Raw genomic sequence first — 54,717 nt, 5'->3', positions numbered from 1 at the left:
AGGATGCGCTCGACGAGGCCCTGGTCGCCGCGGCCGATCAACGCGACCTCGTCTCCGTCGTCACGGGCGCCGGCACCCGCCAGGGGTCCGTCGCTGCCGGCCTGCGGGCACTGCGGGAGGACGTCGAGGTCGTGCTCGTCCACGACGCGGCCCGCGCGCTGACTCCCGCCGAGGTGTTCGCCCGCGTCGTCGGCGCCGTCGTCGCCGGAGCCGACGGTGCGATCCCGGTGCTCCCGGTCATCGACACCATCAAGCGCGTGTCCGGCGACGAGATCGTGGCAGCCGTGGACCGTGCAGAACTCGCGGCGGCCCAGACGCCGCAGGGCTTCCGGCGGGAGGTGCTGGACGCGGCATATGCCGGCGCCGCCGTGGAGTTCACCGACGACGCCGCCCTCGTCGCGGCGGCCGGTCATCCCGTCGTGGCCGTGCCGGGGCATCCGCTCGCCTTCAAGATCACCACGCCCGCGGACCTGGAACGCGCCCGCCACCTCGTCGCGGCGCCGCAATCGCCCGACGCATCGCATCCCGCGCCTGCTGCGGTCGCGCCGCGGGTGGGCGTCGGCACCGACGTGCACGCGTTCGGCGGCGACGGGACGCTCTGGCTCGCTGGCCTGGAGTGGCCGGGCGAGGTGCCTCTCTCGGGCCATTCCGACGGCGACGCCGTCGCGCACGCGATCGTCGACGCGCTGCTGGCTGCGGCCGGACTCGGCGACATCGGCACCCACTTCGGAACGGATCACCCCGAGTACGCCGGTGCGCATGCCGACGCCTTCCTCACCAGGACCGCCGCGATCCTCGGCGAGGCGGGGTGGCGGGTGGGCAACGTGTCGGTCCAGGTGCAGGCCAATCGCCCCCGGTTCGCCGCACGTCGCCTCGAGGCCGAGAGCGCGCTGTCGGCCGCGCTCGGGGGAGCGCCGGTGTCGGTCTCGGCCACGACCACCGACGGTCTGGGCTTCGCCGGAGCGGGCGAAGGCGTGTCGGCGTTCGCGGTGGCGCTCGTCGTGCCCGCCTGAGCGGATCAGAGCACGCGGGTCATGAAGACCGAGAACGGGTCGAGCGCGTAGTCCCCGAACGGTCCGCAGTGCGTGAATCCCTCGCTCTCGTAGAGCCGCTGCGCGGGCAGGAACTCGGGCGTCGTCCCGGTCTCGAGCCACAGCGTGCCCATCCCGCGCCGGCGCGCGTCGTCCATGATGTGCCGCAGCAGCGCCCGGCCCACCCCGAACCCGAGGAAGCGGTCGTCGACGCGCATCGACTTGATCTCGCCTCGGTCGGCGTCCAGCGCCTTCAGCGCGCCCACGCCCGCCAGCTCGCCGTCGATCCACGCCGACCAGACCGAGAGGGACGGATGCCGCAGCGCGTCGATGTCGAGCGCGTGCACGCTGTCGGGAGGAGAGGTGTCGTGCATGCCGGCGAGGTGGCGCGCGATGAGGCGTCTGGTCGCGTCGCCGCTCAGGTCGTCGGTGCGGATCTCGATGGTGCGCTGCATGTCCCGCCCAGTGTGCCATCGCCGGATTGCCGCCGTGTTTCGGCCCGCGCGCCGTCACGCCTCCACGGCGTAGGGTGCGGGGTCCCGCGGTGCGCGTGATCCCCAGGCGAGCAGCGCCAGACCGGCGGCGAGCACGACGAGCCCGACGACGGCCAGCGCCGACAGCCGTTCGCCCAGCACGACGATCCCGAGGACGCTGGCCGTCAGCGGCTCGCCGAGGGTCAGGGTCGCCGCCGTCGCCGCGGTGAGCCCGCTGAGCCCCCATGTGAACAGCACGTACGCGATCGAGATGGTGCCCAGGCCCAGCCACAACGCCATCGCGACGCCCGAGCCCGTGCCGAGCCACGCGAGGTCGACGAACGGCAGCGCGAAGGCGCAGATCGCCGCCGAGCTCGCACCCATCGCACCCACCACGGTGAAGGGATCCCACCCGGCGTCGAGCAGCCGCCGCTGGGCGTTCGCGATGACCGCGAAGGACGCGCCCGCCCCCACGGAGCCGAGAAGACCGAGGGGGTCCGTCCCCGAGCCGTCGCCCGCCTCGCCGCCGAACCCCAGCAGCACCACCCCGAGCGTCGCGAGCGCCGTCGCCGCCATCCAGGTCGGGGTCGGTGTCCGCCGAGTGAGCGCCCACTCCAGGAGACCGGCCAGGATCGGCGCCGACCCGAGCGCGACGACCGTGCCGACGGCCACGCCGTTGCGGGCGGTGCCGAGGAAGAACAGCGGCTGGTACAGCGCGAGGCACGCGCCGGTGAGCACCATCAGCGACAGCGGCTGCAGCGTGAGACGGGGGCGCGTCGCCGCCGAGGGCCGCCGGCGTGCGTGGCGGGCGGCGAGGGAGAACGCGATGACGGCGAGACCGGTGCCGCCGATCACCATGCGCATGACGCCGATCGACAGCGGCGTGGTGCCCTCGGGGCCGAGGGCCTGGGAGGTGCCCGTGGTGCCGAACAGCACGGCGGCGGCGAGGACGGCGAGCACATGCACCATCCGTTTATATCCCGACCCCCGGCGGCTGCGCGGGGCCTTCGCCCAGTGACCCCGCACGACCCGCCGGTAGGCTGGTGCGGTGACGGTTCAGCTGTACGACACCAAGGCGCAGGCCCTGCGCGACTTCGTGCCACTCGACCCCGAGAACGTCACGGTCTACGTCTGCGGTCCCACGGTGCAGTCCGGACCCCACATCGGCCACCTCCGCGGCGCGCTGAGCTTCGACATCCTCCGCCGCTGGCTGACGCACCGCTACGGTCGGGTCACCTTCGTCCGCAACGTCACCGACATCGACGACAAGGTGCTGCTCAACGCGACCGACGGGGAGCCGTGGTGGGCCCTGGCCTATCGCATGGAGCTCGAGTTCACCCGCGCCTACACCACCATCGGCATCCTTCCTCCGACGTACGAGCCGCGCGCGACGGCGTCCATCCCGCAGATGCAGGAGCTCATCGCCCGGCTCATCGAGTCCGGTCACGCGTACGCCGCCGGCGGCACCGCCGCCGGCGACGTGTACTTCGACGTGCGCTCGTGGGCGGACTACGGGTCGCTGACCCGCCAGAGCATCGACGCCATGGAGCCCGCCGCCGACGCGGACGCGCGCGGCAAGCGCGACCCCCGCGACTTCGCGCTGTGGAAGGGCGCCAAAGCCGACGAGCCGTCCTCCGCGATGTGGGACTCGCCGTGGGGGCCGGGACGCCCGGGCTGGCACATCGAATGCTCCGCCATGTCGCGGCGGTACCTCGGCGCCGAGTTCGACATCCACGGCGGAGGTCTCGACCTGCGCTTCCCGCACCACGAGAACGAGCTCGCGCAGTCCACCGCCGCCGGCGACGGGTTCGCCCGCTATTGGGTGCACAACGGCCTGGTCACCGTCGGCGCGCAGAAGATGTCGAAGTCGCTGTTCAACTTCATCCTCGCCGAGGACGTGCTCCGCGAGCGCGACCCGCTCGTCATCCGCTACGCCCTCGCCGCCGCCCACTACCGCTCCAGCCTCGACATCACCACGTCGACGTTCGACGAGGCCGAGACGGCGATCGGGCGCATCCGCACGTTCCTCGAGAGGGCGCTGCGCACGCTTCGCGACGACACGGACGACCTGCGGCTGACGGCCGAGGTGCCCCTCGCCTTCGCTGCAGCCCTCGACGACGACCTCGGCGTCCCGCAGGCGCTCGCCGTCCTGCACGAGACGGTGCGGGACGGCAACTCGGCACTGGATGCCGGCGACCGGGACGCCGCGCTCAGAGCCTTCGCCGACGTCGCCGTGATGACCGGCGTGCTCGGAATCGACCCCCTCGACCCGCACTGGTACGCGGCGGACGCCTCGGCCGAGGCATCCGCCCTCGACGCGCTGGTGGGGGCGATGATCGCGCAGCGCGCCGACGCGCGCGCCGCGAAGGACTGGGCGGCGGCCGACCGCATCCGCGACGCGATCGCGGCGGCCGGGATCGCCCTGGAAGACACCGCAGACGGAACCCACTGGAGTTTGAACGATGGCTAAGCCGGCACGCCCCGGAGCGGGCAACAGCAAGAAGAAGGGCGCCATGAAGGGCACCGGCGGCCACGGCCGCAAGTCCCTCGAAGGCAAGGGCCCCACGCCGAAGGCGGAGGACCGCGGCTGGCACGTCGCGGGCAAGCGCAAGGCGGCCGCCGAGCGCTACGCGGCCGCCGGCGGCAAGGGCAAGCCCGGGCAGCGGCCATCGCAGGGCGCGGGCCCGAACCGCGCCAAGACGAAGGCGGGCGACGACACCGAGACGGTCACCGGCCGCAACTCGGTGCTGGAGGCGCTGCGCGCGAAGATCCCCGCGACGGCGCTCTACATCGCGCAGCGCGTCGAGATGGACGACCGCGTCAAGGAGATGCTGGCCCTCGCGACGCATCGCGAGATCCCGGTGCTCGAGGTGACGCGGCCGGAGCTCGATCGGATGGCGGGCTTCGACGGCGTGCACCAGGGCGTCGCGCTGAAGGTGCCGCCGTACCAGTACGCGCATCCGCAGGACCTCCTCGAGCAGATCATCGACCGCGGCGAGGTGCCGCTGCTGGTGGCGCTCGACGGCGTCACCGACCCGCGCAACCTGGGTGCGATCATCCGCTCGACGGCGGCGTTCGGCGGACAGGGCGTCATCGTGCCGCAGCGCCGGTCCGCCGGGGTGAACTCGGCGGCGTGGAAGACGAGCGCGGGCGCCGCGGCCCGGATCCCGGTGGCCGTCGCCGCCAACCTCACCACGATGCTCAAGGAGTTCAAGAAGCAGGGCGTGTTCGTCCTCGGCCTCGACGGCGACGGCGACGTCTCGCTGCCCGCGCTGCAGCTCGCCGACCGCCCCGTCGTGGTCGTCGTCGGCTCGGAGGGCAAGGGGCTCTCGCGCCTGGTGACCGAGACCTGCGACCAGATCGTCTCGATCCCGATCTCGGCGGCCGCCGAGTCGCTCAACGCGGGGATCGCGGCATCCGTCGCCCTGTACCAGGTCTCCACGCTCCGCAGCGCCCCGACCACCTGACGCGGCGACGCATTCCCATTCCGGGGAATGGACCGGCGCCGCGCGGGCTTGTCACACGAAGGGCCGGCCGACGCCGGCGCAACGACTCGTCGAAAGGCACACCATGGCACGCATCGCCGTCATCGGAGGCTCCGGCTACGCCGGCCGCCACATCGTCGCCGAGGCGGTGAGTCGCGGCCACACGGTGCTCTCCATCGCGCGCCGCATCCCCGCCGAACGTCACGAGGGCGCGCTGTACACCGAGGGCTCGCTGACCGACGTGCCCGACCTCCTGGCCCAGCTCGAGGGCGTCGACGTGGTGGTGTCGGCCGTCGCACCTCGCGGCGACATGCAGGGGCTCGTGCGGCCCAACCTGGGCGCGCTCGCGTCGCTCCTGCCCGAGGGTGTCCGCCTGGGCGTCATCGGCGGCGCGGGCGGGAGCCTCGTCACCGAGGACGGCCAGCGCGTCGTGGACCTGCCGTCGTTCGCCGAGGACTACAAGGCCGAGGCGCTGGAGGCGATCGGCGTGCTCGAGGACCTGCAGGCGGGCCCCGAGTCGCTGGACTGGTTCTACATCCACCCGGCGGGTGGCTTCGGCGCGTACAACCCGGGCGAGCGCACCGGCTCGTACCGCACCGGGGGCGACGTGATCGTGACGGATGCCGAGGGTGAGTCCTTCATCTCCGGGGAGGACTTCGCGGTCGCCGTCCTCGACGAGATCGAGCACCCGAAGCACCCGCGCCGGCGATTCACCGTCGGGTACTGACTTCCCGCTGACGAGGAGGGGTTGCCGTCCGCGGACGGCAGCCCTTCTCCTCGGGCAGGTCAGACCAGGTCGCGCCAGTCGATCGCGGCCTCGTCGTCGTCCAGGACCGGATTCGGCGACGTGATGACCGGGAGCGAGACCGTCTCGGTGGAGGGACCCATGAGTGTCGCCTCGTCACGACGGTGCCGCAGCACGTTGTCGATGTAGCTCGTCAGCGTCTCGGCGAGCGGCACCGACTTGCCCTTCGCCTGCGAGAGGTACCAGCGGTGCTCCAGCAGCTGATGGAACACCTCGGCGGGTTCGAGCTTGGAGCGCAGGTCCCACGGGATCGCCTTCACCACCGGCTCGAACACGCGTGTCAGCCACTCGTGCGCGACCATCTCCTCGTCGGAGCCCAGGCGCGAGATGCGGGCGCGGAACTCGTCCAGATCGTTCAGCAGCCGCCTGGCCTGGTTCTCCTCGACGTCCAGGCCGGTCAGGCGCAGGAGCCGCCGCTGGTGGTGGCCGGAGTCGACCACCTTCGGCTGGATGGACACCTTGGTGCCGTCGGCGGTGGCGTGGATGGACATCTCGCCGATGTCGAAGCCGAGGTCGTTGAGACGCTGGACGCGCTCGGTGAGCCGCCACGCCTCGTCGGCGCGGAACGTCTCCTCGTCGGTGAGCGCGGCCCACAGCGCGTGATACGACGACACGATCCCGTCGGCGATCTCGATCGCGTCGACACCGCCCTCCAGCCGGCCGCCGGCCTCCAGATCCATGATCTCGCCGGCGATGTTCGTGCGGGCGACGTCGAGGTCATGCGCGCGCTGACCGCGGGTGAGCCCGCTCTCATGGAGCTCGCCGGTCTCCGCGTCGACGAGATACGCGGCGAACGCCCCCGCGTCACGGCGGAACAGCGTGTTCGACAGCGACACGTCGCCCCAGAAGAAGCCGACGTTGTGCAGGCGGACGAGCAGCAGCGCGAGCGCGTCCACCAGCCGGGTGGCCGTGTCGGGCCGCAGGACCTGCGTGAACAGCGCGCGGTAGGGCAGGGAGAACTTCAGGTGCGCCGTCACCAGGGCGGCCGGCAGCGGCTCGCCCGCGGCATCCGTCCGTCCCGCGATCACCGCGACGCGCTCGACGCAGGGGACGTCCAGACGGGCCAGGTTGCCGAGCATGTCGTACTCGCGCTGCGCCATGGCCTGGGTCGTCTCCTTGATGGCGACGACGCGTCCCGAGAGATTGGCGAAGCGCACCAGGTGCCGCGAGATGCCCTTGGGGAGGAAGACGATGTGGTTCGACGGCCAGTCGCCCAGCGGCGTCGACCAGGGGAGGGTCAGCAGCCCCGGATCGACGCTGCTGGCGGTGATGCTCAGGGCCTCGGACACATCAACTCCTGGAGACAGCGCGACGGCGCGGGGGGATGGCTCCCACCCGCGCCGTCTCGACGGATGACGTCAGGCGCCCGAGACCACCGGGGCGTCGTTGAGGCGCTCGCCCGACTCGATGTCGAAGGCGTGCACGTGCCCCGCGGTCGCCGCGAGCGTGACGGTCTCGCCCGCGTGCGGGTGGCTGCGTCCGTCGACGCGCGCCACGATGTCGGTGCGCTTGCCGTTGATGTCGGTGTGGCCGTACAGGTAGCCGTCGGCGCCGAGCTCCTCGACGAGGTCGACGACCACCGACAGGCCCTTGCCGTCGGCCGGGCCGACCACGATGTCCTCGGGGCGGACGCCGATGGTGACCTCGCTGCCGTGGGCGCGGCCGACGGTGTCGCGGTCGAGCGGGACGACCTCGCTGCCGAACTGCACGCCGCCCTCGGCGAGCGCTGCCGGGAAGAGGTTCATCGCGGGCGAGCCGATGAAGCCGGCGACGAACACGTTGTTCGGCTTCTCGTAGAGGTCGCGCGGGGTGCCCACCTGCTGGAGGAGGCCGTCCTTGAGGACCGCGATGCGGTCGCCCATGGTGAGGGCCTCGGTCTGGTCGTGCGTGACGTAGACGGTGGTGACGCCGAGGCGGCGCTGCAGCGACGCGATCTGAGTACGGGTCTGGACGCGGAGCTTGGCGTCGAGGTTCGACAGCGGCTCGTCCATGAGGAACACCTGCGGCTGGCGGACGATCGCGCGGCCCATGGCGACACGCTGACGCTGACCACCCGAGAGGGCCTTCGGCTTGCGGGTGAGGTACTGCTCGAGGTCGAGCAGCTTGGCGGCCTCGAGGACGCGCGCGGCGCGCTCCTCCTTGCCGACACCGGCGATCTTGAGCGCGAAGCCCATGTTCTCGGCCACCGTCATGTGGGGGTACAGCGCGTAGTTCTGGAAGACCATCGCGATGTCGCGGTCCTTCGGCGGGACGTCGGTGACGTCGCGGTCGCCGATGAGGATGCGGCCGGAGTTGACCTCTTCGAGGCCGGCCAGCATGCGCAGCGAGGTGGACTTGCCACAGCCCGACGGGCCGACGAGAACGAGGAACTCCCCGTCACCGACCTCGAGGTTGAGCTTGTCGACGGCGGGGCGGGTGCCCCCGGGGTACAGACGAGTTGCGTTGTCAAACGTGACGGACGCCATGTTCTCTTCTCCTTCACCGGCAGGTACGTGCCGGACGATCCGTAGTGAGGAATGAGCGGGGGCTTGACCCGCACGCCCGCCATCGGGCGCACGAACAGTATGACACGGCGCGCGCGGAGGTTGCGTCTGGGCATTTCCCAGGGTGGCTGGCTAGCATCGTGAACGGCCCTTTTCCCGTCCGGCCCCGCCGGAATCCCGGCCTTCTTCACGTCCCGAGAGGTTCCATGTCCAGCGACGAGTCACCGAACGCAGCGCCGCGCGAGCGCCGCGACGCCGTGCGCGAGAAGGCTCAGCAGGTGAAGGCGCGCCAGTCCCGTGCGCGACTCATCCGCAGCGCCTCGCTCGCTGCCGTCGCGGTGGCGTTCGTGGCGGTCATCGCGGTCGTGGTGACGTGGACGGTGTCCTCGAGCGCGTCCAAGCCGACCATGAGCCCGGGCAACGACGTGGACGGCGGGTTCATGGTGACGGGCGTCACAGGCCTCGGCATCGCGTCGGACGCCTCCGGGGCCGACGGCCAGGTGCAGGGCGACGCCACTCCCACGCCCACCCCCACCACGCCCGCGCCGACCCCCACGCCCACCGCATCCCCGACCGAGACGCCCGCCGTCGACATCCACGTGTACGTGGACTACCTGTCCACCGGCTCGCGCGACTTCCAGCTGGCCAACATGACGCAGCTGTCGGAGTGGGTCGGCGAGGGCGCCGCGACGCTCACGTACCATCCGGTGGCCATGCTGACCGCGAAGTCGAACGGCACGAAGTACTCGCTGCGCGCCGCCGGCGCCGCCGCGTGCGTGGCCCAGAACTCCCCGGACTACTTCTTCGCGTTCAACGACGCCCTGCTGCGGGAGCAGCCCGACCTGGACTCCGACGGCTACAGCGACAGCGAGCTCGCCGCCCTCGCGATCGCGACGGGTGTGGACGGGCCGAAGGACGTCCGCAGCTGCATCGAGGAGCAGGCCTACACGTCGTGGGCCAAGACCGAGACGGAGCGCGCGCTCAAGGAGCTTCCCGGCACGGACGGCATCGCCCTGACGACGACGCCGATGGTGATGGTCAACGGCACGCAGTACGTCGGCGCGCTCGACGACCCCAAGGAGTTCGCGCAGTTCGTCCTGACGGTCGCCAGCGACGCGTACTTCAAGGCGACGCCGACGCCCACCCCGACGCCCACGCCAACCCCCTGATCGGGTCGGAGCGGCGCGCCGGTAGACTGGGCGCTCTGCCGGCTTGGCGCAATTGGTAGCGCACCTAACTTGTAATTAGGGGGTTGCAGGTTCAAGTCCTGTAGCCGGCACCGGAATCACCCGCACGAGACGGCGGCTCGCGCCGCCTCTCAGGGAGCGGGCTCGAAGGTGATCGTCACGGGCGCCGCGCCGGTGGCCCGGTCGTACACCAGCGTCCCGGTCACGCGCGCGGGGCCGGTCGACGGTCCGATGGTGGCGGTGAAGGTGTCGCCGTCCGCACTGCGGTTGAACTCGCCCAGCCGCTCGTCGAGCGGCTCCAGCTCCGCGGGGTCCCACCCCAGCTCGGGCGCGAGCGCGCGCAGATGATCCAGCGCCCCCGCCCAGCCGCGCACGACGTCGGGCGAGAGGGTGACGGCGACCAGTCGATCGTCCTCGGCGTTCACCGTCAGCCCCGAGACGTCGTCGAGCACGTACACCTCGTCGCCGGCGGCGATGATCGTCCTGACCGGCCTGCGGAACTCGGCGGACTTCTCGCCGTCCGCCGGGAGCCCGAGCTCGGTCGCCGAGAGACCGCCCGAGCCCACGCGGATGCGCAGCGTGCCCTCGACGTTGACGTAGTCGAAGCCCGCGTCGGTGAGCATGCTCGATCCGTCGGCGGCCTTCTGGTCGTCGGAGGCGGCGGGGCGCTCCTGCGTCCACCACGACCCCTGGATGGCCAGCGCCGCCACGACCGCGCCGATGATGATCAGGGCGAGCACCGCGGCGGGCAGCCAGGCGAGGAGCGCGCGGGTGCGGGAGCGGGTGGCCACGTCTCAGCGTAACCGGGGGCCGCGCGCGGCACGGCAAGATGGATCAGGTGACCTCTCGCCGACTGCCCGCATGGATCGGCATCGGCGGAGCTGTCCTGATCGGCGTCCTGACCGCCGCCCAGGCGCGCATCAACGGTGAGCTCGGGTTGCGCATCGGCGACGGGTTCGCCGCCGCCGTCATCTCGTTCGGGTCGGGCCTGCTCGTGCTGGTCGTGCTCTCCGTCGGGCTTCCGCGGGGCCGCCGGGGCTTCGCCGCCCTGGCCACCGGACTGCGCGAGCGCCGGATCCCGGTGTGGATGCTCTGCGGCGGCGTCGCGGGTGCGCTCTCGGTCGCCACGCAGTCGCTGGCCGTCGGGATCATCGGCGTGGCGCTGTTCACGGTGGGGGTCGTCGCCGGCCAGGCGGTGAGCGGTCTGCTCCTCGACCGGTCGGGGATCGGCCCCGCCGGCACCGTCGCGGTGACGCCGGCGCGCCTCGCGGGCGGCGCCCTGTCGCTGCTCGCGGTCGCGGTGTCGCTGGCGGGTGGAGTCGAGGCTCCCGTCGCGCTCATGGTGCTGCCGTTCCTCGTGGGCGCCGGCATCGCGTGGCAGTCCGCCGTCAACGGCCGCCTGCGCCAGCGGGTGGGATCACCGCTCACCGCGACCCTCGTCAACTTCATCGGCGGCACCGCGGTGCTGGCCGTGGCCGAGCTGATCCACACCGCGATCGCCGGTCCGCCGACGTCCTTCCCGCCGGATCCGTGGCTCTACCTCGGCGGCGTGATGGGCGTCGCCTACATCTTCCTCGCGGCCGCCCTCGTGCCCTACACCGGTGTGCTGCTGCTCGGGCTCGGAACGGTCGTCGGACAGGTCGTGACGTCCGTGGCGATCGATGCGGCATGGCCGACGAGCGCCGCACCGGGACTGCTGTCGTCGCTGCTCATGTCGTCGCTCGCGATCCTCTCGGTCGTGGTGGCCGTCGTGCCCTGGAGACGGATGCCCCGCTCCGGGCGCTGACCCGGCACCCGAGCCGCCCCGCCGGGGACCTCCTGGTGGCAAGCTGGTCATCGTGCCGAAGGTGTCACCCCTCGTTCGCGACCCGCGGGCGGTCGCGCGATGACGCGCCCGCTGCTGCGGGCGGATGATCTCGCCGAGCTCGACCGGATGCTCGCGCCCACCGATGAGCTGCTCGCCGAGCGCTACCCGGGGGACGACGGCTCCCGCCAGCCCCTGCACACCGTGTACGTGCCCGCCGACCGCTACACGCCCGCGCTGCCGCGCGAGTGGGGCGAGGCGGCGCTCGAGGCGATCGAGCGGCAGGGCGGGATGGCGTCGGCGATGCGGGAGCTCGGGATCCCCGACGCCCATGCCGGTGCCGTCGGCGCGTTCGTCGGGCGCAGGCTGGCCGCCGAGCCGATCGACGACCTCCGGCTGGATCTCGAGGACGGCTACGGCGATCGCGGTGACGAGGTCGAGGACGCCGATGTGCGCCGCGCCGCGGAACGGGTGGTCGCGGCGGTGGCGGAAGGGACGGCGCCGAAGCTCGTCGGCGTGCGCATCAAGGGCCTCGAGGCCCGCACGCGCGGTCGCGGCATCCGATCTCTCGAGCTCTTCCTCGCCGGACTTCGAGAAGGCGGAGACCTGCCGGACGGGCTGATCCTGACGCTGCCGAAGGTGACGACCTCGGCGCAGGTCGCGGCGATGGCAGCGGTATGCGGCCGGCTGGAGGAGCGCTGCGGGCTCGCGCCCGGGCGTCTGCGCTTCGAGGTCCAGGTCGAGACGCCGCAGCTCGTGCTCGGCCCTGACGGCATCTCGCCGCTGCCGCGTGCGATCGCCGCGGCCGGCGGTCGCCTGAGCGGGCTGCACTACGGGACCTACGACTACAGCGCATCGCTGGGGATCGCCCCCGCGCACCAGTCGATGGAGCATCCCGCCGCCGATCACGCGAAGAGCGTCATGCAGGTCGCCGCCGCCGAGACCGGGGTGCGGCTGTCGGACGGCTCGACGAACATCCTCCCCGTCGGGGATCCGGAGTCGGTGCGCTCGGCGTGGCGGCTGAGCGCGCGTCTGGTCCGGCGGTCGCTGGAGCGCGGCTTCTTCCAGGGGTGGGATCTGCACCCCGCCCAGCTCGTGCCCCGGTTCGCCGCGAACGGGCTGTTCTTTCGCGAGGGGCTCGCACCGGCCGCAGCGCGGCTGCGGGACTGGGCGCGGCGGCTCGACGGTCCCGTCCGTGACGAGCCCGCCACCGCCCGTGCGCTCGCCGCGTTCGTCGCCCGGGGGGTCGCATGCGGGGCGGTCACGGCCGAAGAGGCGACGGATGCCGCCGGCATCGAGATCGCGACGCTCGCCGTCCTGGCACACCCGGAGACCGCCCGCAGGGAGTCCGCATGAGCTACTACACGCCCCGGGGCGGTCTGCCGCCCCAGACGGACCTGCTGACCGACCGCGCCGTCGTCACGCAGGCGTACACGTTCATCCCGCGGGGCGTGCTGCGCGACATCGTCACGAGCAGCCTGCCCGGATTCGAGCGCACGCGGGCATGGGTCCTCGCCCGGCCGGTCGCCGGATCGGCGACGACGTTCGCGCAGCTCATCCTCGAGATCGCACCGGGAGGGGGGTCCGACGCGCCGGAGGCGGAGAGCGGGGTGGAGGGCGTGCTGTTCGTCACCGCCGGCGCCCTCAGCCTCACGGTCGAGGGCACGAGGCACGCACTGGAGCCGGGCGGCTACGCGTACGTGGCCGCCGGGGCGGACTGGTCGCTGGCCAACGAGGGCGACGAGCCCGTCGGCCTGCACTGGATCCGCAAGGCCTACGAGCCGATCCCCGGCGTCCCCGCGCCGGGGTCGTTCGTCACCCGCGACCAGGACGTCGAGCCGCAGCCGATGCCCGGGACCGGCGGCGCGTGGGCGACCACGCGCTTCGTGGACCCGGACGATCTCGCGCACGACATGCACGTCAACATCGTGACCTTCCAGCCGGGCGGCTCCATCCCGTTCGCCGAGACGCACGTCATGGAGCACGGTCTGTTCGTGCTGCAGGGCAAGGCGGTCTACCGGCTCAACGAGGACTGGGTGGAGTGCGAGGCGGGGGACTACATGCTGCTGCGGGCGTTCTGCCCGCAGGCCTGTTACGCCGGCGGGCCGGAGCCGTTCCGGTACCTGCTGTACAAGGACGTCAACCGGCAGATCCGGCTGACCTGAGCCGTGACGGATCTCGACGAGCACACGTACGACCTCGTCGTGCGGGGCGGGCGCGTCCTCGTCGGCGGCGCCGTCCGAGCCTGCGAGCTGGGCGTCGACGACGGGGCGATCGCCGCCATCGAGCCGCTGGGGCGCTCGCTCCCCGGCCGAAGGCTCGTCACGCTGCGCGAGGACGAGGTGCTCCTTCCCGGACTCGTCGACACGCACGTCCACGTCAACGAGCCCGGGCGCACGGCGTGGGAGGGGTTCGAGACGGCCACGAAGGCGGCGGCCGCCGGAGGAGTCACCACCATCATCGACATGCCGCTGAACAGCGTTCCGCCGACCGTCTCGGTCCCCGCGCTGGAGCGCAAGCGCAGCGCGGCGGCCGGTCAGGTCTTCATCGACGTCGGATTCTGGGGCGGAGCGGTGCCGGGCAACACCGGCGATCTCGCGTCGCTGCACGACGCGGGCGTGTTCGGCTTCAAGTGCTTCCTGGCACCGTCGGGCGTGGCGGAGTTCCCCCCGCTGGACGCCCGCGAGATGGAGCGCGCCATGGCCGAGACCGCCCGCCTGGGCTCGCTGCTCATCGTCCACGCCGAGGACGCCGACGCCCTCGCGCAGGCACCCGCCGCCGCGGGCACCGGCTACGGCGCCTTCCTCGCGTCACGTCCTCGCGCCGCCGAGGACCGCGCGATCGCCGATGTGGTGCGGCTGGCCCGCCGCACCGGCGCGCGCACCCACATCCTGCACCTGTCGTCGTCGGACGCCCTCCCGATGCTCGCGCGCGCGAAGCGCGACGGCGTCCGCCTCAGCGTCGAGACGTGCCCGCACTACTTGACGCTCGTCGCGGAGGAGATCCCCGAGGGCGGGACCGCGTTCAAATGCTGCCCGCCGATCCGCGAGGCGCCCAACCGCGAGGGGCTGTGGCGCGGACTCGCCGACGGCACGATCGACGCGGTCGTGAGCGACCACTCGCCCTCGACCGTCGACCTCAAGCACATCGACGACGGCGACTTCGCGGCGGCCTGGGGAGGCATCGCATCGCTGCAGCTGGGACTGCCGCTGGTGTGGTCGGAGGCGCGGCGGCGCGGCATCCGTCTCGAGAAGGTGGTGGAATGGATGTCGGCGCGACCGGCGGCCCTGGCGGGTCTTGCCCGAAAGGGCGGCATCGCGCTCGGCTTCGACGCCGACCTCGTCGTGTTCGCACCGGACAGCGAGTTCGTCGTCGACGTCCACCGCCTGCACCACAGGAACCCCCTCACCCCGTACGACGGCCGCACGCTGTCGGGCGTCGTGCGGGAGACGTTCGTGCGGGGGCGGCGCGTGGACTTCGCCGAGCCCGGCGGACGCCTGCTGCGCCGCGGCGCCGCGTGAGCGCCGAGTCCGCGGTCGCCTGACCGCAGACCGACAAGCCCGGAAGAAGAGTGACATGTCCGCAGATCCCTACGGCGGTGGCCCCGACCTCCTCGACGCCGACACCGACCTCCGCAGGCCGGTCGCGACGCGTCCAGGACGCCACCGTGCCGTCGACCCCGCCATCGCCCGGTCCTGGCTGCTGGTGCCCGGCACCCGACCCGACATATTCGACGACATGGCGGCGTCGCGGGCCGACGCGGTGGTGCTCGACATCGAGGACGCCGTCGACCCCAGCAAGAAGCCGCAGGCCCGGGCGGACGTGGTCGACTGGCTGCGGGCGGGGGGACGGGCGTGGGTGCGGGTCAACGACGCCGCGAGCCCCTTCTGGTCGGACGACCTCGCAGCGCTCGCCGGCATCCCGTCGCTCCTGGGCGTCATGCTGGCCAAGACCGAGTCGCCCGACCAGGTGACGAGCTCCTTCGACCGGCTCGGCGGCAACGCGCCGGTGGTCGCCCTCATCGAGTCGGCGATCGGCATGGAGGACGCCGCCCACATCGCCCGCGCACGCGGCGCCTTCCGGCTCGCGTTCGGCAGCGGCGACTTCCGCCGCGACACGGGCATGAGCGCGGATGCCGAGGCGATGGCGTACCCGCGCGCCCGTCTGGTCGTCGCCAGCCGCGTCGGCGACCTCCCCGGTCCCATCGACGGGCCGACGGTGGGCACCAGCATGCCGACGCTGCGCGAGCACTCCGCGATCACGGTGTCGATGGGCATGACGGGGAAGCTGTGCCTGGCCGCCGAGCAGGCGCCCGTCATCAACGAGGTGATCTGCCCGACGCCGAGCGAGGTGGAGTGGGCGTTGGACTTCCTCGCCGACTTCGAGGGCCGCGGGCGCGTCATCCGCGACGGCAGCGACTTGCCGCGTCTCGGCCGTGCGCAGAAGATCGAGAAGCTGGCTCTCGCGTTCGGCGTCCACCCGACGTCGTGAGCCGCCACCGAGCAGAGAGCGAAAGGGACTACGACATGACCGACGGCAATCGCCTGAGCGAGGGTGCACCGAATCCGGGCTTCGCGCTGCCCGACTCCACCGGCGCCGCGGTCCGGCCGGAGGACTTCGCCGGGCGCCGCCTCATCGTGTACTTCTACCCGGCTGCGTTCACCCCGGGCTGCACCACCGAGGCCTGCGACTTCCGCGACAACCTCGCCGCGCTGCAGGCAGCAGGGGTCGCGGTCGTCGGCATCTCGCCGGACTCGGTCGAGCGGCTGGCGGAGTGGGCCGAGGCCGAGCGGCTCGAGTTCCCGCTGCTGTCCGACGAGGACTACGCCGTCGCCGAGGCGTGGGGTGCGTGGGGACCGAAGGTGGTGAAGGGCCAGGAGCGCATCGGGCTCATCCGCTCGACCTTCGTGCTCGCACCCGACGGAACGATCGAGTCCGCTGAGTACGGCGTCGACCCGAACGGGCACGTCGACCGGCTCCGCGCGCAGCTCGCGGCCTGAGGCGCCGCGCCGCGATCCGCTCCTCGTCGCGCCGGATCCCCTTCCCGCGACGCTGGACGCAGGCCCGCCGGCGCGACACGATGGCTCGTGAGGCGGCGAAGGGCGGGCGATGGAGCTCGAGGAGTTCAACCGGCTCGACGCGCGGTCGGCGGCCGAGCTGCTGCGACCGTGCCTCGACATCGATCGGTGGGTGCACGCCGTCGTCGCCGGCCGCCCGTACCGTGACCTCGCGGCGGCGGTCGAGTCCGCCCGTACGGCGGCGCGGCCCTGGACGACGGCCGAGATCGACCGCGCGCTGGCACGTCATCCGCGGATCGGCGAGCAGGCGGGCGGCGCGGATGCCGAGGCCGCGCTGTCGCGTGACGAGCAGGCCGGCGTCGGGACGGCGTCCGCCGATGTCGCCGCGGCGCTCGCCGGCGGGAACCGGGCGTATGAGGCGACGTTCTCACGCGTGTTCCTCATCCGTGCAGCCGGTCGGAGCGCCGAGGAGATCCTCGAGGCGCTGCAGGAACGACTGACGCATTCCGAAGCCGAGGAGATCCCGGTGATCGCCGAGCAGCTCCGGCAGATCGCCGCCCTCCGGATGGAAGGGATCCTCACCGCATGAGCCACATCACCACCCACGTCCTGGATGCCTCGACCGGCAGACCCGCCTCCGGGGTCCGCGTCTCCCTCGCCACGGGCGACGGCGTCGGGATCGCCGCCGGCGTGACCGACGAGCGCGGGCGCGTCGCCGAGCTGGGGCCTGAGCGGCTCGAGCCGGGCGCGTACCGGCTGTCCTTCGCCATCGGCGACTACTTCGCAGCCTCCGGGCGGGAGACGTTCTACCCGGCGGTGTCGATCGACTTCAGCGTCGCCGACGCCGACGAGCACTACCACGTGCCCCTGCTGATCAGCCCGTTCTCGTACTCCACGTATCGCGGGAACTGAGATGGAGGACAGCGCGTTCGTCCTCGGTGCCAACCAGTACGGCAAGGCGGAGGTGCGGCTCGTCCGCATCGACCGGGCGACCCCGCGCCACGAGATCACCGATCTCACCGTGACCTCGCAGCTGCGCGGGGACTTCGAAGCCGCGCACGTCCGCGGCGACAACGCGCGGATCGTAGCGACCGACACCCAGAAGAACACCGTCTACGCGCTCGCCCGCGACGACGTCGGATCGCCGGAGGCCTTCCTGCTGCGGCTGGGCCGTCACTTCACGGGAAGCTTCCCGTGGGTGAGCGGCGGGCGATGGGAGGCGGAGCAGGCCGCGTGGAGCCGGATCCCGGTGGGCGGCGAGGGGCACGAGCACTCGTTCGTCCGCGGCGGGACGGAGACCCGCGTGGCGGTGGTCACGATCGACGGGCGCGACGAGACGGTCGTCGCGGGACTGCAGGACCTCGCCCTCCTGAAGACGACGGGGTCGGAGTTCCGCGGCTTCCCGCGGGACCGCTTCACGACGCTGGCCGACGTGACCGATCGCGTGCTGGCGACCCGCGTGAGAGCGCGATGGCGGTACAACCGACTCGACGTCGACTTCGACCAGACGTACGCCGACGTGCGCCGGGTCCTGCTGGAGACCTTCGCCCAGACGCATTCGCTGGCACTCCAGCAGACGCTGTTCGAGATGGCACGGCACACCCTGGCCGCGCACTCCGAGATCGACGAGGTGCGGCTGTCGATGCCGAACCTGCACCACTTCGCCGTGGACCTCAGTCCCTTCGGGCTCGACAACCCCGGCGAGGTCTTCTTTCCCGCCGACCGTCCGTACGGGCTCATCGAGGCGGCGGTGCTGCGCGAGGGCGCCGACGGCGATCATCCCGCGTGGCGCGGCATGGCCGGCTTCTGCTGAGCGGATGCCTCCGCCGGCCTGGTGAGCGGCGCGGCGGGGCGTGGCATCCGTGTCAGGGCATGCGGGTGACGAACCTGCGCGCGTCCACCGTCTTGCGCCGCTCGGGACGCGACGTGCGAGGCTTGCCTCCCACGTAGAGCCAGCCCAGCAGCTCCTCGTTCTTCTTCAGGCCGTGCGCCTTGGCCACCGCCTTCGCGCGGGTGTAGTGCCCGGTTCGCCAGATCACGCCCCAGCCGGCCTCGTCGAGCAGCAGGCTCAGCATGTGGGCGACGCCGGAGGCCACCGCCTCCTGCTCCCATCGCGGCACCTTGTGGCTCTTGCGATAGCTCGCGACGACCGCCACGAGCAGTGGGGCGCGCAGCGGCTTGGACGAGACGCCCTTGTCGCCCTGCGCCTTGTTGATCGCGCGGCCGAGCCGCTCTCTGTCGTCGCCGCGCAGCTCGATGATCCGCCACGGCTGCAGCGACGAGTGGTCGGCGACGCGGCCCGCCGCGGCCACGAGCTCCAGCAGCTGCTCGTGCGTCGGCGCCTCGTCGGTGACCTTCGACCACGAGCGCCGCGCGAGAGCGGCATCGAGGGCGCCGGGCATCAGGCCTGGACCGGACCGTCGCCCGGCGTGAAGTTCAGTGAGATCGAGTTCATGCAGTAGCGGTCGCCCGTCGGCGTGCCGAAGCCGTCGGGGAAGACGTGTCCGAGATGCGAGCCGCAGTTCGCGCAGCGCACCTCGGTGCGCACCATGCCGTGGCTGCGGTCCTCGATGAGGTCGACCGCCTCGGGCCGGATCGACTCGTAGAAGCTCGGCCAGCCGCAGTGCGAGTCGAACTTCGTGCCGCTCTGGAAGAGCTCGGCGCCGCACGCCGCGCACGTGTACAGGCCGGCACGGCTCTCATCGAGCAGTTCACCCGTCCAGGGTCGCTCCGTCCCGGCTTCTCGCAGCACGGCGTACTGCTCGGGGGTCAGTTCGGCGCGCCACTCGGCGTCGCTCTTGTCGACGGCGTAGGTCATGGGTCCCTCCTCTGCCGCGGATGCGGGCACGCAGTCCATTCTTCCGCAGCATGACGAGGCGCGGTCGGTGCCCGCTGGGGGAACCCCCAGAACTGCGAGGCATCCGCCGATCCGCCAGGATGGCGGGGTGGCGGACCAGAACCGGGACCAGGATGCGGCCGACGTCGCGGAGCGATACGCGCGGTTCGCCCGAGACGAGGCGCCCGGCCGCTCCGCGCTGTACGCCCAGTGGGCGGCGGGCGTCGCCGCGGACCCCGCGACGGCGGCCGTCCTCGCCCGGATCCCCGCGACGCGGCGACAGCCGCCCCTCGTCTTCGCCGTCAGCCGCATGCTCGGCGCCCCGGAAGCGGGGTTCCCCGCCTGGGCGGAGTGGCTGCAGGTGCACGCGGACGCGGTCGTGGCGGAGGCATCCCGTCGCCGACTGCAGACCAACGAGCCGCAGCGGTGCGCGGCGCTCCTTCCCGCGCTCGCGGCCGTCGAGGGCCCGATCGCCCTTCTCGAGGTCGGCGCGAGCGGGGGGCTCTGCCTGTACCCGGACCGCTACTCCTACCGATACCGCACCGAAGGGGCGGTCGTGGCGCTCGATCCCGTCGACGGACCGTCGACCGTGGTGCTGGACTGCGAGGTCACCGGCGACGTGCCGTTGCGGATGCCGGACGTGGTGTGGCGCGCGGGCCTCGATCTCGAGCCGCTCGACGCCGGCGACCCCGCGGACCGCCGCTTCCTCACGAGTCTCGTCTGGCCGGGGGAGCGCGGACGCGCCGACAGGATCCTCGCCGCGCTCGACATCGTCGCCGCCGACCCTCCGCTGCTGCGCGCCGGGGACGCCGCCGACCCCGACACGCTGCGCGCCGCCGCCGCCCTCGCGCCGCCGGAGGCGACGCTCGTGGTGACCACGCCGGGCGTGCTGCCCCACATCGCCCGCCCGGAGCGCGAGCGCCTCGTCGAGACCGTGAGGGGGCTGGACGCCGTCTGGGTCACGATCGACCCGCCCGGCCTGCACTCCGCAGCATCCTGGGCGTGGCAGCCCGCCGTCGACCCTGCGACCTGGGGCGGGTTCGTCCTCGGCATCGACGGCCGCGCGCTCGCCGCCGTCGATCCGCTCGGCGCGTTCGTGCGCTGGCGCGCGTCGCGCCACGGAGAGACGGATGCCGCGGGCTAGCGTGGACGCGTGCCTCTGACCGACCGCGACCGCGCCATCCTCGACTTCGAGGCGGAGTGGCGCCGCCACGCGGGGGCCAAGGAGGAGGCGATCCGGGCCGACCTCGGCATCTCACCCGCGCGCTACTACCAGCTGCTCGGCCGTCTGATCGACACGGCCGACGCGCAGGAGCACGACCCGATGCTGGTGAAGCGCCTGCGGCGCCTGCGGGACGCGCGGGTGCACGACCGCGCGGCGCGCGCCGCCGACGCCCGCTGATCGCCCGGCGGGGTCGCGGGTCCGCCGGTCCTGAACACCCCGCGTTCGCCCGGTAGCATCGTCGGGTGCCGACCACGAGCTTCCCCCGCGATCGTTTCGACGACGTGCCGGAGACGGACCGCGTCGGCGCCCACCGGGCGGAGAACCCGCGCATGCGGGGCTGGGTCGTGCTGCTGTGGGCCGCGCTGGCCACCCTCGTGCTCATCGCAGTCGGCATCTTCGGCACCCTGATCGCCTCCGGCCGCATCGAGCTGGCACCCACCCCGGTGCCGACCGTCGAGCCGGTTCCCGAGGTGACACCGGTCGTCGACACGACCTACGCGGTGATGATCCTCAACGCGACTCCCGAGCAGGGGCTCGCCACCCAGCTGAAGGACGTCGTGGTCGCCGGCGGGTGGGCCGACGATGCCGTTACGGCGGGAGAGGCGGGCTCCGAGGACTTCCCGACGACCACCGTCTTCTACAGCGCCGCCGCCGACGAGGCCGCGGCCGCCGGCCTGGCGCAGGTGATCGGGGGCGCCGCCATCGAGCAGAGCGACGCCTACCCGTCGACCTCGCCCGACACGCCGCAGCTGACCGTCGTCGTCGGCCTGGACCGCACGGCCGCCGGACAGACGCCCGCCCCCACACCCTGACGCGCACCGCTCTGCAGCGCTCGGGCGGGAGTGTGTTTCGCGCCGGTAAACACTTGTGTGCCGGCGTGTCAACAAGTGACGAATCGCCCGATCGGCGTCCGCGCGCCTGCATACGATGAAGCCCAGCAACGCCGGCAACAGGAGAAACGCATGACCCAGGGCACCGTCAAATGGTTCAACGCCGAGAAGGGATTCGGCTTCATCACCGTCGCCGACGGCCAGGACGTCTTCGTCCACTACTCCAACATCGACATGACGGGTTTCCGCGTGCTCGAGGAGGGGCAGACCGTGGAGTTCACGGTCGGGGCGGGCCAGAAGGGTCCTCAGGCCGAGGCGGTGCGCGTCGTCTGAGCCCTCGGCTCAGCGCCCGACGCTGACGACACCCGAGACGGAGTGCCTCACGGCACTCCGTCTCTCTGCGTTTCGGCATCCCCTTCCCGCGGCTTGCACTCGGTAGGGTCGAGTGCCAGAATGATTTAGCACTCGTCTTCATTGAGTGCTAATTCCCAAAGCCAACGTTCCGGAGGGACGACACACACATGGCAAAGATCATCGCTTTCGACGAGGAGGCCCGTCGCGGCCTCGAGCGCGGCCTCAACATCCTGGCCGACGCCGTCAAGGTGACGCTCGGCCCGCGCGGTCGCAACGTCGTGCTCGAGAAGAAGTGGGGCGCCCCCACGATCACGAACGACGGTGTCTCGATCGCCAAGGAGATCGAGCTGGACGACCCGTACGAGAAGATCGGCGCGGAGCTCGTCAAGGAGGTCGCCAAGAAGACCGACGACGTCGCCGGTGACGGCACGACCACCGCGACCGTCCTCGCTCAGGCGCTCGTGCGCGAGGGTCTGCGCAACGTCGCAGCCGGCGCCGACCCCATCTCGCTCAAGAAGGGCATCGAGAAGGCCGTCGCCGCCATCACCGCCGAGCTGCTCGAGTCCGCCAAGGAGGTCGAGTCCAAGGACCAGATCGCCGCCACGGCGTCGATCTCGGCCGCTGACCCGGAGATCGGCCAGCTCATCGCCGAGGCCATCGACAAGGTCGGCAAGGAGGGCGTCGTCACCGTCGAGGAGTCGCAGACCTTCGGCACCGAGCTCGAGCTCACCGAGGGCATGCGCTTCGACAAGGGCTACATCAACCCCTACTTCGTCACGGACCCGGAGCGCCAGGAGGCCGTCTTCGAGGACCCGTACATCCTCATCGCGAACCAGAAGATCTCGAACATCAAGGACCTTCTGCCCGTCGTCGACAAGGTGATCCAGGACGGCAAGGAGCTCGTCATCATCGCCGAGGACGTCGAGGGTGAGGCTCTCGCGACGCTCGTGCTCAACAAGATCCGCGGCATCTTCAAGTCGGTCGCCGTCAAGGCTCCCGGCTTCGGCGACCGTCGCAAGGCGCAGCTGCAGGACATCGCGATCCTCACCGGCGGCCAGGTCATCACCGAGGAGGTCGGTCTCAAGCTCGAGAACGCCACCCTCGACCTGCTCGGCCGTGCGCGCAAGGTCATCGTCACCAAGGACGAGACCACGATCATCGAGGGTGTCGGCGACGCCGCTGCGATCGAGGGTCGCGTGACCCAGATCCGCCGCGAGATCGACAACACCGACAGCGACTACGACCGCGAGAAGCTCCAGGAGCGTCTTGCCAAGCTCGCCGGCGGCGTGGCCGTCATCAAGGCGGGTGCGGCCACCGAGGTCGAGCTGAAGGAGCGCAAGCACCGCATCGAGGACGCCGTTCGCAACGCGAAGGCGGCCGTCGAGGAGGGCATCGTCCCCGGTGGTGGCGTCGCCCTGATCCAGTCCGGCAAGAAGGCGCTCGACGCCCTCGAGCTGACGGGTGACGAGGCGACCGGCGCCAACATCGTGCGTGTCGCGATCGAGGCTCCGCTGAAGCAGATCGCCCTCAACGCCGGTCTCGAGCCGGGCGTCGTGGCGAACAAGGTGTCGGAGCTCCCCGCGGGTCACGGCCTGAACGCCGCCACGGGCGAGTACGGCGACCTGTTCGCGCAGGGCATCATCGACCCCGCCAAGGTGACCCGCTCGGCGCTGCAGAACGCCGCGTCGATCGCCGGTCTGTTCCTCACGACCGAGGCCGTCGTCGCCGACAAGCCCGAGAAGGTCGCGGCCCCGGCCGGCGACCCGACCGGTGGCATGGACTTCTGACCACGTCCACGACCGCGTAGCGTCTCCACAGAACGGCCCCTCCGCTTGGAGGGGCCGTTCTGTGTTCTCCGGGGGTCAGCGGAACATGCTGGTCGCCGCGAGCTCGGTGTCGGCGTACTGGCGCGCGGCGGACGCCAGTGCGACGTTGATCTGCGCCAGCGACTCCTCCACCTGGCGCTGGGTTGCGCGCCACTGCTCGACGACGCCCGCGAAGGCGGCGGACGCCGCTCCCGTCCACGACGACTGCAGCTGCGTCAGCTGGGCCAGCATCGCGTCGGATTCGGCCTGGAGCCGGTCGATCGTGCCCCGCACGGAGGTGGTGGAGGCGAGGATGGTGTCGCTGTCGACGGTGAAGACGGCCATGGGTGCTCCTGATCGATGTGCGGTGGCCGGATGCCGAACCCGCCGTGCCCGCAACGCTAAGCGCGCGGCACGGGGGGAGGTGCGGCATCCGCCCTCATCTGTGCATCGGGCGTCGCGGGGCCGGGATGGGGAGGAGCCCCGTCACTCCGAGGCGTCGGCGAGGCGGGCGAGCGGCTGCGTCGGCGTATCGAGGTGCTCGGCGGCGTCGCGGATGTCGGCCAGCGGGAACGACACGCGGAAGGTCGCTCCGCCTCCGGGGGTGTCGACGACCCCGACCGAGCCGTGCAGCGCCTCGACGATCGACGCCACGATCGACAGCCCGAGGCCCGAGCCGCCCGTCTCGCGCGTGCGCGACGTGTCGGCGCGCCAGAAGCGCTGGAAGATCTTCTCCTTGATCTGGTCGGGCACCCCCTCGCCGTGATCGACGACCTCGATCCAGCCCATGTGCGCCCGTGCGTCGATGCCGACCCGCAGCTCGATGGGGGAGTCCTCCGGCGTGAAGCGGCGCGCATTGCCGAGCAGGTTCGTCACGACCTGCCGGATGCGGTTCTCGTCTCCCAGCACGATCGGCGCGAGGGCGCCGGCGCGCGGCGAAGGCTCCGATTCGGGCAGCACGGACGGCATCTCGCTGGACCCGTTCGCGCTGGAGGCCGGGACGGGCTTCGGGCGTCTCCGCAGCAGCGACAGCGTCGCGCCTGCCCGCGAGATCGCCGACGGCCCGCCGGTCCGCCGCTTCGCGTCGGGGTTGACGGCGTCGTCCTCCTCGTCGGGTGGGAGCGCGGGCTCCACGATCGTGGTGTCGATCGTGGTGACCGGGCGTCGGGGGGAGGCGGCCCGCACATCCAGAGCGGCGTCACGGGCGATGGGTCGCAGGTCGACGGGAGCGATGATCACATCGCGCCGTTCGTCGAGACGCGCCAGCGCGAGCAGGTCCTCGACGAGCAGGCCCATGCGCACGGCCTCCTTCTCGATGCGGTCCATCGACTGGGCGACGTCGTCCTCGCCGCGCACCGCGCCCATGCGGTAGAGCTCGGCGTACCCGCGAACGGTGACCAGCGGCGTGCGCAGTTCGTGGCTGGCGTCGCCGATGAAGCGCCGCATCTGACGCACCGTGGCATCGCGCTGCGAGATCGCGCTGTCTACGCGATCGAGCATCGCGTTGATGGCGGTCTTGAGCCTGCCGACCTCGGTCGTGGTCGGTTCGATGTCCGTCATGCGCTGGCTGAGGTCGCCCGCCGCGATCGCGTCGGCGGTCGACTCGACCTGACCGAGGCTGCGGAACGTGAGGGTGACGAGGTAGCGGGTGGCTACCGCGCCGACGACGAGGATGACGAGCGCGAGGATGCCGTAGATGCCGATGTACTGGGCGACGATCTGGTTGCTGGGCGCCAGCGGCAGCGCCACGAGCTGCGTGTAGTAGTCCGAGACGCTCTCGATGAGATACAGGTCGGTGCTCGCGAGATACGTGTTGCCGGTTTCGGCGTTGGTGAGCGGGAAGGTCGACACACCGCGGATGGTGACCTCCTCGATGGTCATCACCTCGGGGAAGTCAGGGGGAGGCCCGCCGTTGCCGCCGGCGCTCGTCTCGAAGGCGCCGTCGGGACCGTAGATCGCGACGAAGTACGACGGGGAGGGCACATCGGTCTTCTTCGTGAACCGCGGGCCGGTCGCAGTGATCTCGATGTCGAAGAGCGTGCTGGCGACATCGGTGGCGGCCAGCTGCTGGGTCTGCTCGTCGACGCTGGCGACCAGGGCGTTGCGCAGGAAGACCGCCGTGCCGAGTCCGGCAGCGAACAGGCCGACGGCCAGGAGCGCGACGGTGACCCCGGTGACCTTCGCGCGCAGACTCGTGCCGCGCCACCACCGGGTGACCGCATCGGGCTGGTGAGCCAGGTCGCCCCTCCGTTTCCGGGTCCGCCGTCAGGCGGTCTTGCCGGCCTTCAGCATGTAGCCGAAGCCGCGCTTGGTCTGGATGAGCGGCTCGGACGAGTGCGGGTCGATCTTGCGGCGGAGGTACGAGATGTAGCTCTCCACGATGCCGGCATCGCCGTTGAAGTCGTACTCCCACACGTGGTCGAGGATCTGGGCCTTCGACAGCACCCGGTTGGGATTGAGCATGAGGTAGCGCAGCAGCTTGAACTCGGTCGGGCTGAGGTCGATCGAGACGTCCCCGACCTGCACGTCGTGCGTGTCCTGATCCATCGTCAGCTCGCCCGCCCGGATGATCGACTCCTCGTCGGCCTGCATGGTGCGCCGCAGGATCGCCTGGATGCGTGCGACGATCTCATCGAGGCTGAAGGGCTTGGTGACGTAGTCGTCGCCGCCCGCGTTGAGTCCGGTGATCTTGTCCTCGGTCTCGTCCTTGGCGGTGAGGAAGAGGATCGGGGCGGTGTATCCGGCTCCGCGCAGGCGCTTGGTGACGCTGAAGCCGTTCATGTCGGGCAGCATCACGTCGAGGATGATGAGATCGGGCTCCTCTTCGAGGACGGCCGAGATCGTCTGCGCGCCATTCGACACGGCGCGGACCTGGAACCCGGCGAATCGCAGGCTTGTGATCAGCAGGTCGCGGATGTTCGGTTCGTCGTCCACGACGAGGATGCGCGGTGCGGTCATGCCCTCATTATGTCGGCGGATGCCATGGGATGTCTGGATATCGCTCCTGAGTCCGGCTTCCCCGCGCGCCCGGCACCGAGGAGCGCCCCTTGAACAAGCGGGCGGGCAGGGGGAGCATGGCGATCACAGACCCGCGCGCGCACGCTGCCGCAGGCCACGGGGGATGAAGGCCCGCCGCGCGATACGACCGTGCTCGAGGAGGCATCATGGCGCACTTCGTGATCGTCGGAGGCGGGCTCGCCGCGGGCAAGGCCGTGGAGCGGCTCCGCACAGAGGGTTTCGACGGCGACGTCACGGTCGTGACCGCGGAGCGGCATCCGCCATATCAGCGTCCGCCGCTGTCGAAAGGGTATCTGCAGGGGGTCGAGGGGCCGGATGCGGTCGTGCTGCACCCCTCGGAGTGGTACGCCGACGGGATGGCGGATCTTCGCACCGGCACCGTCGCGGTCGCTGTGGAGCCCGGCGACGGGCGGGTCGTGCTGGATGACGGCACGACGCTCGCCTTCGATGCTCTGCTCCTGGCGACGGGGTCGTCGCCGCGACGCCTCCCGCTCGAGGGCGCCGAGCTGCCCGGGGTGCGGACGCTCCGCACGCTCGACGACGCCGACGCGCTCGCGGCCGACCTGCGCGACGGCGGCAGACGGCTCGTGGTGATCGGATCCGGATGGATCGGGATGGAGGTGGCGGCGACCGCGCGGACGCTGGGCAACGACGTCACGGTGCTCGAGCGAGGCGAGGTTCCACTGGCTTCGGCCATCGGTGCGGAGATGGGGGCCGTGTTCCGCGACCTCCACCGGGCCCACGGCGTCGACCTCCGCGCCTCCGTCGGCGTCGACCGGATCCTCGGCGGCGACCGGGTCACCGCGGTGGTCGTGGACGGCGAGGAGGTCGCAGCAGACCTCGTCGTCGTGGGCGTCGGCGCGGCACCGAACCTCGCGCTCGCCGAGGAGGCCGGCATCGCCGTCGACAACGGCATCCTGACCGACGCGGGTCTGCGCACCGACGCCCCCGGCGTGTACGCGGCCGGCGACGTCGCCAACGCGTTCCACCCGGGTATCCGGCGTCGCCTCCGCAGCGAGCACTGGGACAACGCCCTCAAGGGCGGCGCCGTCGCGGCGCGATCGATGCTCGGGATCGAGGCATCCCACGATTCCATCCCGTACTTCTACACCGACCAGTTCGACGTGTCGATGGAGCTGGCGGGCTATCCGCCGCTGATGCGGGATGCCGAGCTGGTCGTGCGCGGCGATGCGGAGGCGAGGCAGTTCATCGCCTTCTGGGTAGGTGAGGACACGGTGGTGGGCGCCATGAGCGTCAATGTGCCGAAGACCACCAAGACCGTGCAGGCGCTGATCCGCTCGGGCGATCGGGTGGACCACGAGCGGCTGCGCGACGAGAACGTGCCGCTGGAGGGGCTCCTCGGCTGAAGGTCGTCAGTCCAGGCACGCACGTACCGCGCGCTCGACGACCGGCCGGACCTCGGCATCCGGATCGACCGTCACGCGGTGCAGGACGAGTCCGTCGCCCGCGGCCATCAGCGTGCGGACGGCCTGATCGGGCGCGTTCGCCCCCACGCGCGCGAGGATCGCCGTGGTCCACTCGACGTACGCGCGGCGCTGGTCCAGGAGCGGGGCGAGGAGCTCGGCATCGCCGGCGCCCTCGAGGAACAGCGCGTAGCGGGCCCGCGTGCGTTTCGCGAGCGGTCCCGTCTGCCACTCGATCAGGGCGCTGAGCGCCTCGACCAGCTCGCCGGGCGTCTCCACCGGGGATGTGCCGCCGGCCGCGAACTCCGCCCGCTCGGTCTCGGCGAGCCACGCCACGACCCCCGCCACGAGCGCATCGCGAGTGCGGAACCAGTTCGACGTGGATCCCTTCGGCAGACCCGCGCGCTCGTCGACGCGCGCGTGGGTCAGCGCCCGGATGCCCTGTTCGCCGACGAGTGCGAGCGCGGCGTCGAGTGCTCGCTCGCGTGTCGATGCCATGATCCCGACTGTAGGCGACACCGACCTACTATAGAAGTAGTGACAATCCACTATGAAAGTAGTAGCGTTCGTCGCATGACCGATATCACCGGCATCCGCTCGTCGATGGTCACCGCGAACGGACTGCGTATGCGCGTCACGGAGGCCGGGACGGGAAGTCCCGTGCTCATGCTGCACGGGTTCCCCCAGAGCTCCAGGGAGTGGGCGCCCGTCATGGCGGCGCTGTCGGATCGGGCGCGGCTCATCGCGCCGGATCTGCGAGGAGCGGGGGAGACCGACGCGCCGAGCTCGGGCTACGACTCCGAGACGGTGCAGCGCGATGTCATCGCACTGCTGGACGAGCTGGGGCTGGAGCAGGTCGATCTCGTCGCCCACGACTGGGGCGCGATCGTCGGATTCGATCTGTGCCTGACGCATCCCGAGCGGGTGCGGAGGTACGTCGCCATCGCGGTGCCCGCTCCGTATCTGCGCATGAACAGCGGGCTCGCGCTCGGGCTGATGAAAGCACTGCCGCACCTCTGGTTCCAGTGGGCAGTGGCCACCCCCGGCCTCGGGCCCGCGCTGCTGTCGCGGGGTCGGCAGCGGCTCGCGAACTACATCCTCCACGCCTTCCAGGTGCGCCCGAAGGCGGAGGCCGACGAGGCGGCCTATCTGCGCGCGCTGGCCGATCCGGCGCGCGCCCGCGCAGCGTCCAAGCTGTACCGCGGACTGATACTCCCCGGTTTCATGAGGGCGGTGAACGGCTCCTACCGCGGGCGGGTGCTGAGCACGCCGACGCTGGTGCTCTTCGGCGCGGATGACGGGCTGCTCCCCAAGGATGCGCTCGAGGTGAGTCCCGACGACGCCCCGCACACGACCATCGAATACGTGCCCGGCGGCGGGCACTATGTCGTCGACGAGAACCCCGCCGAGGTGGCGCGGCGCATCGGCGAGTTCCTCGGGGTCTGATCGGAAAGGGCCGGCCTGTCCTTGGATGAGGCCGCTCAGGCCGCGAGGGAGTGCGCGTCCAGGATCGTGTAGGCGTAGCCCTGCTCGGCGAGGAACCGCTGCCGGTTCTGCGCGAAGTCCTGGTCGACGGTGTCGCGCGCGATGAGCGTGTAGAAGCTGGCGGTGTGGTTCGACTGCTTCGGGCGCAGGAGCCGGCCGAGGCGCTGGGCCTCCTCCTGGCGTGACCCGAACGAGCCCGAGACCTGGATGGCGACGGATGCCTCGGGCAGGTCGATCGAGAAGTTCGCGACCTTCGACACCACGAGCACGGAGATCTCGCCCACACGGAAGGCCTGGTACAGCTCCTCGCGCTCGTCGACCGGCGTCTGCCCGGTGATCTTCGGGGCGTTCAGCGCCTCGGCGAGCACGTCGATCTGATCGAGGTACTGCCCGATGATGAGGATGCGCTCGCCCTCGTGCCGCTCCACGAGCTGACGCACGACGCCGATCTTCGCCGGCGCCGTGGCGGCGAGACGGTACCGCTCGTCGTCGGCCGCGGCGGCGTACTCGAGGCGGTCGCCGGCCGGCAGGTCGACGCGCACCTCGTAGCAGACGGCGGGGGAGATGAAGCCCTGAGCCTCGATCTCCTTCCACGGCGCGTCGAACCGCTTGGGGCCGATGAGGCTGAAGACGTCGCCCTCGCGGCCGTCCTCGCGCACGAGGGTCGCCGTCAGGCCCAGCCGTCGCCGCGCCTGCAGGTCGGCGGTGAGCTTGAACACCGGTGCCGGCAGGAGGTGCACCTCGTCGTAGACGATCAGACCCCAGTCCAGGGCGTCCAGCAGCGCGAGGTGGGCGTACTGTCCCTTCCGCTTCGCGGTGAGGATCTGGTAGGTCGCGATCGTGACCGGCTTGATCTCCTTGACCTGCCCCGAGTACTCGCCGATCTCCTCCGGGGTCAGCGACGTGCGCTTGAGCAGCTCGTCGCGCCATTGGCGCGCGCTGACCGTGTTCGTCACGAGGATGAGGGTCGTCGTCTTCGTCTCGGCCATGGCGCCCGCGCCCACGAGGGTCTTGCCGGCGCCGCAGGGGAGCACCACGACGCCGGACCCGCCGTCGGTGAAGATGTCGACCGCCTGCCGCTGATACGGCCGCAGTTCCCAGCCGTCTTCGGCGAGGTCGATGGGGTGAGGCGTCCCCGGCGTGTAGCCGGCGAGGTCCTCGGCCGGCCAGCCGATCTTCAGCAGCTCCTGCTTGATCTGGCCGCGGGCCCACGCGTCGACGACGTAGACGTCGGGGGAGGGGTGGCCGATCAGCAGCGGCTGGATGCGCTTGTTCTTCGACACCTCCGCCAGGACCGCGGCATCCGTCGATCGCAGGATCAGCTCGCCTCCGCTGTCGTCCTCGGCGACCGGGGTGCGCTCGATGACCAGACGCCCGTACCGGCCCACCGTCTCGGAGATGTCGATCGAGACCGACGGGGGCACCGGGAACCGCGACCACCGGTCGAGCGTCGCGAGCATGTCCTGCGCGTCGTGCCCGGCGGCCCGTGCGTTCCACAGCCCGAGCCGCGTGATGCGGTAGGTGTGGATGTGCTCGGGGGCGCGCTCGAGCTCGGCGAAGATCGCCAGCTCGTGGCGGGCGCTCTCGGCGTCGGGATGTGCGACTTCGAGGAGCACCGTGCGGTCGCTCTGGACGATGAGGGGGCCGTCAGCCATAACGAGCTAGTTTACCGGCGCCCCGGGCGGGACGGGCGTGACGGCTCGGAGGGCGAAGCGGATGCCGCGACTCACGCGACGCCGACGCTGACGATGCTCGACACGGGCAGGGTGCGTTCGATGTCGGCGGCGCGGTCGCGTCCGCGCAGGCGGCCGCCGCCGAGCCCGGCCGCCTCGAGGGTGAAGGAGCGCTCCGCGCCGTCAGGCATGCGCACCACCACGATGATCTCGGCGCGGCTGCGCACGGCCTGCTCGAGCTCGCGCTCGAGCCACCCCGCCTCGCCGTCCGTGCCGTGCCCGCCGCGGAGGATGGCGATGAGTCGTGCGTACGCCTGCTCCGCCGTCGCCGCGGGTTCCGAGGGCGTGCCCGAGGTGCGCCGGTGGATCGACTCCGGGCGTCCTGCCGCATCGAGCGCGATCACCGGATACCGGGCGTCTGCGAGCGTCCAGTAGACCGCGTCCCTGGCCACGCGCGAGGTGAGGGCCTCGCCGTCGGGCACGAGTCCGAGCGGACGAAGCGCCTGATCGATCGCGATGGCGTCGAGCAGGCTCGTGTCGGGACTCTCGACCCGGGTGCGGCCGGTGCCCTCGTGGGCGCGCACACGCACCATGCCGTGTCGTGCTGCCGTGCTCTCGATCAGGTACTCCAGCGGCTGGGGGATCCCGGTGAGCGACAGCGAGGCGAGGAAGGCCCGCATCGACTCCGCCGTCTCGCCCTCGGTCATGCCGGCGGCGAGCGACGCGGCGGTGAAGCGGTAGGTCGACGCCTGCGCGCGCGATTCGCGTGCGGCCATGGAGCGCAGCCGCAGGTCGAGTGCGGGCGCGAGCGGCCCTGGCGCGATCGCGGTGAGATCGGCCTGAAGATACACCCTGTCGATCTCGGCGGGGAGGTACGGCGCCATCGTGGCGGCGTCGGCCGCTTCCCCCGCGCGCAGCGCCGCCGTCCAGGGGAACTCGGCGGCGCCGGCGGGATCGAACAGGCCCCAGCGCACGCCGAGGCGGTGGAGCTCACCGGCGCGCGCCGGCCAGTCCGGGTCGAGCGGGTACGCCGTCGGCCACGAGGCGGGCGAGGCGAATCCGCCCGCCGGGGTGCGCAGCCCCGCGGGCAGGCTGGCGCGCAGCCCCTCGGCGATCGCCTCCCAGCGCTGCGGAGTAGGCGCCTCCAGCCACCGTTCGCCCAGGTCGGTCACGACCCACTCGCGGTCGTGCGCGACGGCGAGGCCCGCTCCCGCGGCGGAGGTCAGCAGATCCTCGAGGTCGTCCGAGAACTCGATGGCCCCGGCATCCATGAGCCGGCGGCGATCCGCCGCGCTCACCGGACCGGCGCCCGTCCGCGCGAGAGGGGCGTGCAGACACGCGAGGAGCACGTCGGCGAGGGAGCCGGCCGTCGTGAACGCCCGCTCTGCGGCCCCGGCGGAGGATCGCGGCTCGGCGGGCGCCGGCTCGCGCTCGTCGGCGGCGGGGGTGAACGCCTCGGGGGAGGTGGCCGCCGCGGCGGCCACCCGTTCGGCCACCACCGCGTACGGCGCACCGTCGGCGTCGACGAGCGCGAGGAGCGACGCTGTGCCGTCGGCCCGGCTTCGCCCGTCCCGCAGGGCGATGAGATCGCGGCGGTCGAGGCGGGTCAGCGCACGGTCGACCGATGAGGACTCGAGCAGGCTCTCCGCGGCGTCGAAGAAGTCGTGCCATCCGGCCTGGGCAGACACGCCCCGTGCCGCGAGCGTCGCCGCGAGCGCGGCATCCCCGAGATCGGCGAGCCGTGTCGCGAGTGCGCGCGCGTCGGAGACCAACCCGGTCAGCCCCCTCTGTTGGCCCGCGACCTCCGGACGAGACTCATGATCAGCACGGCGAGCAGCAGCCCGAACGCCACGATCGGCGCGATGTACACGAGCACGCCCACCAGCGGCCAGATTCCGGCGCTGAAGTCCGCGCCCGCGGCCGACGCGATCATGATCGCGAAGAAGCAGACGATCGAGAGCACGAGCAGCCCGAGCGACATGAAGGCCAGGACGCGGTCGATGCGGCGGACGGGGACGTCGCCGGAGGGATTCGTGCTCATCCGCTCCAGCCTACCCGCTGGCGCTGACCTTGCGGAGGGACGATGCCGAGCCGGTGGGGCCTGCCGCCAGGGCGTGCCATTAGGCTGGTGGGTGGGGTTCAGAACCCCGATTTCGTCATGCCGCCGCGCGTGGGCGCGGCGCCCGATCCAGCGAGGTTTCCATGCCCACCGGCAAGGTCAGGTTCTACGACGAGGAGAAGGGCTTCGGCTTCATCTCCTCCGACGACGGTCAGGACGTCTTCCTGCACGCCACCGCCCTGCCCGCCGGCACTCCCGCTCCGAAGACGGGCACGCGGCTGGAGTTCGGCATCGCCGACGGCAAGCGCGGGCCGCAGGCGCTCTCGGTCCGAGTGCTCGAGGCTCCCGTCAGCCTCGCCAAGCGCTCCCGCAAGCCCGCGGACGACATGGCGATCATCGTCGAAGACCTGGTGAAGCTGCTCGACGGCATCGGCGGCGACCTGCGTCGCGGTCGCTATCCCAGCGGCTCGCACGCCAAGAAGGTGGCCGCAGTCCTGCGCAAGGTGGCCGATGAGCTCGACGCCTGATCCCATCGATCCCGACGCCGACTTCCTCCTGGATCCGGTCGTCGATCCGGTCGAGCCCGCCGCCGAGCCGGCGGAGCCGGCTGCCGAGGCGTCGGCGCCCGCTGACGAGGCGTCGGCGCCCGCTGACGAGGCGGCGGAGCCCGCGTCGCCCGACCCGCGGCTGCTCGAGGCCCATGACCTGGCGCTCGCGGCCCTGCGCGAGATCACGCCGGCATCGACGATCGGCGAGCCCGCGGACTACCGGATGGAGGCCGACGGCGTCGTCTCGCTGCGGTTCACCAACCGGCTCGCCGGGTATCCGGGCTGGTTCTGGACCGTCAGCCTCGCGCGTGTCGAGGACGCCGAGCCGACCGTTCTCGAGGTCGAGCTGTTGCCCGGCGAGGGAGCGCTCATCGCGCCGGACTGGGTGCCTTGGGCCGTGCGCCTGGCCGATTACCACGCCGCGCAGGCCGCCGCCCAGGCGGAGTCGGCCGCGGATGACGACGACGAGACGGCCGAGGGCGAGGAGCTCGACGACGTCGACGACCTCGATGCAGCCGACTTCGACGACGACGGTTCGCCCATCCTCCACGCCGGGGATGTCGACGGCGTCGACATCGACGAGCTGGCCGACCTCCACGACGACGACTCCGACGAGGAGGACGACGAGGACGACGACTCCGACGACGACGACTCCGACGACGAGGACGAGGACGACTTCGACGACGAAGACGGCGGTGACGAGGACGACGACGAGGACGACTCCGACGACGACGACGAGGACGACTCCGACGACGACGAGGACGAGGACGACTTCGACGACGAGGACGGCGCTGACGAGGACGACGACGAGGACTTCGACTCCGAACGTGCCTGACCTCCTCCAGACATGACGAAGGGGTGGACTCCCGCCGCCCGCAGCGCGGTGGGATCCACCCCTTCGCGTTCTCTCAGCGGCGCTCGACCGCGTGCTCGGCGGGCGCCGCCGGGCGCGCCACCGCATCGGCGACGCGGAAGCGTGCGCTCAGCAGCACGTCATCGCGCGACGACGGCCCGACGAGCAGTTCGAAGTCGCCGGCTTCGACAAGGCGCCGGCCCGCGGCATCCACGATCGTGCACTCCGCGACGGGCAGCGACAGCTCGACCGTCGCCGTGTCGCCCGGCTGCAGGTCGACGTGGCGGTACGCCTTGAGCTCCTTGTCGGCCCAGCTGACCGAGGTGACACTGTCACGCACGTAGACCTGGACGATCTCGTGCGCCGGCCTGTGGCCCGTGTTGCGCAGCTCGACGAGGGCGCGCACGGTGTCGCCCCGACCGACGTGGGATTCGACGATGCGCAGGCCCGAGTACTCGACCGTCGTGTACGACAGGCCCTCGCCGAAGGCGAACGCGGGGCTCTGCGTCAGGTCGGCGTAGCGCTCGCCGTGCTGGCCGCGGATCTGGTTGTAGTAGATCGGCAGTTGGCCGGCATGGCGGGCGAACGAGAGCGGCAGGCGGCCGCTCGGCTCGATCAGGCCCAGCAGCAGCTCGGCGACGGCCTGGCCCCCGCGCATGCCGGGGTTCGCCGCCCACACCACGGCTGCGGCATCCGTCACCGCCGGTGGGAGCACATGCGGCTTCGAGGCGAGCAGCACCACGATGAGGGGCGTCCCGGTCGCGGCGAGCGCGTCGAGCAGGGCGATCTGTCCGCCGACGAGCTCGAGCGTCGCGGTCGACCGGCCTTCGCCGACGAGCTCGATGCGGTCGCCCACCACGGCGACGACGTAGTCGGCCGCCCCTGCGGCGGCGACCGCCTCGGCGATGCGGTCCGCGTCCGGTGCGCTCGGCACGACCACCTGGGGCCGCGGCTGTCCGTCGGGGAAGAACGCGCCCGCCGGGTCCTCCTCGAGGGTGAGGATGCCGGCGCCCTGCGCGTGCGTGATCTCCCAGTCCTCGGGAGCGTGCGCGCGCAGTCCGTCGAGCACCGTCGTGATCATCTCGCGCGGGTGCCCGTCGCGGATCCAGTCGACCTGACCGGACGAGCCGGCCCAGTCTCCCAGCTGCGTCTGCGCGTCGTCGGCGAGCGGGCCGACCACCGCGATACGACGGCGACCGGATGCTGCGGCCACCGCTCGTCCGGATGCATCGGCGGTGAGCCCGCCGGCGAGCGGCAGCGTGCCGTCGTTGCGCAGCAGCACCAGCGAGCGACGCGCGACCTCGAGATTGAGCGTCGTGTGCGCGGCGGACCCGACGGCCATCGCGATGCGATCGCGGTCAGGAAGGCGCGGATCCTCGAAGAGGCCGAACTCGAACTTCAGCAGAAGGATGCGGGTGACAGCCCGGTCGAGCGCCTCCTCGGTCATGAGTCCCTGCGCCAGGGCGTCCTGGGCGCCCTGGAAGAACCCGGGCGTCGTCATGATCATGTCGTTGCCCGCGAGCACGGCGGCCGCGGCGGCGTGGGCGTAGTCGGGCTGCACCTTCTGCTCCCACACCATGCGTCCGACGTTGTCCCAGTCCGTGATGAGGGTGCCGGTGTAGCCCCACTCGCCGCGCAGCACGTCGTTCAGCAGCCAGTCGTTGACCGTGATCGGCACCCCGTCGGTGGTCTGGTAGCCGAGCATGAAGGTGCGGCATCCCTCCTTCGCCACCCGCTCGAACGGCGGCAGGAACCATGACCGGAGCTTGCGGCGCGAGATGTCGGCCTCGCTCGCGTCACGGCCGCCCTGTGTTTCGGAGTACCCGGCGAAGTGCTTCGCCGTCGCGAGGATCGCGGTCGGATCATCGAGGCCGCCGCCCTGGTAGCCGCGCACCATCGCCGAGGCGAGCTCGCCGATGAGGAACGGATCCTCGCCGAACGTCTCGTCGACGCGCCCCCAGCGCAGGTCGCGGGCGATGCAGAGCACCGGCGAGAACGTCCAGTGGATGCCCGTCGCCGAGACCTCGACGGCGGTCGCGCGCGCGACGCGCTCGGCGAGGCCGGCATCCCATGACGCGGCCATGCCGAGCTGGGTGGGATAGATCGTCGCGCCCTCCCAGAACGAGTGCCCGTGGATGCAGTCCTCGGCGACGAGCAGCGGGATCTGCAGGCGCGTCTGCAGGGTCAGCTCGCGGGCGTGCAGCACCTTCTCGGGGGAGGCGTGCAGGATCGACCCGGCGTGCATGCGCACCACGTGTTCCTCCAGGTCGTCACGCGCGTCGAGCTGAAGCATCTGCCCGATCTTCTCCTCGACCGTCATGCGACCGAGGAGGTCGGCGATGCGGTCGGCGACCGGAAGGGAGACGTCGAGGTAGGCCGGGCGCCCTCCGTGGTGATGTGGGGTGGCGGTCACGAGGTCTCCTGCGTGTTCGTGTTCGTGTTCGTGTTCGTTCGCACGACCGTGACGGCGTCGTTGACGTTCATGCCCTTCTTCTTCATGGCACGGGCGCGTTCACCGGCGGACCGCAGGCGCGGGTTGACGTACTCGTCGATGCCGAAGTTGATCAGCGAGAGGGCAACGCCGATGGCGGCGATGCACAGACCCGGAGGCAGGAACCACCACCACTGGCCCTGGCGAAAGGCCCCCTGCGCGCTCGCCCAGTTGAGGATCGTGCCCCAGTTGTAGGTCGTCACCGGGATGATCCCGATGTACGACAGGGTCGTGAGGCCGATGATCGCGGCCGTCACGGTGCCCACGAAGCTGGCGGCGATCAGTGCCATGAGGTTCGGGAGCATCTCGACGGCGATGATCCGCCGGAGGGGTTCGCCGTTGGCGCGGGCGGCCTGCACGAAGTCCCGGCCGCGCAGGGACATCGTCTGCGCGCGCAGCACGCGCGCGCCCCACGCCCAGCCGATGAGGCCGAGCACTCCCGCGACGAGGATGAGGGGCGGATCCTCGAACATCGACGCCACGATGATGATCAACGGGATGCCGGGAATCACCAGGAAGACGTTCGTGAGAGCCGACAGGCCCTCGCTGCGCCACCCGCGCAGGTAGCCGGAGAGCACACCGACGACGATCGCGATGACCGTGGCGATGATCGCTGCAAGGAAACCGACCACGATGACGCCGCGGGTGCCGTGGATGACCTGGCTCAGCACGTCCTCGCCGATGTGCGTCGTGCCCAGCCAGTGCTCCGCCGAAGGCGGCTGGAAGCGCGCAGTGTTGTCGACTTTCGTGGGGGAGTACGGGGCCAGCACGTCCGCGAAGATCGCGACGAGCACGAAGAACCCGAGGATCGACAGGCCCGTGATCGACTTCCGGTTGCGGAACATCGCGAATGCGGCACCCAGCCTGGACCAGAAGGTCGGCTTCCCGGGCGCCTTGCCGGCGGGGGCGGGCCTGCGGACGGTGGCGGTCGCCGGCGTGCGCGCCGGACGCTGCGCCGTCGTGTCGTTGACGATCGTGTTCATGCTCAGGCCTCCGTCTGGCGCGTGCGCGGGTCGAGGAACGCGTAGGCGACGTCGGCGAGGAGGTTCGCCAGGAGCACCGAGATCGTGATCACGAGGAACACCCCCTGCATCAGGGCGTAGTCCTTCGCGCTGGTGGCGTCCAGCAGGAGCTTGCCGATGCCGGGGTAGCTGAACACCACTTCCATCACGATCGTGCCGCCGACGATGAAGCCGAGCGCCAGCGCGAAGCTCTGGATCTGAGGGAGCACGGCGTTGCGGGCGGCGTAGCGCCAGAGCACCCGGTCGTTGGGCATGCCCTTGGCCTGCGCGACGGCGACGTAGTCCTCGTCGAGCACCGTGAGCATCATGTTCCGCATGCCCAGCATCCAGCCGCCGAGCGAGGCGATGACGATCGTCCCCGCGGGGAGGAAGCCGTGATGGATCACGTCGCCGATGAACTCCCACGACCACTCGGGCGCCACGCCGACGCCGTAGGCCTTGCCGATCGGGAACCACCCGAGCGCGACCGAGAAGACCGAGATCGCGAGCAGCCCCAGCCAGAAGTACGGGATGGTGCTGAAGAAGGTGGTGATGGGGATGAGGACATCGAGTCTGCTGCCCCGGCGCCAGCCGACGATCGCGCCGCCGATGGTGCCGATCGCGAATGCGAGGAGCGTCGCGAAGCCGACGAGGCCGACCGTCCAGATCAGTGACTGGCCGACCACCTCGGTCACCGGCCGCATGCCGTGCAGCAGCGAGATGCCGAGATCGCCGCGCAGGAGGAGGCCCCAGTAATCGACGTACTGCTGCCAGAGCGAGGTGTCGGCATCCATCCCGAGCAGGGTGCGCAGAGCCTCAGCCGCCTCCGGCGTGACGTTGCGGTTGCGCGCGAGATACGCGCTCACCGCGTCGCCCTTCATCAGGCGCGGCAGGAAGAAGTTGATGGTGATGGCCGCCCAGAGCGTGAACAGGTAGAACAGGGCGCGGTTGCCGAGGAAGCGCCAGGGGACGCGGGCGCGGCCCTTGACGACGCTTGTCGCGGTAGTGCCCGCCTCGATCGCGTCGAAGTCCGGGGACGGCAGCTGAGGGGCGAGGGCGCTCATCTCTCACCTCCGAGAATGCCGGCTGCGTGCGCGAAGTAGGTGTCGGGATCGGGGGATGCCGCGCGCAGCTCCTGGGTGTACGGGTTCTGAGGACGCAGGATCACGTCGTCCGCGGGGCCGCGCTCGACGACGCGCCCTTGGTTGAGCACGAGGACCTCGTCGCTGAAGTGCCGGGCGGTGGCCAGGTCGTGCGTGATGTAGAGCACCCCCAGCCCATGCTCGCGCTGCAGATCGGCGAGCAGGTTCAGCACCCCCAGGCGGATCGAGACGTCGAGCATCGAGACCGGTTCGTCGGCCACGAGCAGCTTCGGGCGGGAGGCGAGCGCGCGGGCGATCGCGACGCGCTGGCGCTGCCCTCCCGAGAGCTCGTGCGGCCGGCGGTCGATGACGGCGTCGGCGTCGAGGCGGACGCGTCCGAGGAGGCGGCGCACCTCGTCGTCCAGTCGGTCCTTCGGCACGACGCGGTCGAGCTGCAGCGGCCGCTGGATGGCGTAGCGGATGGTGTGATACGGGTTCAGTGACGCGAACGGATCCTGGAAGACCATGCGCAGCTGCTGCCGGTAGGCGCGCAGTCCCTTGCCGCGACGGGGGATGGGCGCACCGTCGAAGCGGACCTCGCCGCTCGTGGGCGTCTCGAGCTGGGTGAGGATCTTCGCGATCGTCGACTTGCCGCTGCCGGACTGGCCGACGAGCCCGATCGTCTGGCCGGAGCGGAGCGTGAAGCTCACGTCGTCGAGCGCCTTGATCTGCCCGGCGCCGCGCACGGAGTACACCTTGGTGACGGCGTCGAATTCGAGGACGGTCATCGGTGGACCACCCCTCTCTCTCCGGTGAGTCGGGGGAACGAGGCGAGCAGCGTCCGGGTGTACTCGTCCTGCGGATCGGTCCAGACTCGCTCCGCGGCGTCGAGCTCGACGATCTCTCCCTCGCGCATGATCGCGATGCGGTCGCTGATCTCGAGCAGCAGCGGCAGGTCGTGGGTGATGAAGATGACCGAGAAGCCGAACTCGTGGCGCAGGTGGGAGATCTGGCGCAGGATCTCGCGCTGCACGAGCACGTCCAGTGCCGTCGTCGGCTCGTCCATCACCATCAGCTGCGGGCGCAGCGCGAGCGCCATGGCGATCATGACGCGCTGGCGCATGCCGCCCGACAGTTCGTGCGGGTACGAGCGGTAGCGCTGCGCGCCGACCTTGACGATGTCGAGAAGCTCGATGGCCGCGTCGCGCCGCTGCGAGCGGGTGAAGCTCGGACGGTGGACCTCGAAGACGTCCTCGAGCTGGGAGCCGATGGTGGCCACCGGGTTCAGCGAGTTCATCGCGCCCTGGAAGACCATCGAGATCTTGTCCCAGCGGAAGCGGCGCATCTCCTCGGCCTCGAGTCCATTGATGTCGACGTCCTCGCCGTTCGCGTCGTGGAAGGTGACGGACCCGCCGGTGATGACCGCCGGGGGCTTGAGGAGGCGCTGGACGCCGTAGGCGAGGGTGGTCTTGCCGCACCCGCTTTCGCCGGCGAGTCCGAGGATCTCGCCGCGCTGGAGCTCGAGGGTGACGTTCTTGACCGCCTTCACGGGGGGATCGACGTCGTAGACGATCGAGAAGTCGTGGACGGAGAGCAGCGGGTCTCTCATCGGTGCTGTTCGCTTTCGTGAAGGCCGACGTGCGGGCGGAGCGGATGCCGAGGCAGCGGTTCCGACGGGCGGGACGGATGCCGCAGCATCCGTCCCGCCCGCGGAGTGTCAGTCGGCGGGCTGCAGCTCGGTGAGGATCTGCACGATCGCGGGCTGCGTCGGGTCTGCCGAGGCGTACTGGTCCTCCTCCGAGGGCCAGCCGACGTAGTTGCGCGTGTTGAACTCGCCCAGGAGCGGGTGCGCTCCCAGCGGGATGGCCGGCACGTTCTCGACGAACGCCGTCTGCATCACCGCGAGCGCGGCGTCACGGTCCGCGTCCGACGAGGCGTTCGCGTAGGTGTTCAGCGCGTCGGTGACCGCCGGGTCGTCGAAGCGGCCGAAGTTGAACGCCGCCTTGCCGTCGACGATCCACTTCGGGTCCATCGTCGAGGTGTACAGGCCATACGCGTTGCCGGTGTCTTCGAGCCAGTGGATGATCGCCTGGAAGGTGCCCTCCTGGCGCGCGGCGTCCCAGCCGCCCCAGTCCGGCTGGTCGACCTTGACCTCGATGCCCAGGCCCTCCTTGAGCTCCTCGGCGATCAGCGCCTGCTCGGTGTTCCAGTCGCTCCAGCCGGCCGGGACCGAGATCGAGAACGACACGGCCTCGCCGTCCGGGTCGATGAGCGTCTCGCCCTGCCAGGTGTAGCCGGCGTCGGTCAGGATCTGACGGGCCTTGTCGACGTCGACCGAGTACTCCTGGCCGGCGTATTCGGGGATGACCTCGTCCTGGAGCAGGGCACCGAGACCGGTGACGCTCCAGACCGCCTCGCTCGCGCCTTCGCGGGCGATGTCGACGTAAGCCTGACGATCGATCGTCCACGCGAGTGCCTGGCGGAGCGCGGGGTCGTTGAAGGGCTTGGTCTGCAGGTTCATGAACAGCGTGCCCGCGCCCGCCGTGGGCGAGACGAGGAACTTGTTGTCGGGATCGGCCGACAGGTAGCTCTCCTGGATCTGCGGGATGAACGCCTGCGCCCAGTCCGCCTCGCCGGTCGCGAGCGCGGTCGTCAGGGCGGCGTTGTCACCGTAGGAGACGTAGTGCAGCTCGGGCACTGCCAGCTCCCCGCCCCAGTAGTCGGGGTTCGCCGTGAGGGTGACCGACTCGGTGGTCCACGAGTCGAGCACGTACGGACCGGTGCCGACGGCCTGCCCCTCGCCGGTGACCGGGTCGGTGTTCGGGTCGTCGATGTCCTGCCAGATGTGCTCGGGCACGATCTGGAAGTGCAGCACGCGCGCCTGCTGAGTGTACTTCGAGCTGTTGAAGTCGATGGTGACGGTGTCGCCGTCGACGGCGACGTTCTCGAGGTCGAGCGCGTTGGTGTCGTTGAGCTTGCCGTCGAGCACCTGGTTGAACGAGAACGCGATGTCGTCGGCCGTGAAGTCCTCGCCGTCGCTCCAGGTCACGCCGCTGCGCGCGACGACGGTGAGCTGCGTGTAGTCGTCGTTCCATTCCACGGATTCGGCGAGCCAGGGCGTGGTTCCGAGGTCGCCGGTCGGGTTCACGAGGGCGAGGGACTCGAAGATGACCTTGCCGTAGCCGTACTTCGAGGCGGATGAGTCGCCCAGGTAGGGGTTGTTCGACTCGGTGGTGATCGCGCCGTCGGGCTTGGCGATGGTGAGCGCCGCTCCGCCGGAGTCCGCGTCGTCGCCGCCGCCGCCGGCGCAGCCGGTGAGCACCAGCGCCGCGGCGACACCGGCGGCGGCGAGCGTTGTTCTGAGCCTCATTGCTTCTCCTTGATGTGTGAGCACGACGTCGTGTCTCCTGCAGTGACGGCGCCGTCGGGGTGATTGCCGGTTTAACTTACAATCAAGTAAGTAACTTTTGCAACCACGGTGCACCAGAACGCGCGGGCAGGGCGTGCGTAGACTCGCAGTCGCCGGCAAGAACCGATCCGACGCACCGGCGAAGAAGGGGGTGCCGACCCATGGCCGCACCGCGCCGGCAGCCGCGTTCGCGACCCGAGACCCTCGCCCGCAGGCGCGACATCCTCGACGCCGCGGTCGAGATCTTCGGCAGCAAGGGTTTCAGCGGAGGCACGCTCCAGGAGATCGCCGACCAGGTCGGCATGACCCACGCGGGGATCCTCCATCACTTCGGCTCGAAGCACGAGCTGCTGCTCGAAGTGCTGCAGCACCGTGACGAGACCGACGTCGCCGACCTCGAGGAACAGCACATCCCCGACGGAATGCCCCTGTTCCGCCATCTTGTGCGCACGGCGTTCGTCAACGCCCACCGCGCGGGCATCGTGCAGGCCTACGTCGTGCTCTCGGCCGAGTCGGTGACCGACGACCACCCGGGTCGCGAATTCTTCGAGAAGCGCTATCGCACGCTGCGCGCGGAGGTCGCGCACGCCTTCGCGGTCGTCTGCGCCGAGCGGGGCGTCACCGCTCCCGACACCGTCGACGTGGCCTCGGCGGCCATCCTCGCCGTGATGGACGGGCTCCAGGTGCAGTGGCTGCTCGACCCCGACGCCGTCGACCTGGCGCGCGCGTCGGAGTTCGCGATCGAGGCGATCGTCTCCGCGGTGCTGTCGCCGGCCCCGTCACCTCTGGTGGACAGGGCCGACGAGGAAGAAGCGGATCAGCCCAGTCGCTCGACCGTGTAGTCGATGCAGCGGATGAGCTGACGCACGTCGTCGGGCTCGATCGACACGAACGTCGCCACGCGCAGCTGATTGCGGCCGAGCTTGCGGTACGGCTCGGTGTCGACGATGCCGTTGGCGCGGAGGCTCTTGGCCACGGCCGCGGCATCCACCGACTCGTCGAAGTCGATCGTCACGACGACCGGTGAACGGTCCGCAGGGTCGGCGACGAAGGGCGTCGCGTAGGCGGATGCCTCGGCCCAGTCGTAGAGCGCCTGCGACGACTCGCGCGTGCGGGTGTCGGCCCACTGCAGGCCACCCGACGAGAGGATCCAGTCGAGCTGCTTGTCGAGGAGGAACAGCGTCGCGAGCGCCGGGGTGTTAAGGGTCTGGTTGAGGCGAGAGTTGTCGAGGGCGTTCTTGAGGCTCAGGAACTCGGGGATGTAGCGACCCGACGCTGCGATGCGCTCGATGCGCTCGATCGCCGCCGGCGAGACCAGCGCGAACCACAGGCCGCCGTCGGAGCCGAGGTTCTTCTGGGGTGCGAAGTAGTAGACGTCGGCCTCGTGCACCGAGAAGTCGATGCCGCCCGCCGCGCTGGTCGCATCGATGACGGTGAGGGCGCCCCCGTCGCCGTGCACGCGCGTGACCGCGGTCGAGACGCCGGTGGAGGTCTCGTTGTGCGGCCAGGCGTAGACGTCGACGCCCTCGACGGCTTCGGCAACCGTGCTGGTGCCCGGCTCGGCCTTGCGGACGTCGGGAGCCTCGAGCCACGGCGTCCTCGCCGCGGCGGCGAACTTGCCGCCGAACTCGCCGAACACGAGGTTCTGGCTGCGCTTCTCGATGAGGCCGAAGGCCGCGGCATCCCAGAACGCGGTCGAGCCGCCGTTGCCGAGGATCACCTCGTACCCGTTCGGCAGGCGGAACAGCTGATTCAGCTCGGCGCGCACCTGGCCCACCAGGTTCTTCACGGGCGCCTGGCGGTGCGACGTGCCCAGCAGCGCCGAACCCGGTCCTGCCAGCGCCTCGAGGTGCGCGAGCGCGATCTTCGACGGGCCGCACCCGAAGCGTCCGTCGGCGGGCAGGATCTCGCGGGGAAGCAGCACGTGGGACATGCGTCGATTCTAGAGAGGCGCCGGCCGCCGGCCTCGCCCCCGTGACAGCCCGTGACGCGCGCGGGCCTGCGCGGGGGTGCCCGACAGGGGGTGCGACCGCGGGTCGAGGCATCCGTCGCCAACAGGTCAACCGGGCTTCCACAGGAGGTTGGAACCTTCCAGCGTCCTGCAGAGGCGCGGTTGACCTGTCGGGCGCCTCCTCCACAGGAGGGCGGACCGATGCCGGGATCAGCTCGTTGTCGCCAGGCTGGCCGCGGGGTCGCGCACCGCGCTGCGGCGTGGCGTCGCGCACCGCGCTGCGGCGTAGCGTCGCGCACCGCGCTGCGGCTTGGCGTCGCGCACCGCGCTGCGGAGCGGCATCCGTCGCCAACAGGTCAACCGGGCTTCCACAGGAGGTTCGAACCTTCCAGCGTCCTGTGGAGGCGCGGTTGACCTGTCGGGCGCCTCCTCCACAGGAGAGCGAGCGGATGCCGCGCGCACGAGTTGTTCACCACGGCCCAGGAGACGTGACCCACGGGTCGCGCGGCCCGCGATTGTTCCAAGATGACCGGACTGATCGACGCGGTGACCCGTCTGGGCGGCGTCGCACGCGTGCGGGCGCTTCTCGACGAAGGATTCAGTCGCCTGACGGTTGCCGGCGCGGTCGCGGAAGGCATCCTCACCGTTCCTCGCCGCGGTTGGGTCGCGGGGGTCGATGCCGACCCCTACCTCGTGGCCGCGGCGAGGGCCGGCGTCGTGCTGACCTGCGTCACCCGGGCGAAGAGGCTGGGGCTGTGGGTGCTCACCGACGAGGCGCCGCACGTCGGCGCGCCCCCGTCCGCCTCCCGACTGAGTCTGCAGAATCCGATGACGAAGGTGCATTGGTCGGTTCCGGTCCAGCCGCGTGAGCCCGGTGCCTTGGAGGACGGCATCCTGAACGCGCTCGTGATCGTCGCGGGATGCCAGCCGTACGAGGCGGCGTTGGCAGTGTGGGACTCAGCGCTCAATCGTGGACTGGTCACCACGATGGAGCTCGCCCGCCTGCCGCTGCGACCGGCCGCCCGGCGGGTGCTCGACGCCGCGACCCCGTTCTCGGATTCCGGACTCGAGACGATCTTCGCGATCCGACTGAAGTGGCTGCGGCTTCCGATCCGGGCGCAGATCTGGATACTCGAGCATCGTGTCGACTTCCTGATCGGAGAGCGGCTCGTGGTCCAGATCGACGGCGGGCACCACGTGGGACTCCAGCGCGCCCAAGACGTCGCGCACGACGCGGCGCTCACCCTGCTGGGGTACCACGTGATTCGGGTGACCTATACCCAGATCATCGACCGCTGGCACGAGGTGCAGGAACTCATCATGCGAGCAATCGCGCAGGGCCTCGACCGACCGCGCTGATTCTCTGCGTCGCCGGTCGCAGCTGGTCGGTCCTCGGCTGCTCGTCGCCCTCCGCCGACTCTGTGCAACAGGTCAATCGGCCTTCGACAGGAGGTTGCATCCTTCCAACCTCCTGTGGAAGCGCGGTTGACCTGTTGAAAGCCCCGTGGCCAGGCAGAGCGCCGAAGGCGCCGCCGGCCGCCGCCGAAGGCGCCCGCCGGCCGCCGGCTCCGCCCCGGCCCCGCCTTGGTGACGACGCCAGAAGATAGGCTGTCCTTACACTCCAGACATCGAGGATGCCGCGACATGACCGACCTGATCGACACCACTGAGATGTACCTGCGTACGATCCTCGAGCTCGAAGAGGAGAACATCGTGCCGCTGCGCGCGCGCATCTCGGAGCGTCTCGGACACTCGGGTCCCACGGTGTCGCAGACGATCGGGCGCATGGAGCGCGACGGGCTCGTCGTCGTCTCGGACGACCGCACCCTCGAGCTCACCGACGCCGGCCGGCAGAAGGCCGTCGACGTCATGCGCAAGCACCGGCTGGCCGAGCGCCTGCTCTCCGACGTGATCGGCCTCGACTGGGCGTACGTGCACGAAGAGGCATGCCGCTGGGAGCATGTCATGAGCGAGCAGGTCGAGCGTCGCCTCGTCGAGCTGCTCGGACACCCCACCGAGTCGCCCTACGGCAACCCGATCCCGGGGCTGGACCAGCTCGGCGACATGCCGACGAGCGGGTTCGAACAGGGCGTCGTGGGGCTCGTCCGCAGGCTGAATGACGCCGGCGAGCCGATCACGGGAACGGTCCGCCGCCTCGCCGAGCCGGCCCAGGTCGACCCCGAGCTGCTGCAGCAGCTCAAGGGCGCGGGCGTCGTGCCCGGCGCCGTCGGCGACTACCGCTACAGCGAGGGCTACGTGCTCGTGCAGATGCACGGCAGCGACGAGGGCCTCGAGCTTCCCGTCGAGGTCGCCTCCCACATCTTCCTCGTCGACGAGACGCGCTGACCGGATAGCGCTCGCCCGCCAGAGCCCCGGCGGTGGGGCCCTGTATGGCCGTGTGAAGCCGCGCCCGGCCGGGGATCGAGGCATCCGTCGACGAGCCGTCCAGAGAATTGCCAGTCGCACAGCGTGACAGAATCGTGACCTTCGGGTAGCCTCGAACAGTCCACAGGCGAGAAGCCCGCCGACCGGACCCCACGTGGATTGCCTCTCCGGCTCGTCGTCCACATGTGGTGAAGCCCGCACATCGTGCCCCGACATCGAGTGCTGACGAGCCAGGCGCCCCAGGGCGCGGAGGCGCCGGAGGACAAGCTTGGCTGAACATATCGAGTCGCCCGCGAACGGACCCGAGAACGACGCGGCGCGCCTGAGCCGCCGCGCGCGCGATCGCCGGACCCCCGCTCAGCGACCCCGATCCACCGTGCCCGCGACCTCGAGCTCGACGCCCCGTGGCGTCGCACGCGCCGTGCCGCCGAAGAAGGGGCCGAGCCGCGTGGCGAAGCCGTTGCGGAGCCTCGTGGTCCTCAGCATGGTCGGCGGACTGGTCGCCACGGTCGCTCTGCCGGCCTTCGCCGCGGGTGCCGCCAAGACCGATGAGGCGCCGGTGACGGTCCAGCAGATGGCCGTCGACGACGCCCAGACGTTCGTCGCCGCGTCCGACGCCAACGCGTCGGAGCTGACCCGCGAGAGCTACGCCGCCACGACCGCCGAGGAGATCGAGAAGAAGAAGGCCGAAGAGGCCGCCGCCGAGCGCGCGCGAGCCGCCGCTGCTGCTGCCGCCGCTGCCGCCGCCGCCGCGTCTCGGAGCTCAGCCCCGGTCAACATCGCCATGACGTCGCCGGGCAACGGCGAGGTGCGCTGGCCGATCCTCAACTTCACCAAGGGCCGCGGCCTGTGGGACTCCGGGTACCACCAGGGTGTCGACCTCCTCGCCTCGTGCGGCACGCCCCTCTACGCGGCGGCGGCCGGTGTCGTCAAGGTCTCGCAGGAGAGCTACGGCGGCTACGGCGTCGGCGTCACCATCGACCACGTCATCGGCGGTCAGCGCGTCAACACGCTGTACGGCCACATGACCTACGGCAGCCGGCAGGTCTCGGTCGGTCAGACCGTCTCGGCCGGACAGCTCATCGGATTCGTCGGCAGCACGGGTAGCTCCACCGCCTGCCACCTGCACTTCGAGGTCCACATCAACGGCTCTGTCGTCGATCCCTGGGCGTGGCTGCAGTCCAACGCCGGCTGAGCCCGAACCCCGAGCCCGTCGCGGACGTCGAACCGGCTCCTGCATCACAGCGGAACGGATGCCTCCACCCGGCCGGGTGGAGGCATCCGTTCTTCGACACGCCACGGGTCGTTCACACCGCTGCGGCCCCGGTGTCTGCCCAGTGCGTTAGCCTGAGTCCCGACGCTGAGAGAGCGGAGGGAGCCGATGGGCTGCACACCACGCATCCGCACCATGGATGCGCTCGGACGCCTCGTCCTTCGGCATTGCACGAGCGGATGCCGCGGCATTGCCGTGGTTCCAAGGCGCTGTCTATAAGACAGCGCCTTTTTTCATGCCCCTGCGCCCTTGATCGTCGCATGTCGAATACCGAGAAGCCGTCCCGGCCATTCGAGAGGATGATCAATGCGCACTCTGGTGCTGAACGCGGGCTATGAGCCGCTCGCTGTCGTGTCGTTCAAACGGGCGCTGGTGCTCGTGATGAATGAGAAGGCCACCGTGGTGGAACACACCGAGACCGATCCGGTGTGGGGGACCAGACGTGCGTACGAACGCCCGGCGGTCATCATCCTGACCCGCTACGTGCGCGTGCCGGGCGGTCGGCACGTGCCGGTCACGCGTCGCGGGGTGCTCCGTCGCGACAACCACCGCTGCGCGTACTGCGGCAAGGCCGCGTCGACCATCGACCACGTGCTGCCGCGTTCGCGCAGCGGCGCGGACTCGTGGGAGAACCTCGTCGCGTGCTGCCTGCGCTGCAACAACGTCAAGGGCGACCGCACGCCGCAGGAGATGGACTGGCAGCTCCGCTTCACGCCGCGCCCGCCTCGCGGTGCGCAGTGGACCGTTCGGGGCACCGAGCGCACGGACCCGCGGTGGGAGCCGTATCTGGCGCTCGCGGCCTGATTTCCCCTCGAAGACGGTTCAGGGCCCGTCGAGGATGCGCAGCCAGCGCGTGAGGATGCGCTCGAGGGTCGTGGCATCCGCTCTCCCCAGCTCGTCGACGATGCGATGCTCGTTCTCGAGGTGGGCGGCGATCGCCTGATCGATGAGCCGGCGGCCCTCCGGCGTGAGTCGCACGAGGCGCTTTCGTGCGTCGGATGCCTCGGTCCGGCGCTCGACCAGACCCCGCGCCTCCAGCCGGTCGACGCGCTTGGTGAGCCCGCCCGTGGTGACGAGCGTGTGGTCGGCGAGCTCGCCCGCCGGCCGCTCGTACGGCGTGCCGGCCCGACGGAGCGTGGCGAGCACGTCGAACTCGCCCTCGCTGAGCCCGAACCGGCCGTAGACGTCGACCAGTCGCTCGGTCAGCTCGAGGGCCACCAGGTGCAGCCGGCCGATGACGCCCTGAGGGGAGGGATCGAGGTCGGGCCGCTCGCGTCGCCATTCGCGCTGGATCTGTGCGACGCGATCGAGCGCGTCGTCGGGGGGACGGTCTTCGGCCATGGGTCCACTTTATCTTCCCAGTAAGATAAAGTATCTTCCATGGAAGGTAAACGGTGGGTATGGATCGCCCTCACGGCGATCGCTCCGATCGCATGGGGGAGCGGGTACGTGGTCACGCATGCCCTGCTCCCGGCCGAGGCGCCGCTGTGGGGAGGGGTGCTGCGGGCGCTTCCGGCCGGCATCATCGTGCTGCTGATCGCCCGCCGGCTTCCTCGCGGATCCTGGTGGTGGCGCTCGCTCCTGCTGGGAACCCTCAATGTCGGAGGCTTCTTCGTGCTCGTCTACATCGCCGGCCAGCGTCTGACGTCGGGTCTCGCCGCGACGCTGATGTCGGCATCCGCGGCGTGCATGCTGCTGTTCGCGTGGGTGCTGCTACGACGCAGGCCGCGGCTCGCGGCCGTGGCGGGGGCCGGGGTCGGGCTCGTCGGCGTGGGCGTGATGCTGGGCTTCGATGCGGCGGGGGCGGATCCGTGGGGCGTCGTCGCCTCCGTGGGGGCGATGGTGGCGTCCTCGCTCGGGTTCGTGCTGACCTCGCGCTGGGGCGCCGATGTGCCTGCGCTGCCGATGGCGGCATGGCAGCTGGTCGGAGGCGCCATCGTGCTGATGCCGGTCGCGGTGCTGGTCGAGGGCGCTCCGCCGGTGCTGACCGCGTCGTCCGCCCTGGGGTTCGCCTACCTGGCGCTCGTCGCCACCGCGCTCGCGTACGCGGCGTGGTTCGCGGGACTGCGGCGCCTGTCACCGGGGGTCGTCGGCGTGATCGGTCTGCTCAATCCGGTCACCGGCGTGGTGCTCGGCGTCATCGTCGCCGGGGAGGCGTTCGGTGTGCCTCAGGCGGTCGGCATCGCGCTCGTCCTCGCCGGGATCGTGGTGGGCGCAGCGCGTCCGGCTCGTCGCGCCGAGGGCGGCGTCCGTCAGCTGTCGCGCGTGCCGAGAAGCCTGGACGCGACGTCGGGCACGTAGTTCTCGAGGTTCCTCGGCGGGCGTTCGTAGCCGCGCGAGGGCGGACGCGGCGGGATGACGACCTCTTCGCGGTCGACGACGTCGTAGGGGATCCGCGAGAGCAGGTGGGAGATCATGTTGATGCGGCTGCGACGCTTGTCGACCGAGGGCACCTCGTGCCAGGGGGCCTCGGGGATGTCGGTGTGCACGAACATGCTGTCCTTCGCGCGGGAGTAGTCCTCCCACTTCGTGATCGACAGCACGTCGTTGGAGCTCAGCTTCCAGCGGCGCATCGGGTCGTCGGCCCGCGACCGGAAGCGCGCCTCCTGCTCGTCCGGTGAGACGCTGAACCAGTACTTCAGCAGCAGGATGCCGTCTTCGACGAGCATCCGCTCGAAGATCGGCGCCTGGTGGAGGAACCGGTGGTACTCGGCGTTGGTGCAGTAGCCCATGACGTACTCGACGCCCGCCCGGTTGTACCAGGATCGGTCCATCAGCACGATCTCGCCCGCGGCGGGAAGGTGCGGAACGTATCGCTGGAAGTACCACTGGGTGCGCTCGCGCTCGGTCGGGGTGGGCAGGGCCACGATGCGCGTGACGCGGGGGTTCAGGTACTCCGACACGCGCTTGATCGTCGACCCCTTGCCCGCCGCATCGCGCCCTTCGAAGATCACCACGATGCGGGCGCCGGTCGCCTGGACCCAGGCCTGCATGTCGACGAGCTGGGCCTGAAGTCGGCGCAGCTCCCGCTCGTAGGCCGGCTTGGGGATCCGTCGCTCGCTCATGGCCAGAGGCTACACGGCGGCGCGGGGTCGAACAAAAGTGTCGGAAGCAGGAGGTACTCTCGTTCCCTACCGGTTGAGAAGTTAGAACATCTGTTCTAGCCTGTGGGAATGGGGGCGATCGTGCAGCTCACCGCACAGCATGTGCACGAGCCCGTCGAGCACGAGCCGACGGCGCCAGATCCCGCCGGTCTCGCATCGCCCGGCGGATCGACGGGCACCGTGGCACGCCTGCGCGCCCAGCTCGAGCGAGTGCAGGGCCGGCGCCTCGATGCCCCCGTGCTGCCGGTGCATCCCGCCCTCGCCTCGCTGCTGCCCGGCGGGGGACTGCGGCCCGGATCCGCCTACTGCCTGCCGCGCTCGACGTCGGTGCTGCTGGCGCTGCTCGCCCAGCCGTCGCAGTCCGGGTCGTGGTGCGGCGTGATCGGCATGCCGCGTCTCGGCGCCGAGGCGGCGGAGGGGCTGGGGGTGGATCTGTCGCGGCTCGTCCTCATCCCCGATCCCGGTGCGCGATGGCTCGCCGTCACCGCGACCGTCGCCGAAGTGCTGCCGGTGGTCGCGGTGCGGCCGTCCGGGCGCGCCGCCGACGGCGAGGTGGCGCGCCTCGCGGCGCGACTGCGCGATCGCGGCGCCGTGCTGCTCGTGCAGGGGCCGTGGCCGCAGGCCGAAGCCGTGATCGAGGTGGGTGAGCCGGCATGGGAGGGCGTGGGCCGGGGGCACGGGTACCTCTCCGGCCGGGAGGTCACGCTGACCTCGTCGAGCCGACGATGGCCGCGGTCGCGCCGGACGCGTGTCCTGCTTCCGGATGCCGCCGGGCACGTCTCCGTCGCGCCCGAGCGCATGCGTCCGGTCGAGAGACTGCACGCGGTCGCAGCACCGGAGTCCTATCCGCTCGAGGCGAGGGCGGTGGGGTGACATGACGCCCGGAACACCGGTCCGGAGCCTCGTGCTGTGGTTCCCCGATTGGCCTGTGACGGCGCTCGAACGGGAGGCGGGCGCAGGCGCAGGGCGCCCGGGCTCCTCGGGCGGTGCCCCCGAAGCGGTGATGACTGCGGCGGGCGAACGCCCGGGCGACGACCGTCCGCACCGGGGCGAGGGGAGGCGGCATCCGATCGCCGTGGTGGAGCGCAATCTCATCGTCGCGTGCTCAGTCGATGCGCGCGGGGAGGGGGTGCGCCGGGGGATGCGGCGGCGCGATGCGCAGGCGCGCTGTCCCGGACTGGTCCTGGTGAACGCGGATGCCGCGCGCGATCACCGCGCCTTCGCGTCGATCGTGTCGCTGATCGAGGAGAGCGCGCCGGGTGTGCAGCTGGTGAGGCCGGGACTGTGCGCGCTGCGCATCCGTGGCCCGGCGCGCTACTACGGCGGTGAGATCGAGGCGGCCCGCGTGCTGATCGGCGTGCTGCGCGAAGCCGGGCTCGACGACGTGCGGGCCGGCGTCGCCGACGGGCCGTTCACGGCGGAGCAGGCGGCCAGGGGCGGCACGAGCGCCGACGACCCGGTCTTCGTCGTGCCCGCCGGCGGTGCGGCCGGTTTCCTCGCACCGCTGCCGATCTCGGTGCTCGACGCGTCGGCGATGCTCGGGGGCCGGGCGGAGGAGGTCACGGCGGCGACCGATCTGGTGGGTCTGCTCGCGCGGCTGGGCGTGCAGACCCTCGGCGGGTTCGCCGCGATGGAGGCCGACAGGGTGCGCGAGCGGTTCGGTGAACGGGGCGTCCGGTTCCATGCGCTCGCCGCCGGGCGCGACTCCCGGCCCGTGCAGCCCCGCACGCCGCCGCCCGAGCTGGAGCGCGAGATCGCGTTCGAGCCGCCCCTCGAGATCGCCGATCAGGTCGCGTTCGCGATGCGCGTCACCGCCGACGACTTCGTCGCAGGGCTCGGCGCGGTCGACCTCGTGTGCACCGAGCTGCGCGTCGAGCTCGTCGGGGATCGCGGGGAGCGCAGCGAACGGGTGTGGCTTCATCCCGGCTCGTTCGACGCGGCGGCGGTCGTCGACCGTGTGCGCTGGCAGCTCGCGGAGGACGTCGGCGCCGGTGATCCGGCAGCCGGGCTCCGCAGCGGGGTCACGCTCGTGCGGATCTCACCGGAGGCGGTCGACGCGGCATCCCACCATGCCCCCGCGCTGTTCGGCGGCGGCCCCGAAGAGAGGGTGCACCACGCGCTGTCGCGGGTGCAGGCGATGCTCGGGCACCGCGGCGTCGTGACCCCTGCGATCGGCGGCGGGAGGTGGCTCGCGGAACGACAGGTGCTCGTCCCGTGGGGCGACCGCGACGAGCGCGATCGGCAGGCGAAGAGCGGGGGCGGACTCGCGGCGCAGCGCGCGCGGCCGTGGCCGGGGAGCCTTCCCGAGCCGCTGCCGTCGACGGTGTTCGCCGATCCGGTGCCGGTCGACGTGCGGGCGCTGGGCGGCGAGCTCGTCGACGTCGATGACCGGGGCAATGTCGCCGCCGTGCCCGCGTTCTTCATCGAGAGCGGGCGCCGGCGTCCGATCGAGGCGTGGGCGGGTCCGTGGCCGGTGGTGGAGCGGGGATGGGATGCCGCGCGCTCGCGCCGTGCGTACCGGTTCCAGGTCGTCGACGCCGACGGAGGCGCATGGCTGCTCGTGTGCGATGGCGACGCCTGGACCGCGGAGGCGACCTATGACTGACCCCCGGTACCTGTGCTCCCACGGGCTCAGCAGCCGATCGAGGAGCGGCTGATGGGCTTCAACAACCCCGGTGTGTCGTGGTCGGAGATCGAGCGCGTGCTCAGCGACCGGCGTCGGCCGGACGCGCGGCCGGCCGGCGCGGACGGCGGCGACAGCCCCGCCTGGTCGCACAAGCGCGGGCCCTATGTGCCGCCCAGGATCGAGCGACCGGCCGAGGTCATCCCCTACGCCGAGCTGCACGCCCATTCCTCGTTCTCGTTCCTCGACGGGGCGTCCTCACCCGAAGAGCTCGCCGAAGAGGCGGAGCGGCTCGGGCTCCACGCGCTCGCGATCACCGACCACGACGGCTTCTACGGCATCGTCCACTTCGCCGAGGCCGCCGAAGCGCTCGACCTGAAGACGGTCTTCGGTGCCGAGCTGTCACTCGAGCTGCCCAAGCCCCAGAACGGCGAAGCCGACCCGGTGGGCGGCCACCTGCTGGTGCTCGCCCGCGGCGAGGAGGGCTACCACCGGCTCGCCGGCGCCATCACGCACGCGCAGCTGCAGGGCGCCGAGAAGGGGCGCCCGGTGTACGACCTCGACGATCTGGCGGCGCAGGCGGCGGGGGAGTGGGCCGTCCTCACCGGATGCCGCAAGGGCGCCGTCCGCCAGGCCCTGGTGTCGTCTCCCGGAAGGGCGGGGGCCGACGCGGCCGCCCACGAGCTCGACCGGCTGATCGCCCTGTTCGGGCGCGACGCCGTCCACGTCGAGCTCATCGACCACGGCAATCCGCTCGACACCCGCCACAACGACGTGCTGGCAGGTCTCGCCCGGGAGCGCGGACTCCCGCTCCTCGCCACGAACAACGTGCACTACGCGGTGCCGCAGCGGCAGCTGCTGGCGGCCGCCGTCGCGGCGGTGCGCGCCAATCGCGGGCTCGATGAGCTCGACGGCTGGCTGCCCGCCCATGCCGGCGCGCACCTGCGGTCCGGCGCCGAGATGGCGGAGCGGTTCGTCCGGTTCCCGGACGCCGTCGCCCGC

55 protein-coding genes and 1 tRNA gene (2 of these 56 only partly in view) are annotated in these 54,717 nt (G+C 71.2%); 33 read left to right on the top strand and 23 right to left on the bottom strand.

The window, feature by feature from the left end:
• A protein-coding gene (ispD, locus tag ACWGUG_RS14550; protein ID WP_452325110.1) for a 2-C-methyl-D-erythritol 4-phosphate cytidylyltransferase crosses the window boundary here: on the top strand, positions 1-1,013 show its 3' portion. Its footprint begins 190 nt before the window's first position; the window shows 1,013 of its 1,203 coding nt (coding positions 191-1,203); its start codon lies off the left edge, out of view; its stop codon occupies positions 1,011-1,013.
• Positions 1,014-1,018: 5 nt separating this feature from the next.
• Here the strand turns inward: ispD and ACWGUG_RS14545 are convergent, their stop codons facing one another.
• Positions 1,019-1,486 carry a GNAT family N-acetyltransferase gene (locus tag ACWGUG_RS14545; protein ID WP_452325109.1) on the bottom strand — a complete coding sequence of 156 codons (468 nt, stop codon included), beginning with the start codon at positions 1,484-1,486 and terminating at the stop codon, positions 1,019-1,021.
• A 54-nt stretch (positions 1,487-1,540) separates the two neighbouring features.
• Entirely contained in the window at positions 1,541-2,473 is a 933-nt protein-coding gene (locus ACWGUG_RS14540) for a DMT family transporter (RefSeq protein WP_452325108.1), read from the bottom strand.
• Between the two features lie 79 nt (positions 2,474-2,552).
• Between ACWGUG_RS14540 and cysS the strand changes: the two genes are divergently transcribed.
• The 3 genes from cysS (at position 2,553) to ACWGUG_RS14525 (ending at position 5,716) form a co-directional block, all read left to right on the top strand.
• Positions 2,553-3,974 (top strand): cysteine--tRNA ligase, encoded by a 1,422-nt coding sequence (gene cysS, locus ACWGUG_RS14535; protein WP_452325107.1) that lies wholly within the window; start codon positions 2,553-2,555, stop codon positions 3,972-3,974.
• Complete coding sequence (rlmB, locus tag ACWGUG_RS14530; protein WP_452325106.1) at positions 3,967-4,971, top strand: 23S rRNA (guanosine(2251)-2'-O)-methyltransferase RlmB; 1,005 nt, start codon at positions 3,967-3,969, stop codon at positions 4,969-4,971. Before cysS ends, rlmB begins: the two co-directional genes overlap by 8 nt.
• A gap of 103 nt (positions 4,972-5,074) precedes the next feature.
• Complete coding sequence (locus ACWGUG_RS14525) at positions 5,075-5,716, top strand: NAD(P)-dependent oxidoreductase (protein WP_336396692.1); 642 nt, start codon at positions 5,075-5,077, stop codon at positions 5,714-5,716.
• 59 nt (positions 5,717-5,775) lie between these two features.
• Here the strand turns inward: ACWGUG_RS14525 and ACWGUG_RS14520 are convergent, their stop codons facing one another.
• Both ACWGUG_RS14520 and ACWGUG_RS14515 read right to left on the bottom strand, forming a co-directional pair.
• Entirely contained in the window at positions 5,776-7,083 is a 1,308-nt protein-coding gene (locus ACWGUG_RS14520) for a DUF4032 domain-containing protein (RefSeq protein ID WP_452325105.1), read from the bottom strand.
• 69 nt (positions 7,084-7,152) lie between these two features.
• On the bottom strand, positions 7,153-8,259 hold the full coding sequence (locus tag ACWGUG_RS14515) for an ABC transporter ATP-binding protein (RefSeq protein ID WP_378881977.1): 1,107 nt from the start codon (positions 8,257-8,259) through the stop codon (positions 7,153-7,155).
• A gap of 224 nt (positions 8,260-8,483) precedes the next feature.
• Between ACWGUG_RS14515 and ACWGUG_RS14510 the strand changes: the two genes are divergently transcribed.
• Together ACWGUG_RS14510 and ACWGUG_RS14505 are read left to right on the top strand one after the other, a co-directional pair.
• Positions 8,484-9,446: a DsbA family protein gene (locus tag ACWGUG_RS14510; protein ID WP_452325104.1), complete on the top strand. Its 963-nt coding sequence runs from the start codon at positions 8,484-8,486 to the stop codon at positions 9,444-9,446.
• Positions 9,447-9,483: 37 nt separating this feature from the next.
• A tRNA-Thr gene (locus ACWGUG_RS14505) sits at positions 9,484-9,556 on the top strand.
• A gap of 39 nt (positions 9,557-9,595) precedes the next feature.
• Here ACWGUG_RS14505 and ACWGUG_RS14500 read toward each other — a convergent pair.
• Positions 9,596-10,255 carry a hypothetical protein gene (locus tag ACWGUG_RS14500; RefSeq protein ID WP_452325103.1) on the bottom strand — a complete coding sequence of 220 codons (660 nt, stop codon included), beginning with the start codon at positions 10,253-10,255 and terminating at the stop codon, positions 9,596-9,598.
• Positions 10,256-10,293: 38 nt separating this feature from the next.
• Between ACWGUG_RS14500 and ACWGUG_RS14495 the strand changes: the two genes are divergently transcribed.
• The 9 genes from ACWGUG_RS14495 to pucL all read left to right on the top strand — a co-directional run bounded on the left by ACWGUG_RS14495 (position 10,294) and on the right by pucL (position 18,099).
• Positions 10,294-11,250, top strand: coding sequence for a DMT family transporter (locus ACWGUG_RS14495; RefSeq protein ID WP_336396687.1), 957 nt, complete (start codon positions 10,294-10,296; stop codon positions 11,248-11,250).
• Between the two features lie 99 nt (positions 11,251-11,349).
• A complete protein-coding gene (locus ACWGUG_RS14490) occupies positions 11,350-12,624 on the top strand; it encodes a DUF6986 family protein (RefSeq protein WP_452325102.1) in 1,275 nt (424 codons plus the stop codon).
• Positions 12,621-13,433, top strand: a complete 813-nt coding sequence (locus ACWGUG_RS14485; RefSeq protein ID WP_336396685.1) for a bifunctional allantoicase/(S)-ureidoglycine aminohydrolase — start codon at positions 12,621-12,623, stop codon at positions 13,431-13,433. The genes ACWGUG_RS14490 and ACWGUG_RS14485 overlap by 4 nt, the downstream gene beginning before the upstream one ends.
• A 3-nt stretch (positions 13,434-13,436) precedes the next feature.
• Positions 13,437-14,789, top strand: a complete 1,353-nt coding sequence (gene allB / locus ACWGUG_RS14480) for an allantoinase AllB (protein WP_452325101.1) — start codon at positions 13,437-13,439, stop codon at positions 14,787-14,789.
• Between the two features lie 55 nt (positions 14,790-14,844).
• Positions 14,845-15,759 carry an HpcH/HpaI aldolase/citrate lyase family protein gene (locus ACWGUG_RS14475; RefSeq protein WP_336396683.1) on the top strand — a complete coding sequence of 305 codons (915 nt, stop codon included), beginning with the start codon at positions 14,845-14,847 and terminating at the stop codon, positions 15,757-15,759.
• Between the two features lie 35 nt (positions 15,760-15,794).
• On the top strand, positions 15,795-16,268 hold the full coding sequence (gene bcp, locus ACWGUG_RS14470) for a thioredoxin-dependent thiol peroxidase (protein ID WP_452325100.1): 474 nt from the start codon (positions 15,795-15,797) through the stop codon (positions 16,266-16,268).
• A gap of 109 nt (positions 16,269-16,377) precedes the next feature.
• The gene (gene uraD / locus ACWGUG_RS14465) at positions 16,378-16,875 is read left to right on the top strand and encodes a 2-oxo-4-hydroxy-4-carboxy-5-ureidoimidazoline decarboxylase (RefSeq protein ID WP_452325099.1); all 498 of its coding nucleotides are present in this window, start codon (positions 16,378-16,380) and stop codon (positions 16,873-16,875) included.
• Positions 16,872-17,198 carry a hydroxyisourate hydrolase gene (gene uraH / locus ACWGUG_RS14460; RefSeq protein ID WP_378881958.1) on the top strand — a complete coding sequence of 109 codons (327 nt, stop codon included), beginning with the start codon at positions 16,872-16,874 and terminating at the stop codon, positions 17,196-17,198. The genes uraD and uraH overlap by 4 nt, the downstream gene beginning before the upstream one ends.
• A 1-nt stretch (position 17,199) precedes the next feature.
• Entirely contained in the window at positions 17,200-18,099 is a 900-nt protein-coding gene (gene pucL, locus ACWGUG_RS14455; RefSeq protein ID WP_336396679.1) for a factor-independent urate hydroxylase, read from the top strand.
• Between the two features lie 52 nt (positions 18,100-18,151).
• Here the strand turns inward: pucL and ACWGUG_RS14450 are convergent, their stop codons facing one another.
• Both ACWGUG_RS14450 and msrB read right to left on the bottom strand, forming a co-directional pair.
• Positions 18,152-18,688, bottom strand: a complete 537-nt coding sequence (locus ACWGUG_RS14450; RefSeq protein WP_378881955.1) for a nitroreductase family protein — start codon at positions 18,686-18,688, stop codon at positions 18,152-18,154.
• Positions 18,688-19,104, bottom strand: coding sequence for a peptide-methionine (R)-S-oxide reductase MsrB (gene msrB, locus ACWGUG_RS14445; protein ID WP_336396677.1), 417 nt, complete (start codon positions 19,102-19,104; stop codon positions 18,688-18,690). The genes ACWGUG_RS14450 and msrB overlap by 1 nt, the downstream gene beginning before the upstream one ends.
• A gap of 127 nt (positions 19,105-19,231) precedes the next feature.
• Between msrB and ACWGUG_RS14440 the strand changes: the two genes are divergently transcribed.
• The 5 genes from ACWGUG_RS14440 (at position 19,232) to groL (ending at position 23,318) form a co-directional block, all read left to right on the top strand.
• Positions 19,232-20,266 (top strand): DUF2332 family protein, encoded by a 1,035-nt coding sequence (locus ACWGUG_RS14440; RefSeq protein ID WP_452325098.1) that lies wholly within the window; start codon positions 19,232-19,234, stop codon positions 20,264-20,266.
• Positions 20,267-20,275: 9 nt separating this feature from the next.
• Entirely contained in the window at positions 20,276-20,524 is a 249-nt protein-coding gene (locus ACWGUG_RS14435) for a DUF3263 domain-containing protein (RefSeq protein WP_336396675.1), read from the top strand.
• Between the two features lie 65 nt (positions 20,525-20,589).
• The gene (locus ACWGUG_RS14430) at positions 20,590-21,159 is read left to right on the top strand and encodes a LytR C-terminal domain-containing protein (protein WP_452325097.1); all 570 of its coding nucleotides are present in this window, start codon (positions 20,590-20,592) and stop codon (positions 21,157-21,159) included.
• 150 nt (positions 21,160-21,309) lie between these two features.
• Positions 21,310-21,510 carry a cold-shock protein gene (locus tag ACWGUG_RS14425; protein WP_336396673.1) on the top strand — a complete coding sequence of 67 codons (201 nt, stop codon included), beginning with the start codon at positions 21,310-21,312 and terminating at the stop codon, positions 21,508-21,510.
• Between the two features lie 188 nt (positions 21,511-21,698).
• Positions 21,699-23,318, top strand: a complete 1,620-nt coding sequence (gene groL / locus ACWGUG_RS14420; protein WP_336396672.1) for a chaperonin GroEL — start codon at positions 21,699-21,701, stop codon at positions 23,316-23,318.
• Between the two features lie 75 nt (positions 23,319-23,393).
• On the opposite strand, the gene ACWGUG_RS14415 is transcribed toward groL, so the two are convergent.
• The 3 genes from ACWGUG_RS14415 to ACWGUG_RS14405 form a co-directional block, all read right to left on the bottom strand.
• Positions 23,394-23,681, bottom strand: a complete 288-nt coding sequence (locus tag ACWGUG_RS14415) for a WXG100 family type VII secretion target (RefSeq protein WP_452325096.1) — start codon at positions 23,679-23,681, stop codon at positions 23,394-23,396.
• A gap of 141 nt (positions 23,682-23,822) precedes the next feature.
• A complete protein-coding gene (locus tag ACWGUG_RS14410; protein ID WP_336396670.1) occupies positions 23,823-25,319 on the bottom strand; it encodes a sensor histidine kinase in 1,497 nt (498 codons plus the stop codon).
• A gap of 282 nt (positions 25,320-25,601) precedes the next feature.
• Positions 25,602-26,294: a response regulator transcription factor gene (locus ACWGUG_RS14405; RefSeq protein ID WP_336396669.1), complete on the bottom strand. Its 693-nt coding sequence runs from the start codon at positions 26,292-26,294 to the stop codon at positions 25,602-25,604.
• 206 nt (positions 26,295-26,500) lie between these two features.
• On the opposite strand from ACWGUG_RS14405, the gene ACWGUG_RS14400 reads away from it, so the two are divergent.
• Complete coding sequence (locus ACWGUG_RS14400; protein ID WP_452325095.1) at positions 26,501-27,721, top strand: NAD(P)/FAD-dependent oxidoreductase; 1,221 nt, start codon at positions 26,501-26,503, stop codon at positions 27,719-27,721.
• A 6-nt stretch (positions 27,722-27,727) separates the two neighbouring features.
• On the opposite strand, the gene ACWGUG_RS14395 is transcribed toward ACWGUG_RS14400, so the two are convergent.
• Complete coding sequence (locus ACWGUG_RS14395) at positions 27,728-28,276, bottom strand: TetR/AcrR family transcriptional regulator (RefSeq protein WP_452325094.1); 549 nt, start codon at positions 28,274-28,276, stop codon at positions 27,728-27,730.
• A 75-nt stretch (positions 28,277-28,351) separates the two neighbouring features.
• Here ACWGUG_RS14395 and ACWGUG_RS14390 point away from each other — a divergent pair, with 75 nt between their 5' ends.
• A complete protein-coding gene (locus ACWGUG_RS14390) occupies positions 28,352-29,224 on the top strand; it encodes an alpha/beta fold hydrolase (RefSeq protein WP_452325093.1) in 873 nt (290 codons plus the stop codon).
• Positions 29,225-29,259: 35 nt separating this feature from the next.
• Here ACWGUG_RS14390 and ACWGUG_RS14385 read toward each other — a convergent pair whose 3' ends face one another.
• The 3 genes from ACWGUG_RS14385 to ACWGUG_RS14375 form a co-directional block, all read right to left on the bottom strand.
• A complete protein-coding gene (locus ACWGUG_RS14385) occupies positions 29,260-30,918 on the bottom strand; it encodes a DNA repair helicase XPB (protein WP_452325092.1) in 1,659 nt (552 codons plus the stop codon).
• A 71-nt stretch (positions 30,919-30,989) separates the two neighbouring features.
• The gene (locus tag ACWGUG_RS14380; RefSeq protein ID WP_452325091.1) at positions 30,990-32,708 is read right to left on the bottom strand and encodes a helicase-associated domain-containing protein; all 1,719 of its coding nucleotides are present in this window, start codon (positions 32,706-32,708) and stop codon (positions 30,990-30,992) included.
• Positions 32,709-32,713: 5 nt separating this feature from the next.
• Positions 32,714-32,977 (bottom strand): multidrug ABC transporter ATPase, encoded by a 264-nt coding sequence (locus ACWGUG_RS14375; RefSeq protein WP_336396663.1) that lies wholly within the window; start codon positions 32,975-32,977, stop codon positions 32,714-32,716.
• A 161-nt stretch (positions 32,978-33,138) separates the two neighbouring features.
• Here ACWGUG_RS14375 and ACWGUG_RS14370 point away from each other — a divergent pair, with 161 nt between their 5' ends.
• Positions 33,139-33,522, top strand: coding sequence for a cold-shock protein (locus tag ACWGUG_RS14370; RefSeq protein WP_452325090.1), 384 nt, complete (start codon positions 33,139-33,141; stop codon positions 33,520-33,522).
• Positions 33,506-34,378: a DUF3027 domain-containing protein gene (locus ACWGUG_RS14365; RefSeq protein ID WP_452325089.1), complete on the top strand. Its 873-nt coding sequence runs from the start codon at positions 33,506-33,508 to the stop codon at positions 34,376-34,378. The genes ACWGUG_RS14370 and ACWGUG_RS14365 overlap by 17 nt, the downstream gene beginning before the upstream one ends.
• A 73-nt stretch (positions 34,379-34,451) precedes the next feature.
• On the opposite strand, the gene ACWGUG_RS14360 is transcribed toward ACWGUG_RS14365, so the two are convergent.
• From ACWGUG_RS14360 to ACWGUG_RS14335, 6 genes are all read right to left on the bottom strand, one after another.
• The gene (locus ACWGUG_RS14360; RefSeq protein ID WP_452325088.1) at positions 34,452-36,809 is read right to left on the bottom strand and encodes an exo-beta-d-1,3/1,6-glucosidase; all 2,358 of its coding nucleotides are present in this window, start codon (positions 36,807-36,809) and stop codon (positions 34,452-34,454) included.
• Positions 36,806-37,870 carry an ABC transporter permease gene (locus ACWGUG_RS14355; RefSeq protein ID WP_452325087.1) on the bottom strand — a complete coding sequence of 355 codons (1,065 nt, stop codon included), beginning with the start codon at positions 37,868-37,870 and terminating at the stop codon, positions 36,806-36,808. The genes ACWGUG_RS14360 and ACWGUG_RS14355 overlap by 4 nt, the downstream gene beginning before the upstream one ends.
• A 2-nt stretch (positions 37,871-37,872) precedes the next feature.
• The gene (locus ACWGUG_RS14350) at positions 37,873-38,952 is read right to left on the bottom strand and encodes an ABC transporter permease (RefSeq protein WP_452325086.1); all 1,080 of its coding nucleotides are present in this window, start codon (positions 38,950-38,952) and stop codon (positions 37,873-37,875) included.
• Complete coding sequence (locus ACWGUG_RS14345) at positions 38,949-39,758, bottom strand: ABC transporter ATP-binding protein (protein ID WP_336396657.1); 810 nt, start codon at positions 39,756-39,758, stop codon at positions 38,949-38,951. The genes ACWGUG_RS14350 and ACWGUG_RS14345 overlap by 4 nt, the downstream gene beginning before the upstream one ends.
• Positions 39,755-40,579, bottom strand: a complete 825-nt coding sequence (locus tag ACWGUG_RS14340) for an ABC transporter ATP-binding protein (RefSeq protein WP_452325085.1) — start codon at positions 40,577-40,579, stop codon at positions 39,755-39,757. The genes ACWGUG_RS14345 and ACWGUG_RS14340 overlap by 4 nt, the downstream gene beginning before the upstream one ends.
• Positions 40,580-40,687: 108 nt before the next feature.
• The gene (locus ACWGUG_RS14335; protein WP_452325084.1) at positions 40,688-42,340 is read right to left on the bottom strand and encodes an ABC transporter substrate-binding protein; all 1,653 of its coding nucleotides are present in this window, start codon (positions 42,338-42,340) and stop codon (positions 40,688-40,690) included.
• Between the two features lie 200 nt (positions 42,341-42,540).
• Between ACWGUG_RS14335 and ACWGUG_RS14330 the strand changes: the two genes are divergently transcribed.
• Positions 42,541-43,221: a TetR/AcrR family transcriptional regulator gene (locus ACWGUG_RS14330; protein WP_378881916.1), complete on the top strand. Its 681-nt coding sequence runs from the start codon at positions 42,541-42,543 to the stop codon at positions 43,219-43,221.
• On the opposite strand, the gene serC is transcribed toward ACWGUG_RS14330, so the two are convergent.
• On the bottom strand, positions 43,197-44,312 hold the full coding sequence (gene serC, locus ACWGUG_RS14325) for a phosphoserine transaminase (RefSeq protein WP_452325083.1): 1,116 nt from the start codon (positions 44,310-44,312) through the stop codon (positions 43,197-43,199). The genes ACWGUG_RS14330 and serC overlap by 25 nt on opposite strands.
• Positions 44,313-44,855: 543 nt before the next feature.
• On the opposite strand from serC, the gene ACWGUG_RS14320 reads away from it, so the two are divergent.
• The 4 genes from ACWGUG_RS14320 (at position 44,856) to ACWGUG_RS14305 (ending at position 48,792) form a co-directional block, all read left to right on the top strand.
• The gene (locus ACWGUG_RS14320; RefSeq protein WP_452325082.1) at positions 44,856-45,689 is read left to right on the top strand and encodes an endonuclease domain-containing protein; all 834 of its coding nucleotides are present in this window, start codon (positions 44,856-44,858) and stop codon (positions 45,687-45,689) included.
• 285 nt (positions 45,690-45,974) lie between these two features.
• Positions 45,975-46,676, top strand: a complete 702-nt coding sequence (locus ACWGUG_RS14315) for a metal-dependent transcriptional regulator (RefSeq protein ID WP_452325081.1) — start codon at positions 45,975-45,977, stop codon at positions 46,674-46,676.
• A 307-nt stretch (positions 46,677-46,983) separates the two neighbouring features.
• Entirely contained in the window at positions 46,984-47,910 is a 927-nt protein-coding gene (locus ACWGUG_RS14310; protein ID WP_378881906.1) for a M23 family metallopeptidase, read from the top strand.
• 384 nt (positions 47,911-48,294) lie between these two features.
• Complete coding sequence (locus ACWGUG_RS14305; protein ID WP_336396649.1) at positions 48,295-48,792, top strand: HNH endonuclease; 498 nt, start codon at positions 48,295-48,297, stop codon at positions 48,790-48,792.
• An 18-nt stretch (positions 48,793-48,810) separates the two neighbouring features.
• Here ACWGUG_RS14305 and ACWGUG_RS14300 read toward each other — a convergent pair whose 3' ends face one another.
• Positions 48,811-49,329, bottom strand: coding sequence for a MarR family winged helix-turn-helix transcriptional regulator (locus ACWGUG_RS14300; protein WP_452325080.1), 519 nt, complete (start codon positions 49,327-49,329; stop codon positions 48,811-48,813).
• Between the two features lie 39 nt (positions 49,330-49,368).
• On the opposite strand from ACWGUG_RS14300, the gene ACWGUG_RS14295 reads away from it, so the two are divergent.
• Positions 49,369-50,289: an EamA family transporter gene (locus ACWGUG_RS14295; protein ID WP_452325079.1), complete on the top strand. Its 921-nt coding sequence runs from the start codon at positions 49,369-49,371 to the stop codon at positions 50,287-50,289.
• Here the strand turns inward: ACWGUG_RS14295 and ppk2 are convergent.
• The gene (ppk2, locus tag ACWGUG_RS14290) at positions 50,241-51,053 is read right to left on the bottom strand and encodes a polyphosphate kinase 2 (RefSeq protein ID WP_336396646.1); all 813 of its coding nucleotides are present in this window, start codon (positions 51,051-51,053) and stop codon (positions 50,241-50,243) included. The genes ACWGUG_RS14295 and ppk2 overlap by 49 nt on opposite strands.
• A gap of 108 nt (positions 51,054-51,161) precedes the next feature.
• On the opposite strand from ppk2, the gene ACWGUG_RS14285 reads away from it, so the two are divergent.
• The 3 genes in view from ACWGUG_RS14285 to ACWGUG_RS14275 are tightly spaced (at most 51 nt apart) and all read left to right on the top strand, a layout consistent with a single transcriptional unit that may run on beyond the window.
• On the top strand, positions 51,162-51,965 hold the full coding sequence (locus ACWGUG_RS14285; RefSeq protein ID WP_378881898.1) for a hypothetical protein: 804 nt from the start codon (positions 51,162-51,164) through the stop codon (positions 51,963-51,965).
• A gap of 1 nt (position 51,966) precedes the next feature.
• Positions 51,967-53,697, top strand: a complete 1,731-nt coding sequence (locus tag ACWGUG_RS14280; protein WP_378881896.1) for a Y-family DNA polymerase — start codon at positions 51,967-51,969, stop codon at positions 53,695-53,697.
• 51 nt (positions 53,698-53,748) lie between these two features.
• On the top strand, positions 53,749-54,717 hold the 5' end (the start) of the coding sequence (locus tag ACWGUG_RS14275; protein ID WP_452325078.1) for an error-prone DNA polymerase. Its footprint extends 2,457 nt past the window's final position; the window shows 969 of its 3,426 coding nt (coding positions 1-969); it begins with the start codon at positions 53,749-53,751; its stop codon lies off the right edge, out of view.

The sequence above is a fragment of the Microbacterium sp. NPDC055455 genome (genome assembly GCF_053619935.1).
The sequence above is the reverse complement of the archived record's forward strand: the minus strand, read 5'-3'. Positions and strand labels throughout refer to the sequence as shown.

Excerpts from the sequence above, each read along its gene's own strand:
- ACWGUG_RS14545 (WP_452325109.1), bottom strand. The coding sequence starts at position 1,486 with ATGCAGCGCACCATCGAGATCCGCACCGACGACCTGAGCGGCGACGCG.
- ACWGUG_RS14540 (WP_452325108.1), bottom strand. The coding sequence starts at position 2,473 with ATGGTGCATGTGCTCGCCGTCCTCGCCGCCGCCGTGCTGTTCGGCACC.
- rlmB (WP_452325106.1), top strand. The coding sequence starts at position 3,967 with ATGGCTAAGCCGGCACGCCCCGGAGCGGGCAACAGCAAGAAGAAGGGC.
- ACWGUG_RS14525 (WP_336396692.1), top strand. The coding sequence starts at position 5,075 with ATGGCACGCATCGCCGTCATCGGAGGCTCCGGCTACGCCGGCCGCCAC.
- ACWGUG_RS14515 (WP_378881977.1), bottom strand. The coding sequence starts at position 8,259 with ATGGCGTCCGTCACGTTTGACAACGCAACTCGTCTGTACCCCGGGGGC.
- ACWGUG_RS14510 (WP_452325104.1), top strand. The coding sequence starts at position 8,484 with ATGTCCAGCGACGAGTCACCGAACGCAGCGCCGCGCGAGCGCCGCGAC.
- ACWGUG_RS14495 (WP_336396687.1), top strand. The coding sequence starts at position 10,294 with ATGGATCAGGTGACCTCTCGCCGACTGCCCGCATGGATCGGCATCGGC.
- ACWGUG_RS14490 (WP_452325102.1), top strand. The coding sequence starts at position 11,350 with ATGACGCGCCCGCTGCTGCGGGCGGATGATCTCGCCGAGCTCGACCGG.
- ACWGUG_RS14485 (WP_336396685.1), top strand. The coding sequence starts at position 12,621 with ATGAGCTACTACACGCCCCGGGGCGGTCTGCCGCCCCAGACGGACCTG.
- ACWGUG_RS14475 (WP_336396683.1), top strand. The coding sequence starts at position 14,845 with ATGTCCGCAGATCCCTACGGCGGTGGCCCCGACCTCCTCGACGCCGAC.
- bcp (WP_452325100.1), top strand. The coding sequence starts at position 15,795 with ATGACCGACGGCAATCGCCTGAGCGAGGGTGCACCGAATCCGGGCTTC.
- uraD (WP_452325099.1), top strand. The coding sequence starts at position 16,378 with ATGGAGCTCGAGGAGTTCAACCGGCTCGACGCGCGGTCGGCGGCCGAG.
- uraH (WP_378881958.1), top strand. The coding sequence starts at position 16,872 with ATGAGCCACATCACCACCCACGTCCTGGATGCCTCGACCGGCAGACCC.
- pucL (WP_336396679.1), top strand. The coding sequence starts at position 17,200 with ATGGAGGACAGCGCGTTCGTCCTCGGTGCCAACCAGTACGGCAAGGCG.
- ACWGUG_RS14450 (WP_378881955.1), bottom strand. The coding sequence starts at position 18,688 with ATGCCCGGCGCCCTCGATGCCGCTCTCGCGCGGCGCTCGTGGTCGAAG.
- msrB (WP_336396677.1), bottom strand. The coding sequence starts at position 19,104 with ATGACCTACGCCGTCGACAAGAGCGACGCCGAGTGGCGCGCCGAACTG.
- ACWGUG_RS14425 (WP_336396673.1), top strand. The coding sequence starts at position 21,310 with ATGACCCAGGGCACCGTCAAATGGTTCAACGCCGAGAAGGGATTCGGC.
- groL (WP_336396672.1), top strand. The coding sequence starts at position 21,699 with ATGGCAAAGATCATCGCTTTCGACGAGGAGGCCCGTCGCGGCCTCGAG.
- ACWGUG_RS14415 (WP_452325096.1), bottom strand. The coding sequence starts at position 23,681 with ATGGCCGTCTTCACCGTCGACAGCGACACCATCCTCGCCTCCACCACC.
- ACWGUG_RS14405 (WP_336396669.1), bottom strand. The coding sequence starts at position 26,294 with ATGACCGCACCGCGCATCCTCGTCGTGGACGACGAACCGAACATCCGC.
- ACWGUG_RS14400 (WP_452325095.1), top strand. The coding sequence starts at position 26,501 with ATGGCGCACTTCGTGATCGTCGGAGGCGGGCTCGCCGCGGGCAAGGCC.
- ACWGUG_RS14395 (WP_452325094.1), bottom strand. The coding sequence starts at position 28,276 with ATGGCATCGACACGCGAGCGAGCACTCGACGCCGCGCTCGCACTCGTC.
- ACWGUG_RS14390 (WP_452325093.1), top strand. The coding sequence starts at position 28,352 with ATGACCGATATCACCGGCATCCGCTCGTCGATGGTCACCGCGAACGGA.
- ACWGUG_RS14385 (WP_452325092.1), bottom strand. The coding sequence starts at position 30,918 with ATGGCTGACGGCCCCCTCATCGTCCAGAGCGACCGCACGGTGCTCCTC.
- ACWGUG_RS14375 (WP_336396663.1), bottom strand. The coding sequence starts at position 32,977 with ATGAGCACGAATCCCTCCGGCGACGTCCCCGTCCGCCGCATCGACCGC.
- ACWGUG_RS14370 (WP_452325090.1), top strand. The coding sequence starts at position 33,139 with ATGCCCACCGGCAAGGTCAGGTTCTACGACGAGGAGAAGGGCTTCGGC.
- ACWGUG_RS14365 (WP_452325089.1), top strand. The coding sequence starts at position 33,506 with ATGAGCTCGACGCCTGATCCCATCGATCCCGACGCCGACTTCCTCCTG.
- ACWGUG_RS14355 (WP_452325087.1), bottom strand. The coding sequence starts at position 37,870 with ATGAACACGATCGTCAACGACACGACGGCGCAGCGTCCGGCGCGCACG.
- ACWGUG_RS14350 (WP_452325086.1), bottom strand. The coding sequence starts at position 38,952 with ATGAGCGCCCTCGCCCCTCAGCTGCCGTCCCCGGACTTCGACGCGATC.
- ACWGUG_RS14345 (WP_336396657.1), bottom strand. The coding sequence starts at position 39,758 with ATGACCGTCCTCGAATTCGACGCCGTCACCAAGGTGTACTCCGTGCGC.
- ACWGUG_RS14340 (WP_452325085.1), bottom strand. The coding sequence starts at position 40,579 with ATGAGAGACCCGCTGCTCTCCGTCCACGACTTCTCGATCGTCTACGAC.
- ACWGUG_RS14335 (WP_452325084.1), bottom strand. The coding sequence starts at position 42,340 with ATGAGGCTCAGAACAACGCTCGCCGCCGCCGGTGTCGCCGCGGCGCTG.
- ACWGUG_RS14330 (WP_378881916.1), top strand. The coding sequence starts at position 42,541 with ATGGCCGCACCGCGCCGGCAGCCGCGTTCGCGACCCGAGACCCTCGCC.
- serC (WP_452325083.1), bottom strand. The coding sequence starts at position 44,312 with ATGTCCCACGTGCTGCTTCCCCGCGAGATCCTGCCCGCCGACGGACGC.
- ACWGUG_RS14320 (WP_452325082.1), top strand. The coding sequence starts at position 44,856 with ATGACCGGACTGATCGACGCGGTGACCCGTCTGGGCGGCGTCGCACGC.
- ACWGUG_RS14315 (WP_452325081.1), top strand. The coding sequence starts at position 45,975 with ATGACCGACCTGATCGACACCACTGAGATGTACCTGCGTACGATCCTC.
- ACWGUG_RS14305 (WP_336396649.1), top strand. The coding sequence starts at position 48,295 with ATGCGCACTCTGGTGCTGAACGCGGGCTATGAGCCGCTCGCTGTCGTG.
- ACWGUG_RS14300 (WP_452325080.1), bottom strand. The coding sequence starts at position 49,329 with ATGGCCGAAGACCGTCCCCCCGACGACGCGCTCGATCGCGTCGCACAG.
- ACWGUG_RS14295 (WP_452325079.1), top strand. The coding sequence starts at position 49,369 with ATGGAAGGTAAACGGTGGGTATGGATCGCCCTCACGGCGATCGCTCCG.
- ppk2 (WP_336396646.1), bottom strand. The coding sequence starts at position 51,053 with ATGAGCGAGCGACGGATCCCCAAGCCGGCCTACGAGCGGGAGCTGCGC.
- ACWGUG_RS14285 (WP_378881898.1), top strand. The coding sequence starts at position 51,162 with ATGGGGGCGATCGTGCAGCTCACCGCACAGCATGTGCACGAGCCCGTC.
- ACWGUG_RS14280 (WP_378881896.1), top strand. The coding sequence starts at position 51,967 with ATGACGCCCGGAACACCGGTCCGGAGCCTCGTGCTGTGGTTCCCCGAT.